The sequence below is a fragment of the Micromonospora gifhornensis genome (genome assembly GCF_016863515.1).
Lineage (GTDB): Bacteria > Actinomycetota > Actinomycetes > Mycobacteriales > Micromonosporaceae > Micromonospora > Micromonospora gifhornensis.
The window spans coordinates 115344-171740 of the sequence record NZ_BOPA01000002.1 but is presented as its reverse complement, the minus strand read 5'-3'; the positions used below and the strand labels follow the sequence as shown (position 1 = coordinate 171740).

Sequence of the window (56397 nt, the reverse complement as noted above, 5' to 3'; positions counted from 1 at the left end):
GCCCGTCGCGCCCTCCCCCGACCGACGGGCCCTCGGGCGTACGCCGGGTCAGTCGGCGATGCCGGTGGCGAAGGGCTGCTCGCCGCTACCGGGACGAATTCGGCTCGCCGGCCGCCTGCACACCGGTCCTGCCGCGCCCGACGCCCCGACGGCGCTGGATCACTTCGCCCCTGCGCCGCTCGTGGCCTTCTTCGTGGGCGCTTTCCGCGCCGTGCTCTTCCGCGCCGCGGTCGTCCGCGTGGTCGCCGTCGGTCGGGCCGAGGTGGCCTTCTTCGCCGCCGCCGTCTTCTTCGCCGGAGACCTGGTCGCGGTCGACCTGGCCGCGGTCGACCTGGCCGCGGTCGTCTTCTTGGCCGGGGCCTTCTTCGCCGCCGTCTTCTTCGCGGTCGTCTTCTTCGCGGTCGCGCTGGTGGGTGCCTTCTTCGCGGTCGACGTCGACACCGTCTTGCGGGCCGGGGCCTTCGTCGCGGACACCGTCTTACGGGCCGGTGTCGTCTTACGGGCCGCCGTGGCGGTGGTCGCCTTACGAGTCGCGGCCTTCGTCGCGGTGCTCTTCGTCGCGGGCGCCTTCTTCGCGGCGGTCTTCGTCGCAGGGGCCTTCTTCGCGGTGGTCTTGGTGGTGGGGGCCTTCTTCGCGGCGGTCTTCCGCGCACCGGTCGTAGGCCGGGTCGAGGTCGCCTTCTTCGCGGCGGTCGCCCTCTTCGCAGGCGCCTTGGCCGCGGTCGCCTCAGCGGGTGCCTTGGTCGCCGCTGCCTTGGTCGCCGCTGCCTTGCTCGCCGCGGTCGTCTTCGCCGTGGTCTTCTTCGCGGCGGTCGTCTTCGTGGGTGCCTTCTTCGCCGGTGCCGTGGCGGCGGTGCTCGTGGCCGCCGAGGCACGCGCGCCAGCCGTCTTCCGGACGGCCGGTGCGGTGCCGTCGGCCCGGCGACTGGACGGGGTGCGGGTCATGCCCGCAGTACGTTCCGTCGCGGCGGTTCTCCGCGCGGGGGTACGCTTCGCGGCCGGGCGGGTGGCCTGCTGTGCTTCGGCCATCTCGGTTCCCTCCTTGGGGACGTGTCACCGCCCTCGCGGCGCACGCGGTGCTCTCGACGCGGGAGGCGTCCCGCGTCGTCTACTCCTTGTCCTCCCCGACCCAGCGAGCGTCCTCGGCCTCCCACGCTTCGTTGCGCTCCTGCACTTGCTGCAGGGCGTTCTCCGCATCGGCGGCTGAGGCGTACGGTCCGAGAACGTGCCGGGCCGCACACATGTTGGCCTCGGTCTCGACCCGGTGGTGTCGCGTACACCAGTAGTAGCGTCCACGTCCGCTGTCGCTCATGGGATCACTGTGCACCGGTATGGGGCGGCCCGCCACCGGAACAGCACAAGTCACCAGCCGTTTCCACAGTAGACCGGCTGGCGGGGCCGGTGGGCCGAAACCGGCCGATCCGCCGACGACGCGACAATCGGCGGGGCGGGTGCAGACCCAGTGCCGGGCGGCAGGGGCGTACGAGGCGGGGCTAAGGTCGGCGGGTGGGCGTACCGGACTACATCCTGCGGATGCGTAAGCACGTCGGACATGACCTGCTCTGGCTGCCGAGCGTGAGTGCGGTGGTCCGCAACGAGGCGGGTGAACTGCTGTTGGGTCAGCGTGCCGACGACGGACGTTGGGCGGTGGTGAGCGGCTTCGTCGAGCCGGGTGAGCAGCCGGCCACCGCCGTGGTGCGTGAGGTGCTGGAGGAGACCGGCCTGGCGGTCGAGCCGCTGCGGCTCAGCAGCGCCGTCTCGCACCCGCACCGCTACCCGAACGGGGACCTGTGCGAATACCTCAACCTCGGGTTCCACTGCCGGCTGCTGGGCGGGCAGGCGCGGGTCAACGACGACGAGTCGCTGGCGGTGGGCTGGTTCCCGCCGGGCCGGTTGCCCGAGTTGGACGAGCATTCCCGGCTGGTCATCCGGCACGCCCTCGGCCCGGAGGCGGTGGCCTTCTTCCTGCCGCCGGGCACGGTGTGGGGCGAGCCCGGCGAGCTTGCACATGGATGAGCCGCTGCGGCGGTACCTGACCGGGCTGGTCACGGTCGCCGGTGAGGTGCTCGGCGATCGTTTGTGCGGCGCGTACGCGGCGGGTTCGGTGGGGTTGGCGGCCTACCAGCCGGGCCGCAGCGATGTGGACGTGGCCCTGGTCTGCGCCGACCGGCTGGACCGGGCGGTCGCGGGTGAGCTGGTGGCGCGGCTGCGCCACGAAGCGTTGCCCTGCCCGGCACGGGGTCTGGAGCTGGTGGTATACCGGCGGGAGGTGGCCCGCTCCGGCACCGGCGAGCCGGGGTTCGAGGTCGAGCTGAACACCGGCGCGGGGATGGACTTCCGGGTGTCGTACACGCCGGCGGACCGTCCGGCCGCCGACGGCCTGTTCTGGTACGGCCTGGACCGCAGCATCCTGCACCAGAGCGGACGGGCCCTGATCGGCCCGCCCGCCGCCGAGGCCTTCGCCGACCTGTCCCCGAGCGACCTGCGCCGGCTGGTGCGCGACGCGTTGCGGTGGTGGCTCGATCGGCCGGTACCGCCCGGTGACCTGCCGGCACCCGGTGCCGAGGACGCCGTCCTCGGCGCCTGCCGATCGTGGGTGCGGCTTCGCCACGGGGTGTGGCTGCCCAAGGTGGCCGCCGGCCGCCGGTTGCTCGACGAGGCCGGGCCGCTCGTCGACGCCGACACCGTCGACCTGGTCGAGCAGTCGATTGCCGCCCGCACCGGCGGCACCCCGCCGACCGGCCCGCGGGCCCGCACGTTTCAGCGCCGGGTCCTCGCCGCCATCGGTGCCGAGGACCCGGCGTACTGATCCCGGCTGATCGGGCTCAGGCAGGCACCGGCTCCACCGGGACCCACAGTTCGGCCTCCGCGTGGGTGCCGTCGGCCGACACCGTGGTACGCGAGATCTCCGGCCCGGGACGGGAACGGTACGGGTTGGACGGGAACCACTGGGTGAACACGTCCCGCCACAGGTACTGCACGGCGGCGGGGAACTCCCCGGACACCTCGAACACCGCCCAGTCACCTGCCGGCACCGGCAACACGTCGAGGTCGCCCGGCACGTCGGCACCGGTGACGACGCCGTACCAGTAGTCCAGTTCGGTGCCCTCCTCGCGGTTGCCGGTCAGCCCGTCGCTGACGTTGACGATCCCCGCCGGCTCCTGGTCGGACAACGCCTCGATCCGTTCCCGGGTCGCCGGGTCGATGCCCTTGACGAAGGCGACGATCGCCGGGTTCATGCCCTCGGGCACCAGCGGCACCCGCGCCTTGCGGCCGGCGAGTTGAAACGCCTCCTTGCGGACGATGCGGTATCGCATGCTGCTACTCCCTTCGACGACGAGTCGGAAGGACACCCGGGGCTGGGCGTGCAGTGGGCTCTTCGTACGCCGGGCCTCGCCCGGACCGACGCCGTGCACGGCCTTGAACGCACGGGCGAACGCCTCGGCCGAGCCGTACCCCCAGCGGATCGCGATGTCGAGCAGGGTGCGTTCCCCCGAGACCACCTCCGCCGCTGCCATGGTCAGTCGCCGGCGGCGCACGTACTCGGACAGCGGCATGCCGGCCAGTGCGGAGAACAGCCGCCGGAAGTGGTACTCCGACGTGACCGCGATCCGCGCCAGTTCGGCGATCTCGACCGGCCGATCGAGATGCTGTTCGAGGTGGTCCATCGCCTGGTTCAACCGCTCCAGCACCTCGGATCTCCTTCCCTTGTGCGATCCACGCTATGGCCGCGTCGGGCCCGGCGACCCGACATGCTGTGCCCGGTCAGGTCGGGTCGGCTGCCGGGGCGATCGGTGATTACTTGTCGACGTCCGATAGCAGATCATCGTTGGCAGACATCCCAGCTCACGGATGGAGTAGGTAGCAGCGATGTGAGCCAGCAGACATCCGCCGCAGCGTCGATCTCCCTCGGCCCGGCGGCCAACCCGGGTCGCCCGCTCAGTCCGTTCACGCTGCTCGGGGTGCAGCCACGACGAAACGTGTGCCACTCTCGTGCGAGATTTCTTCGTCGAGATCAATCTTTCGGAAGACCTTGCGCTGGCGTGGGTAGCCGCGTCAGTCGGACCTGGAGGAACCGTGGCCAACCTCGACACCGCACTCAAGGACGCCATGAGCATCGACGGTGCGATCGGCGTCGCGCTCGTCGACTACACCAGCGGAATGACGCTCGGCGTGGCCGGCGGAACCCCGGAGATCGACCTGACCGTCGCGGCGGCCGGCAACACCGACGTGGTCCGCGCCAAGATGCGCACCATCGAGATGCTCAAGCTCAACGACGACATCGAGGACATGCTGATCACCCTGGGCGGGCAGTACCACATCATCCGGCCGCTGACCGGCCCCACCGGCAAGGGTCTGTTCCTCTACCTGATGCTCAGCAAGGCCCGGTCCAACCTGGCGCTCGCCCGGCACCAGCTGCGTACCATCGAGGAGCAGCTGGAACTGTGAGCGACCGAGACACCATGCTGCCCCGCCGCACCGCCGTGCCCCCCGCCGGGCCTCCCCCACCCAGGCTCCCGCCGTCGCTGGCCGGCAACCCGTCCCTGCCGTACCCGGCCATCGGGACCGAGCTGACCGAGCTACGCCTGCAGATCCCCGGCGTACAGGGCAGCGTCCTCGGCGGCGTGGACGGCCTGCGCATCGCCCACGACCTGCCGGCCCCGCTGAACCCGGACGACCTGGCCGCGATGGCGGCGACGGCCTTCGGCCTCGGCCGCCAGGTCAGCCACCGACTCGGCCAGGGCGCCTTCCGTCAGTCCACCGTCCGCAACGACGGCGGCTACTTCGCCGTGTACGCGGTGGGCGCGCACGCCCTGCTCTCCGTGGTCGGCACCGACACGATAAACGTGGCCCGACTGCACCTGCACGCCCCACCGGTCGCCGACCGCCTCGCCACGCTGCTCGCCCCGGCAGTCGGCACCCGCTGACCCGAGCGCACCGCCATCGCGTACGCCACGCGGCTCCCCGCCTGCGTGTTCCTCGCTACGCGACGGCGGTGCGCTCGCCCCTTGCCGGGGCGGTGCCGTTCAGGAGCCGTTGAAGACCTGGTGGACGCCGAGGATCCAGTCGCGCGCCTCCCGGTTCTCCCGCAGCAGGACCTCGTCGTTCCAGTTCCACACGTCGCGCCCGGTGATCGCGGACACCACCCGACGGAAGTACTGCCGCGTCGGAGTCTCCGTGAAGACCAGCTGGACCACGTCGGCGTCTTCGATGAGCAGCAGGTATTCGTCCCGCCGGGCGGCGGCCTCCGGCAGCGACTCGAGCGACGGCAGTTGTCTGGGCGCGAAATCCTGGGTGAGCATCGGCAGCAGCGAGAACCCCAGCGGGACGAGATGCATGTGGGCGTGGTCGATGCCGCAGTTGGCCATCTTCGACCGGTTGCACAAACCATGTTCGAAGGCGACGACGTCACGTGAGTAGGCGGCGGCGAGTATCTCCACGGCTTCCCGCCGGAACACGTCGAGTTCGGCAAGCTCCTGCGGCGAGCACTTCGACATCGAGATGGCGTGGCGTTTCGACACCAGCAACGCATGGCCCGGCATCAGCGGCGCGACATCTGCGATCAGCGCGAAGTTCTGGGTTTCCCGGAGGATCTCGGTCGGCAACTCGTCGCGATCGAACATCGCCCGGACCGGTACGCCGTCCTTGTTCTGGATGACATCACAGAGAACACAGGGAATCACTGCCGGTGAGTCATTGTCGACGCTCGGCATTCCCGACAGGACCCTGCCCTTTTCGGGCAGGAGCAAAGAGGCACAGTGCACGTTTATCCGATTTTCTCGCATGAGTGCCGGCAGACTGCCGTCGGCCGAACGATGTCGGGTCAGGGTGACCAGATCGTTCGCCGCAAGCCCGTGGGATCGTAGCGTGACGATGCAGTCGACCAGATGCTGGCCACTGAGCGCGACATCGTGCAGCAGGATCGCCCTGTCCCCCGGTTCGAAGAAGCCCTCGATCGGGGCGTCGGCGTTCGGGCCGTACGGACTGACCATGATCAGTGGGATCGACAACCGCTGGGCCGCAGTCCGCAGCAACCCCTGGGAGGCGAGTTTCGAGATGGCGATCACCGTCGGCCGCAGACCGCCATCCGAGATCAACTCGGCCACGTACCGGGCCAGATGCCCAGCAAGATCCCGCTCGTCGGGCGAGCCGGCCGGCAGACCGGAAAGATCGAGGTACGCCGACACGTTCGTCCGCTTCGAGTAGCCGACCTCCTGATGGTCGTCCGGGCGGTACGTGTACTTGAGCAGGAGATGCTCGAGATGCTCGGCGGTCAACCGGGGAAAGTCGTCCGGGTCCACCTGCTCGCACAGGATCCGGCTCTTGATCCGGATCCGGTGCGCGGGCTTCGCGCCCGGCGCCAGTCGGCTGACCAGGCTGGCGATCCTCATGCCGTCACTGCTGCCGGCGTCCAGGGCCTGTAACCAGGGAATGATCCGGGGTGCGGCCTCAATTGCCGAGTACGATTCCACGTCCGAATCCGGCGGCAGCGGAGGCAGACGCACATGGTGGACACCTTCCAGATCGGAGGGCATCCTTGGATCACCGATGGTGACGACCGCGACACGTGATCGACCCAGGCGCCCGGCAAACAAACCGTACTCAAGCAAAACATTCTGACCCGGACTGTAGGATTTGACGCCTCTGCGGAGGGTCTCGTCGTCCGGGGTCATCACGATTATCGCGCTGTCCACTCTGCTACTGATCTCAAACAGGGACTCTACCAGGGTGGCACCGACCGGAAATGCGGTTTGGCTCCACCAGAGCAACGGTCGACCACCATGCCCCGCGATAAGACGCGCGACCACCTCCGCATAGGGCTTCCCCTCGACCGAGGAAGCTACGAATACGAAACTCATCGGGGCTCCCTCGATCGGTCGTCCACCTGCGGCCACGGCGACCGTCGTCCCCGACACTGCGAGACAACATGACGTCGCCTTGCACCCGCCTCGACTATAAGGACCTCGACAAGAACCGTGAATCGTCAACTGGGCGCCGAACGGATCGCCCCAGGTGAGGCATTGTGCGTGGTGGCCGCGAGCCTGGGTACTGAGCGGCCATGGCAGCTGACAACAGATCGGTGGACGACGTGCACTCCCGCCCGACCGGCGTCGACGACACCACGGTCGAGGCGTTGGGTGAGCTGAGCAAAGCCCTGGAAACCATCCACCGCGTACGCGGACATCTCTACTCGGCGCACCAACTCATCGGGGGTGCCGACCTGACCCTGGACCGGGTGGTGACGCTCCTGCGCGAGGCGGGACACGACACCGTCGCCGACCGGGTCGAGCACGAACTGCTCGGCCGCAACGTGCTACCCGGCCGCTGGACCTTCCAGATCATGGAAGAGTTCGACGACGGCTACTACGCCGCATTCCAGGAGATCGAACGGTACGCCCGGGACACCCTGGCCGACGGCCGGCGGCACATCTACGAGGCGGAGATGAAGCAGCGTCGCCGTACCCATGGCCTGGCCGGTCACGAGGCCACCCCGCACTGATCGGCGGGCCGGTTGCTCGCCCGCTGCCACGGTGAATGCGGTGGTGTCCGTCGTGGCTGACTCGATGGCGACACCACCCTGGAGCTGTGGGTGCCCGCCGAGGAGCTGGACGAGTTCAACAGCCACATCGTCGGACAGATCGAGGTCATCCACGAGTTCGGGTAGCTGCTGCCCTCACCCCCACACCACCGATCGACGCGCTGCGTGTGACAGGCCCTAGCCTCGTCGGCGTGAGTTTCAGCGCCTACGCCCGGCGGGTGCGTGATCCAGCCCTGCCGTACCAGCAACGGGTGTCGGCGTTGCGCTCCTGCGTGCAGCTGTACCGACCGATCGGCTTCCAGGCGACACTGAGCTTTCTCGAGCAGCTGGCCGGGCCGTTCCGCCGTGAGGAGGCGGCCCTGCTCCACGCACTCGACATCCTGTCCATGAGCAAGGACCAGCGATGCACCGATTTCCGTCGCTACGCCGCAACGCGCAGGGCGGCGAAGCGCCGTGGCCATCGAAGCCCGCATCCGGACGACCAGAATCCCCACCAACTTCACGGACACTGGTACGGCGCTCCCCGGGAAGCGGCACTGCACGCCCTGAGGTTCCGACAAATCGACCAACTTCCCGCCCTGCTGGCACCGTTCGACCCGGTCGCGAAGCAGGTGGACGTGTGCGTCAAGGCGTGTGTGGCTGCGGGCGGCCCGTTGACGCCTGCTCAACGGCAACTCCTGGCCACCGCCGTCGAATCGCTCCGCGCACGCCTCCGACCCGGCCTTTGGCAGGACGATCCGGTGGCCCATTCCCGGACACGGGATCTGCAGTGGGTCGCCTGTCTCGTCGAGGTCGCGGCCGACGCTGCCGCAGCTGAGGCTTCCTGCGCCGGCGAGCAGGACCTTCGTTCCGTCTTCGCACCTGGTCTGGCTCCGTAGGTCCTGCTCGGCTGGCGTACAGCGCTTCCGAACCTCACCCGTCGCCGACGAGGACCCAGCCCAGCCGCTGAGCATCCCTCTACCCTGAGGCGCATGAGCGACAGCGTTCAGGCGAGTGCGTCTACAGCACCCACAGTTGGGTCCTCACCGCGAACGTCCGCCCACTGGTCGAGTCACTGGCAGCCCTGGTCGATTACGAGGCCGACGGCTGGGACTGGGACGCCATCGAAACCGGGCTGAGCAGCACCGACGCCGACGACCCGCACGGGTGGTACGACTACCCACTCATCGGGGCGACCGCCACGCTCCGGCTGAAACTGGCGAACGATTCCGGCTCCCTCATCACGACGGTTCAGGTTCATCACGCCCCTGACGAACTACTGAAAGCCCGCATCGAAACCATCATGTCGATGCTTGCCCGCTATCAGGTCATCGCTTAGCGACCCCTCCATTTCAGGGCTCCGCCTCGAGCCCCGACCCTCCTCAGAGACGCCCCCGGACAGGTACCACAACCCGGCCTGTTGCCTGTCACGCAGCCAGCGGATTCGAGATGCCTCATCGGGTCGAGGTGGCCAGTCGCGGTAAGGCAGGAAGGCCACCCGCCAAGCGATCACCACAAAGATGTAAAGGCCGAACCCGCCGGCGAGCCACCACAGTGCGTCGCGGCGACGATAGGAGGCACGCGGCGCAAGCCAGGCTGTGGCCGCCATCGGAACTGCGATCCAGCCGAGGTCCGCGAACGGGCCACTGCCCATCACACCCTCGATCAGCTCACGGATGATGATGGATGGCACTACCACGCCGAACACCAACAGTGCGGTGATGAACGTACGGAGCGCTGGCCTGACCGGTGGGCGCGAGCTGAGCGAATCGGCGGGCATCGCCCGCAGGATACGAGCCAGCAGCAAATCGCCGACGCGGGGCGTTCGTGGTCTCTACAACTGGCTCTTCCAGGCTGACGCTCCCGCAGTTCAAGATCAGGCCGTCGCCAGACCGTCAAACGCCCACAAAGCTGACCAAGGACGACCATCGACGCCCAGACTCAGAACCAGGCCAGAGCCTTGATCGCGGCTCTCGGCGGGTTGGCGACGGACGAGTCGACCTGTACGCCGGATTCTGTGCGCGGCGCGTACCCCGAGGGGTTTGGCGCCGGCGGCGGCCATCCATCTCGGCCTGCCGTTGCCGGCAGGCTCGTGCGGCCTACCCGCAGACATCGGGCGGGCCACCCTCAAGCGTCTGCGCGGGTCGTCATCATGCGGTGACGGCCCTTTCTTGGCCTTGCTCCGGGTGGGGTTTACCGAGCCACCCCGGTCACCCGGGGTGCTGGTGGGCTCTTACCCCACCGTTTCACCCTTACCGTCCCCGTTGGGGTCGGCGGTCTGTTTTCTGTGGCACTGTCCCGCGGGTCACCCCGGGTTGCCGTTAGCAACCACCCTGCCCTGTGGAGTCCGGACGTTCCTCGGCGGCGGGCTGCTGCCCGCCGACGCGACCGCCCGGTCGACTCGTCCGTCGCGCACACATCCTAACGACACCGGCCGGGCGACTTATTGCCACGGCTGTGCGCACCCGGCAGCGACGATGACCAGCAGGCCACCACCAGGTCAGATAATGCCGGTGGGCTCGCTGTCGCAGACCGGGCCGACTAGCCTCGGCGAGTATGGATCTTGCGAACGCCGCGTTGCTGCTCGCGGCCGGTCTGGCCGCCGGTACGGTCAACGCGGTGGCCGGGGGTGGTTCGCTGATCACGTTTCCGGCGCTGCTGGCGGTGGGGTTGCCGCCGGTGCCGGCGAACGTGACCAACTCGGTGTCGGTGTTCCCGGGGTACGGCGCGGCCGTGGCGGGCAGTTGGATGGATCTGCCTCGGGGGCGGCTGCTGGTCACGCTGGTGCCGACGACGATCGTCGGCGCGCTGGTCGGTGCGGGGCTGCTGCTTGTCACTCCGCCACGGGCGTTCGAGGTGGTCGTACCGTTTCTGGTGCTCGGGGCGACGGCACTACTGGCGTTTCAGGATCCGCTGCGGCGGCTGGTGGGGCATCCGCGTGATGTGCCGACCCGGCGGCGGGGTCTGACGATCCAGGTCGTGGTGGCGTTGGCCTCGGTGTACGGCGGCTATTTCGGCGCGGCCGTCGGGGTGATGCTGGTCGCCGCGTTGGCCCTGGTGTTGGACGCCACGTTGGCCCGGGTGAGCGCGATCAAGAACCTGCTCTCCGCGATCATCGGCCTGACCACGGTGGCCGTGTTCGCGCTCGCCGGGCCGGTGAACTGGGCCGGGGTGGCGCTGCTGGCGCCGGCCACGCTTGTCGGCGGGTACGCGGGCGCCCGGCTGGTCCGTCGGCTGCCGTCGAAGCTGCTGAAGGCGATCATCGTGGTCTTCGGCACCACGATCGGGTTGTACCTGCTGTGGCGGGCGCTGCGCTGACCGGCAGCGCCCAGGCACGCCGCACCCGCACCCGCGACGCTGCTCGCGCCACGCGGCTACGTGTTAGTAGGGGGCCCTTATACAACGCTAGGCGTTAATAAGGTGCCCTTCCTTACTGCAGTGCGGCGAGGTGGGTGGTGTCGTTGACGGTGCGGACGGCGATGCCGCCGTCGGGCCAGCGGTCCAGCACCGAGATGCCGGCGGCGTCGAGGTAGAGCCGGTGCAGGAAGGCGTCGGTGGCGGCGAGGGCGTCGCGCAGCATCAGCTTGATCGGCGAGACGTGCGAGACCACCACCACGGTCTGGCCGGGGTACGCCGCAACAAGGCGTTCGGTCACCCGGGCGCAGCGTTCGGCGACCTGGGTGAAGGATTCGCCGTCGGGTGGGGCGATGCGGGTGGAGGAGAGCCAGGCGTCCAACTCGCCCGCCCATTGTTCGCGTACCTCGGCGAAGGTGCGGCCCTCCCAGGCGCCGAAGTCGCACTCGATCAGGTCGTCGTCGGGGCGTACCGGCAGGTCGCCGATGGCGGCGGCGATCGCCTCGGCGGTGGCCGTACACCGGGACAACGGTGAGCTGATCACGGCGGCGGCCTGCGGGGCGAGCGCCGCCACCCGGGCGGCGGTGGCCCGCACCTGGGCCTGGCCCTTCGCCGACAGCGCGACGTCGCCGCGGCCGGAGTAGCGGCCCTGTTCGGTGTACTCGGTCTCGCCGTGGCGGACCAGGATCAGCCGGGTGGCGGTGAAGCTGGGCCGGGGCTCCCAGGAGACCGGCGCGCTGGTCAGGTCGGCGCCGGGCGTCTCGGCGTGGGCGGCGACGGTGGCCGCGCCGCCGCCGGCGGGCTGCGGGCCGCCGAGTTCGCGGGGCGGCTCGACCACGCGCGGCGGCGCGACGGAGGGTACGGCGACGCCGGAGGTCGCGGCGGCGTCCATGGCGGCGTTGGCGAGGGCGTCGGCGTGGGTGTTGCGGTCCCGGGGGATCCAGGTGAACCGGACCGTGCCGATGCGGCCGACCAGTTGGGCGGCCTGGGCGGCGAGCGGACGCAGCCCGGGGTGTTTGATCTGCCAGCGGCCGGACATCTGCTCGACCACCAGCTTGGAGTCCATCCGGACCTCGACCTCGGTGGCGCCCAGTTCGACGGCGGCGGTCAGGCCGGCGATCAGGCCCTGGTACTCGGCGACGTTGTTGGTGGCGGTGCCGATGGCGGCGCTGCGCTCGGCCAGCACCTCGCCGGTGGTCGGGTCGCGGAGCACCGCGCCGTACCCGGCCGGGCCCGGGTTGCCCCGGGCGCCGCCGTCGGCCTCGACCAGGACGGTACGCGGTGCCACCGGTTACAGCCCGGACTCGTTGGTGCGGACCATGATCCGGCGACAGTCCTCGCAGCGGACCACCTCGTCGGGGTCGGTCTTGCGGATGCGGGACAGATCGGCGCCGGAAAGCTCCAGTCGGCAACCGCCGCAGCGGCCGGCGTAGAGCAGCGCCGCGCCGAGGCCCGTGTCGGCGCGGATCCGTTCGTAGAGCTGCACCAGGTCGGCGGGGAGGTCGTTGGCGAGCGGCTGGCGGGCCGAGTGCTTGAACTCCTCCTCCCGGCCGATTTCGCCGAGGCTCTCGTCGCGCCGCTGCTCGGTGGCGGCCCGCCGTTCGCGGACCTCGGCGAGCCGCTGCTCCACGCCGTCAAGCACCGCCTGGGCGGTTTCGCGCTGCTCCATCAGCTCCAGTTCGGCGTCTTCCAGGTCACCCTGCCGGCGGTTGAGCGAGACCAGTTCGTGTTGCAGTGCCTCCAGCTCGCGGGCCGGGCCGGTGCCGGCGGCCAGCCGGTCCTCGTTCTTGGCCTTGCGCGCCCGCACCTGGTCGACGTCCTTCTCCAGCCGGGCGATGTCGCGGTCCAGGTCGTCGACCGCGACCTGGGCGCGGACCCGCTCGTCCTCCAGGGCGGACAGCTCCCGGGCCAGGGCCTCCAACTCGGCACGCTCGGGCAGCGACCGCCGCCGGTGGGCGAGCTGGGCGAGGGCGGTGTCGATCGCCTGAAGGTCGAGCAGGCGGCGCTGGACCTGGGGGTCAGCCTTCACGGTCGGGCTCCTTGTCGTCCGCTACGGGTTCGGCCACTGCGGGCCGGCCCGTTGAGGGTGGGGCTGCGTGTACGGTCCACGGGCTGGTGTCCAGGTCGGACACCAGGGCCTCGACGCCCGACGTGCCCCGCAGCAGCGCGGCCAGGTCGTCCAGCCAGGGTCGCTCGGTCGCCCAGTGGGTGGCGTCGAGCAGCGCCGGCCCTCCGGTGGCGAGATGCTCGCCGGCCGGGTGGTGGCGCAGGTCGGCGGTGAGGTAGGCGTCCACGCCGGCGGCGCTCGCGTCGGCCAGGAAGCTGTCCCCGGACCCACCGCAGACGGCGAGGGTACGCACGATGCGGTCCGGTGCGCCAGCGGCGCGTACTCCGACGGCGGTGGTGGGCAGCACGGAGGTGGCGTGCCGGGTCAGCTCGGCCAGGCTCATCGGTCGGGGCAACCGGCCGATGCGGCCCACGCCCCGGCCTTCGCCGGCGGCCGGGGTGCCGGGCCGGGCCGGTTGCAGGGGGCGCAGGTCGGTCAGGCCGAGCCGACCGGCGAGGGCGTCGGAGACGCCGGGGGCGGCCACGTCGGCGTTCGTGTGCGCGACGTACAGCGCGATGTCGGCCTTGATCAGTTGGTGGATGATCCGGCCCTTGTACGTCGTCGGCGCGACCGAGGAGACGCCACGCAGCAGCAGCGGATGGTGAGCGACGATCATGTCGACGCCGGCCGCGAGGGCTTCGGCGACCGTCTCGGGGACCACGTCGACGACGCAGAGAACCCGGCGCACCTGGGCGTCCGGCTCGCCGAGCACCAGGCCGACCCGGTCCCACTCCTCGGCCCAGCTCGGCGGGTAGCGCCGCTCCAGCTCGGCCAGGACGTCGGCGACGGTCGGCACGGCTGTGGTTGTGCTCACGACGGGCCAGCTTACCGGCGTCAGCGCCGAGGCGGGACGTCACCCGCCCGCCGCCGGACGGCCGGGGTGCGGTTGTTAACAGGGGCCCCTTGTTCTACCGGAGGCGTTAACAAGGGGCCCTTCCTTTCACGAAGTGTGGACGAGGTGGTCGTGCAGTGCGGTGAGGGCGAGTGGCCAGGGGAAGGCGTGCTGGTACCGCTCCCCTGTTCCGGGTGGGTGCAGCGGGAGGACGTCGTCGCCGAAGAGCACGCGAACCCCCCACTCGGTCAGTCGGTCGATCGCCGCCCGGAAGGCCGGGTGGGCGGCCATAGCGACGTTTGTGTACGGCACGGCGACCAGCGGGATGCCCCGGCCCTGCGCCTCGATCAGCAACCCGAGGGCGAGGGTGTCGGCGATGCCGGCCGCCCACTTGTTTACCGTGTTGACAGTGGCCGGGCAGACGACGATGGCGTCGGCCGACGGCAGCACGTCCGGATCACCCGGGTTCTTGTAGTGCGTACGCACCGGGTGGCCCGTCTGGCGGGCCAACGCGGCACGGTCGACGAACTTGGCGCCGTCGGGCGTGGTGACCACGCAGACGTCCCAGCCGTCCTGCTGGGCCAGCTCGACGAGCCGACCCACGTCTCGGGCCAGCGGCGAACCGCAGGCGATGATGTACAGCACCTCACGGTGCCCGTCGTGGCGGTGCGAACCGGTCATCAGACCGGCCCCGAAGTCATACCCCTACTCCCATGTGCTCAGCCAACTCCGCGATCAGCGAAGGCGGCGCACCACGTGTGCGACGTAGGACGTCGGACATCACCTCGTGGGCGATCGGCCGGCAGCGGATCTCGGACGGGGCGAGCCGGTCCCCGCGCAGCAACATCTCACCCGCGTTTGCCACGTCGCCGATCAGGGCGTAGCCCCGGGCCAGGTCAAGCAGGTGATGCGCCCGACGTTCCGGCAGCAGCGCGTCGAAGGACGGGTTCTGGAGCTTGAGCTGGTGCACCTCGACCGCCCGGCCACCGTCGCCCAACTCGACGGCGGCGGCCGCCCGGTGCAGTTCGACGTTCGTCGGCCCGAACGAGGTCCAGTAGTGGTTCTGGTCACTGCCGAGTTCCTGCGCCGCCGCGTACGCGCCGGAGATCAGGTCATCGACGGTGGCGGCGTCGCCGATACGGGCGGCGGCCATGGCACCTTGCAGCAGCAGCATGCCGTACACCGAGATCCGTTCCGGGCTGGTGTCGTTCTGACCGCCGGGGGCGAGCCGGTTGGCGATCCGGACGTTCAACTCCAACGCGGGGCGGGACCGTCCCATCGACGCCAGGGCGTTGCACACCCGGGTGGTGGCGACCCCGGCGAGCAGCAGATCGTCGGCGCGTTGGGCGACTGCGATGGAGCGATCGGCGGCGAGCCAGGCGAGCTCAACCTCGCCCAGTTTGCGCAGCACCGAGGAGGCGATCTGGTAGACCTGCGCGAGCAGGTGGGCGGCGCGCTCCGCCTGATCGCCGCCGTAGGCGGCGTCGGCGGCCTGGGCGTCGCGCAGCAGTTTGGGCAGTGCCCGGATCAGCATGCCGTAGCGGCCGTACTGGTAGGTCAGCCAGGCGTGGGTGACGGCCTTGCTCATGTCCGCCAGCGGGGGTGGGCACGGCGCGGCGTCGAAGTACGCGCTCACCGAGTCGTACCGCTCCAGCGCCGCCCGGATCTCCTCGACCTCGAACTGCTCGATGCAGTTGAGCGTGTCACCGCGCCGCTCCGGGTCCTTGCCGAGCAGCAGCTGCACATCCATCTGCAGGATGTCGGCGATCTCGTAGAGGACGGAGAACTTGTCGAGCCGGCGTACGCCGCGTTCGATCTTGTCGACCCAGCTCTTCGACTTGCCCAACCGGTCGGCGAAGACCTGTTGCGACATCTTCCGTCGCCCTCGCCAGTAGGCCACCCGCCGCCCGATGGGTAGTTCGTCCATCTCGCCAGTCCTCCCTAGATGGAGCCGCAGCCAGGGGCCGTGGTCTGTTCCGCGGGTGCGGTCAACCGTCCGTCTTCAGGTTTCCGCTGGTCGCACTGGTTGTGCGTCAGCCGTACGGCCATTCCTCATAGTTTTCGTGCAAGTTGCATGAACCACTTTGTCAGAGCAAACGATCGTGAACGAAGGCAGTGACGGTGCTCAACATGTGAATTGCACCGGACGGCCCGGCGAGGGGAGATGGCGCCAATGTGGGGGAACGTCGGACCGCGGGTGGCGCATCTGTCGCCGTTGGAACGGGTACGACTACGCCGGGTCGCGGTGCGGTACGCGATGCACGGCTGGGAGGTCACCCCCGGTGCCTGCCTGGCCCGGAGCCGTTTCGTCTGCGGTCGGGCCGGCTGCCCGACCGTCGGCTGCCATCCCGCCCTGGAGGACTGGGAGCACGCCGCGAGTGCCGACCCGGCCCGGGTGGCGAACTGGTGGCGGTCCCGGCCGCACGGCGTACTGCTGCCCACCGGGCGTTCCTTCGACGTGCTGGAGGTCGCCGCGGACCTGGGCCGCCGCGTGCTGGACGCGGTCCGCGCCCATCCCGCCGGCCTCGGCGTCCGCGGTCCGGTCCTTGTCACACCGACCGGGCGGTGGATGTTCCTGGTACGCCCCGGCGATCCGCTGCGCCCCGAGTTGGAGCACTGTCTCCAGGTGGTACGGCACGGTCCCGGCTCGTGGATCGCGGCACCGCCCACCCGGTTACCCGAAGGCCCGGTCCGCTGGATGGTGGCGCCGGAGCAGGCGCGCTGGCAGCTGCCGGACTCCTACCTGGTCCAGAACACCCTGATCGACGCGCTCCGGGCCACCGGGGTCACCCTGGTGCCGGCGCTGGTGCCCGGCCACCTGCCGTTGCCCCGTCGAGGCAGGTGAGCACGACTCCCCGCGCGTGCCGGTCGTGCGGACAGCGACGCCGGACCGCACGCGGTCGTTGAGCAGTACGACGGCGCAGCCCGGCGCCGGGAGCGGGGATCGGCGATGTCCACGGACGACACCACACACCACCCGAACGGTGCCGAGCCACCACGGCGGCACCGTCCTGGCCGCCGGTGGGCCGCCACCCGCCCACCGGGTGCACGCCCCGGTCGGCCCCGCCCGCTCGGTTCACGCCCGGCAACCACCCACCGCCCGACCCGCTGGCTCTGACCCGGTCCGCTGGCTCTGACCCGGTCCGTGTGCTGGACGCGGTCTGGCTGCTGAGCCGGGCCTGACGCAGCTGGGGTCGTCGGGAGCGAAAAGGGACTCGCGGCGCTACCGGACGGGTTCGGGTACGCAGCATCCTTCTCGGTCGACCGGAACTGTGCGACGACATCAGCACCCGTATGCACCGTCGGCCGCTCGCCCCGTCCTGCTGTCGAAAGAAGCAGCAGGAGAAGCGCGTGAGCCGTGACCCCAGGGGTATTCCGCCTCGCCGTTGCTGAACGCGTGAGGGGAAGGCACATGCTCAGCAAAGAGGATCAGCGTCGTTTTGAGCAGATCACCCGTAATCTCCGAGAGAGCGACCCGGCGTTCTTCGCCCGGCTCGACAACCGGGCCAAGGGTCGACGCGGACGATGGCTACTGCTGTTGACCATCCTGCTGTGGGCGGCCCTGCCGGCCGCGACCGTGGCATTCGGACGGCTGACCGGGGCGATCTTCGCCGTGGTGCTGCTGACCAACGCCGTACTCATGTGGCGGTTCCGGCAACGCTGGCTCTGACCAGCGCCGAAGCTGCCCGACCGGGTCGACGCCGCGGCCGCTCACTCACCGAGCTGCCGGTACGCCTGACGCAGGCGCTCCAGAAGACCCGGTCCACCGATCGCCGGTGCGGGTGCACCGAGCTGCCGCAACAGCAGATCCGGACGGCTCGCCACACTCGGCGGGCGATCCGGCAGGGGCACTGGCGGCAGCCAGAACCGGTCGACCGTCTCCGCCAACGGGGCGACGGGCAGATCGGTGAGGGCTCGCGCCGCACCCGCCGCCGCAGGCCGAACGGTTCCGAGGGTGCCTGTGCTGCTCGGTTTGGTGCCGGTGCCACGTAGCTCGCGGAGCCGGTCGAGCAGGGCGTCGCGGCTGCGGCCACGCCAGTGCAGCAGGGCGAACGGATCCGCGTCGAACGCCTCGGCGAGCAGGTAGAAGGTGGCCGCGAGGTGTTTGCAGGGGACCGCGGCGTCCGGGCATGAGCAGCGTTGCGCCAACTCCGTCACGGTGGCCGGGAACAGCGGTGCACCGACGGCGGTGAACAGCTCCTCAAGCTCGGCCGGCAGGTCACCGGCGAGCAGCCGGGCGCTGAAGAACGCCTGCCCGGCCAGCTCCGCCTCGATCCGTGCCCACAACTGCTCCGGGAACACCGGCAGTGCGATGTGGACCTGGTACGGCCGGGGGCGGGAGCCCTGCACCGTCGAGGTCACCGTGCCCGGGGCGATGTCAAGGCGTACCACCTGACCGGCTCGGGCGTACGCGCGGCCACGGGTCAACCGGGTGCCGAGCGCGAACGACTCCAGCACCTCCAGGAACCGCCGCGACCACCAGGACACCCCGATGGCGCCTCGGCTGCTGCGGGCCCGCAATCCGCCGTCGACCCGGCGGGGTCGCCCGTAGTCGGCGAACCGGCCCCGCCCACCGGTACCGGTCGGGCTGGTCACTGCGCCACCGCCCCGGCCTCCAGGCTGAACAACTCGCGCAGCTGGGTGGTGGACAGCTCCGTGACCCACTGCTCGCCGGTGCCGACGACCGACGCGGCCAGACTGCGTTTGTCGGCGATCAGCGCGGCGACCTTCTCCTCCACCGTGCCGGCGCAGACGAACTTGCGGACCTGCACGCGGCGGCGCTGACCGATACGGAACGCCCGGTCGGTGGCCTGGTCCTCCACCGCCGGGTTCCACCACCGGTCCACGTGCACCACGTGGTTGGCGGCGGTCAGGGTCAGCCCGGTACCGCCGGCCTTGAGGGAGAGCACGAACAGGGCCGGGCCGTCGTCGGACTGGAACCGGGTCACCATCTCGTCCCGGTCGGCCTTGCCGAGGCCGCCGTGCAGGAACAGCACCTCCCGGCCGAAGCGGGCCGACAGGTGGCCGCGCAGCATCCCGCCGAACTCCGCGTACTGGGTGAACAACAGGGCCTTCTCCCCCGCCGCGAGGACCTCGTCGAGGATCTCCTCCAACCGGGCCAGCTTGCCGGAGCGCCCGGCCAGCGCCGACCCGTCGCGCAGCAACTGGGCGGGATGGTTGCAGACCTGCTTGAGCCGGGTCATGGTGGCCAGCACCAGGCCGCGCCGCTCGATGCCCTCGCTGGCCTCGATCCGGGCCATCATGTCGTCGACCACCACCTGGTAGAGCGCCGCCTGCTCGGCGGTCAGATTGCAGACGACCTCCATCTCCAGCTTCTCCGGCAGATCCGAGATGATCGACGAGTCGGTCTTGAGTCGGCGCAAGACGAACGGGCCGGTGATCCGGCGCAGCCGCTCGGCGGTGTCGGTGTCACCGTGCCGTTCGATCGGCTCGGCGAAGCGCTTACGGAACGTCGCCGCCGGGCCGAGCAGGCCCGGGTTGGCGAACTGCATGATGGACCACAGGTCGGCCAGCCGGTTCTCCACCGGCGTACCGGTGACCGCGATCCGGTGCCGGGCGGGTAGCGCGCGGACCGCCTCGGCCTGCCGGGTGGCGGCGTTCTTCACCGCCTGCGCCTCGTCGAGCACCACCCGGTGCCAGTCGACACCGGCCAGGTCCGCCGCGTCCCGGGCCGCCGTCGGGTACGTGGTGAGGACCAGATCCGCAGCCCGTACGGCGTCGCGGAACTCGGTGCCCCGGGCCCGCTGCGCGCCGTGGTGCACGTGCACCCGCAGCTCGGGGGTGAACCGGGCGGCCTCCCGCTGCCAGTTGCCGACCAGCGACATCGGACACACCAGCAGGGTCGGCCCGGCCTGCGGCGGGTCGGCCGCGAACAACGCCAGCAGCTGCACCGTCTTGCCCAGCCCCATGTCGTCGGCGAGCACCCCGCCCAGCCCGAGCGACTGGAGGAACGTCAACCAGGCCAGACCACGCCGTTGGTACGGCCGCAGGGTGCCGGCGAACGACGGTGGCTCGGTCAACGGGGCGAGCCTCCGCTCCACCGACCCGGCGAGCAGATCGCCCAACGCCCCGTCGGCGCTCACCTCCAGCACCGGCAGCGCATCCGGCTGCTCGGCGTCGGCGAGCCCCAGTCGGAGCAGATCGGCGACGGTCAGCTCGCCGGTGGACCGCAACAGCCGCAGGCCGGCGGCGAGCCGCTTCGGGTCCAGCTCGACCCAGTGGCCGCGCAGCCGCACCAGCGGCGTCTTCAACTCGGCGAGGCGGGCCAACTCCTCGGCGGTCAGCGGCTGGTCACCCAGGGCGATTTCCCACCGGTAGTCGACAAGCGCGTCCAGCCCGACCCGCTCACCGGCGGCGGCGACCGTGCCGGGCGCGGTGCGGGAACCGGCCCGCAGCCGCGCGCCGAGCCGCGCCGACGGCCGCTGCCACCACGACGGCAGCAGCACGGTGAAGCCCGCCGCGTGCAGCAGCGGGGCACCTTCGCGCAGGAACCGGTGGGCACCCTCGGCGTCCAGTTCCAGCGCCTCCGGCGTCGCGGTCCGCAACGCCGAGTCCAGCTCCGGCCAGAGCCGGCTGGCCCGGCCCAGCTCCGCCAGCAGCGTCTCCTGCGGGCTGTCCAGCGTGGGTACGGCCGTACCCCACCACACCTGCCCGGCGTCGACGTGCAGACCGGACTCGTCGGCGGCGCGGAGCCCGAACTCCACCCGCCACGTCCCCTCGGTCGCCACGATGGCGTCCGGGTCGGCCGGTACCACGGTCAGCGTGGTCTCGATCTCGTCGTCGGATGGTTCGACGAGCCGGAAGCTGGCCCGTACCGTCCCGCCGGCCGCGTCCCGCTGCCAGGCTTCCAGCTCGTCACGCAGGACGTCCAGCGCCGCCGGTTCGGCGGTGAACCCGCGCTGTGGCCCGGTGAGCGCACCGAGCCAGGCCGCCACCGCCCCGTCGCGGCGTACCCCGCGCGCCAAGGTGGTTTGCGGCAGCGCCGCCCGCACCGCCGCGTCGGTGAGCGCGTCGAGCGCATCACCCACCAGCACCCCCGCCCCGGCCGCACCCTCGGCGTCCGAAGCCGGCCCGGCCGCACCGTCGGCGTCCGAAGCCGGCCCGGTGGGTACGGCGGTCCCGGTCGGTGTCGCGGGCAGGTCGGCCTCGGCCACCGCGCGGGCGGCCGGTGGCAGGGCCAGCGCCAACGCCCGAGCCCAGGCCGCGTCGGTCCCGGTGAGCAGCGGTCGCCACACCGCACGGGCGTCGACCCCGGTCCCCCGACCGGCCATGCCGCGCGTGCCGACGCGGGGCAGCCGGGCGCGGGACGTCAAGCCGCGTGCGGCTCTGCGGGGCGCGGCGACGACCGCACCGGATGCGCCCGGACGAGCCGGCGGCGTGGCCAGGCCGGGCAGGACCCGACCCCTGGTGGCCAGGTCGGCGGCGAAGGTGGCCAGTTCCGCCAGGTGCCGCAGCGTCGCGCCGGGCACGGCGGTCAGCCCGTCGAGGGTACGCAGCAACGGCAGGGCCGCGTCCGGGGCGTACGCCAGGATGGGCACCCGCCAGCCGGCCAGGGTGACCGGGCCGCGGACCGGTTCCACGACGGCGGTCCGGACCAGCTCCGGCGAGTCGACCGGGGATCCGGCGCGGGTGGGCAGGCGGAGCAGCGCGGTGCCGAGGTCCGTCGGTTCGGCCACCTCGGCCAGTGCGGCAGCAAGCGTGGCGTGCGCAGCGGCGAAGGGATGCGGGCGTTCCCGGGGTGCCCGGCCGGGACGGCGCGCGGCGCGCGGCGGCAGGGTGCTGTCCTCACCCCAGACCGCGAGCCCCCGACCCGGCAGCCACGCCCCATGAACGACAAGCACCCGCACCCCACCTTGTTGAAAGGAAGGGCCCCTTGTTAACGCCTCCGGTAGAGCAGGGGCCCCCGCTTAACACCCGGGTCAGGATAGGCGCACCCGGCCCGCTACCGTCGGCGCCATGTGCGACCTGCTGGTGCTCGGCGGCCTCGGCGTGGACGTCCGGGTCCGGGTGCCCGCACTGCCCCTGCCGGTGGTCGACTCCGTCACCGTGGAGCCGATCGAACTGCGGATCGGCAACACCGGTGCCGGCGTGGCGCTCGCCGCGCACGCCCTCGGGCTACGGGTGACGGTGGTCGACACGCTCGGCACGGACCCGGCCGGCGACGTGGTGCGGGCCGCGCTGTCCCGCACCGGGGTGCACGCCGTGCTGGCCGAGACGCCGGCCGGCACCCGCCGCTCTGTCAACCTTGTCGATCCCGCCGGACGGCGGATGTCGCTGTACGACCCCCGCCCCGCCGACGGGACCGCACCCTTCCCGGTGGCACAGGTGGCGACACTGGTCGAGCAGGCCACGCACGTCCACCTTTCGATCATGAATTGGGTACGGGACCTGCTGCCCGCTCTCGACGACATGCTGGGCGAGGGCGTGGGCAGCTCCACCGACCTGCACGACTGGGACGGGCAGCATCCGTACCATCGCCCGTTCGCCGAGATCGCCGAGTTGGTGCTGGTCAGCGGAGTCACGCTCGGCGACCGGTCGACGGCGGTGGGCGCTGCGCTGGCACCGCGGCCGGTGCTGGTGACGTGGGGTGCCGACGGCGCGGATCTGCACCTCGGCGGTGCCGTCACCCGGATTCCGGCAGCCACGCCGCCCGGCCCTGTGGTGGACACCAACGGTGCCGGGGATGCCTTCGCGGCCGGCATCATCGCCGCCCGTTCGCGAGGCGCGACGTGGGCGGAAGCCGCCGGGTACGCGGCCCGGGTCGCCGCCGCAGCCTGCACCCACGACGGCATGGAGTACCCACCCGGTCTCCTCCCCCGCCCCTGACCACGCCCTTGGCCCGCGCCGCCGCGCCGTGGACCGCTCCGCCGCGCCGTTGCCGCGACGGTCTGGAGGTCGAGCTGTCAGAGGGCGCCGGTGGCACCGTCGGTGAGCTCTCGGAGTATGTCGGCGTGTCCGACATGTCGGGCCGTCTCCTCGATCATGTGCACCAGGATCCAGCGCACCGACACCTCGCCGAGTTGCGGGTGTGGCACGACGTGGTCGAGGTCGAAGCGTGCCACGATCTCCCGGGACCGGGCGCAGACTCGTTGGTAGTCGGCGGCCAGGCGCTCCACGGTGTCGTCCTCGGCGAGGGTGAAGCTGGCCAGCGCCGCCTCGTCCGTCGTGGGGAACGTCTCGCCGGGCGACGGCTCCAGCAGGATGTGGAACCAGTTGCGCTCGATCTCGGTGAGGTGTTTGACCAGCCCGGCGATGGTGGTCGCCGAGGGCACCAGACGGCGGGCCGCATCGGCGTCGGTGAGGCCGTGCAGCTTGCGCAGCAGGACGGTCCGGTGGAAATCCAGGAAGGATTCGAGGACTTCCCGCTCGCCGGCCGTCCGGTTGACCACCGGTCCGAGTGTCGGGTCAATCGCGATCTCCGCCATGTCGAGACGTTATCCCGAGCGGCCGGGCCCGAAACGCGCTCTGCCGCAAGCTGGACACCGCCCCCGGTCCGCAGGCACCGGCCAGCGCGCTCGGTGCCGGTGGGCCTGCCGATCCGCTGCGAGGGCGCGGTGCTCGGGGCAGGATGGGCGCATGGCAGCAACGGTTGAGATCCCGCTGGTGGGCGGTTCTGCGGACGGTCAGCACGTCACCGTCGAGTTGGATCCGAACGACCGGCCGCCGCTGACCCACCATCACGTGGGATCGGGCGGCCTGGCCGAGGCGGACATCTACGAGCTGGAATCGATCGATGCCCAGGCACAGCAGTGGTGCTACCGCTGGCGCGGCCCGGCCGTCTGACCGCGGGACCCGCAGCCCAGGCCCGACGCTCTGACCGCGAGACCCGCACCCCAGGCCCGGCGGTCTGAGCGCGAGGTCGGCAGTTCAGGTCAGGCGCCGACCTCGACCAGGGAACGGCTGCGCAGGCTCTCCAGGACCGCCCGGGTCACCTGGGAGGTGCCGCGGGCCTCGTCGCAGACCTGCGCCACCCGCTGCGCGGTGGTCTCGGCCCGCTGGTCGCGTTCGTCCCACAGCTGGTCGACCTCGGCCAGCAACGGGCCCTCCACCTCCCTCTCCACGCCGCGCAGCGCCGGCACGCCGAGCCGCTGCGCCAGGTCGAAGACCTTCCCGGCGTACGGCAGGGGTAGGAACGGCGTACCCATCATCGCGGCGAAGATCAGGAAGTGCAGCCGCATGCCGACTGCCAGGTCGAAGTGGCGCATCAGGCCGAGCACCTGCTGCGGCGAGTAGTTGCCGTGCAGGATCCGGCCCCGCTCGGCGGCGATCATGTGCGACAGCACGCCGTGCGAGTGCCGGATGTCGTCGCGTTCCATCGGCACGAACAACACGTGCGCGTCGATGCGGTGCACCAGGAAGTCACCGATCTGGGCGAGCAGCCGGTGGTAGCCGTCCACGTCCAGTCGTTCGGCAGCCCGGCCCGGCTCCCGTACGCTCATCCCGACCAGCCGTTTACCGGCCGGCACACCTTCCTCGCGCAGCAGTTCCGCCGGGAACTCCTCGGGTTCGAGCAGGAACGCCGGGTCGGCGGTGACGGTGATCGGGTTGAGCAGCCCGGCTTCCTCCAGCACCATCCGCGATTCCTGGTCACGTACGGTCACCTGGGTGGCGCCGGCCAGCGTCTCGCGCACCATGCCGGTGTCCACCATGTCGCTCAGTGGCCCGACACCCACCGCGTAGGTCAGCACCGGCAGGCCCCGTTCCTGCGCGACCCGGACCACCCGCAGGTACCGGCGGGCCTCCTTGTCGTAGAGGATCCCGCCGCCGCCGAGGATGAGCAGGTCGAGCTGGGACAGTACGAGGGCGGAGTCGGTGCGGCTGACCCCTTCCCAGGGCACCGCTTCCACGTCCGGGTGGGCCACCGCGGTGTGTTCGGGGTTACGCGAGAAGACGATGATCCGGGCGTTCGGCTCCTGCCGACGCAGGTCGGTCAGCAGGCCGGTGAGGATGGCCTCGTCGCCGAGGTTGCGGCCACCGTATGAGCCGAGCACGCCGATGGTCAGTCCGCCACGCGTCATCCGTCGCTCCTCCCCAGGTGCGTCAGATCAACGTTTCCCCGCTGCACCGCCGAACAGTCATCGCCGTGACGGAGAGTCAGCCGCCGGGCGGGACGTCGCCGGCGAGGCGGGACACCAGGGCGGCAACCACCTGGTCGGGGTCGAATCCGGTGTCGATCGAGGTGGTGAGCAGGTCGAGCAGGAGCCCGTCCACGGCGTAGCGCAGCAGGGCCACCTCGAACGCGCCGCCGGGCAGGCCGGCGCCGAGGTGGTACGCGACGTCGGCACGGTAGCCCCGGCGCAGCGTGTCGCCGAGGATCCGGGCCAGGTCGGGGCGGCGGACCGATTCCAGGCGTAGCTCGATCAGGGCACGGGTGAGTTCCGGGTGCCGGGTGGTGCGCTCGACGATGTACCGGACGTAGTCGGTGAGCAGGGCCGCGGAGGGCGGACGGGCGGCCAGTTCGGCCACGACCGCGTCGTCCGGGGCGAACCGTTCGAAGATCCGCTCGCCGAGCGCGCCGAGCAGGGCGTCGCGGGAACGGAAGTAGTTCGAGGTGGTGCCGACGGGCACCGCCGCCTCGGCGTCGACGGCCCGGTGGGTGAGGCCGCGGGCGCCGTGGGCGGCCAGCACCCGCAGCCCGGCGTCCGCCAGGGCCGCCCGCCGCTGCGGGTTGCGCGCCACGGAAAAACCCTAGCAGCAACCACAACACCTGTTGTACGTTGCCAGAACCACAACATCCGTAGTGATTGGGAGTCCTCTTTGCGTAAGCTCGTCTACTACGTGGCCGCCACCGTCGACGGTTTCATCGCCGCCCCCGACGGGTCGTACGACTTCTTCGACCTGCACCCCGACCCGGCGGGACACCTCGTCACCAAGTGGCCGCAGACCTTCCCGACCTTCGCTCACGCGCAGCTCGGCATCGACCGCCCGCAGGGCCGGTTCGACACGGTCCTGATGGGCCGAGCCACCTACGAGCCGGCCCTTCGCGTCGGCGTCACCAGCCCGTACGCCCATCTGAAGCAGTACGTCTTCGCCCGCTCGCTGCCGCCGTCCGACGACCCGGCGGTGGAGATCGTCTCCGGCGACCCGGCAGCCTTCGTCCGCGACCTCAAGGAACGCCCCGGCGGCGACCTCTGGCTCTGCGGCGGCGGACATCTCGCCGGCCAACTCCTGTCCGAGGTGGACGAGTGGGTGATCAAGGTCAACCCCGTCGTCGCCGGCAGCGGCATCCCACTGCTCGACCACTCCTTCGCCCCACAACACCTGACCCTGCTCGCCGCCACCCCCACCGGCGCCGGAGTCGTCGTCCTGCACTACACCCGATGAGCGCCGAAGCCCTCGCCGGGCAGCAACTTCCCTGATGTTGCCGCCTTGGCACCCAGGTCAGGCAGCAACATCAGGGAAGTTGCCGCAGCGACGACGGGTCAGGCGGGCGTGTTCAGGGTGTGGGTGAGGAAGGGGAGGACGGCGGCGGGCAGGGCAGGCGAGTCGACGATGTCGTAGTGGGTGAGCCCCGGCAGGATGGCCAGCCGGGCGTCGGGGCGGTCGGTGCCGTCCCAGCCGGCGTCGCGGTGCCCGCCGCCGAGCAGCCCGAAGAACTCCACCATGTGGTCCGGCCGGACCGAATCGGCGTCGGCGAAGACCAGCAGCGTCGGCGTGGTCAGCGTGGCGACCTCCGGCGACCAGTCGTACTCCCGGCGGAGCAGTTCCCCGGTCTTGACCCAGAGTCGCGACCAGTCCTGCGGGCGGGGCGCGACGGCCTGGTAGAGCTGGTACGGCGGGGTGCCGCGCAACTGATCAGCGGCCGCCTCGTCGGGCTCGGGCATCCCGGCCAGCACCTCGGGAAACCAACCCTGACGTCGACAGGGCGCGGAGACCACGACCAGTCGACGCACCAGCTCCCGGTGTTGGATCGCCAGCCGCAGCGCCACCCCACCACCGAGCGAGAAGCCCAGCACATCTGTCGGGGCCAGCCCGAGCTCGACGATCAGCGCGGCGACGTCGTCGGCCATCGACTCGTAGCGCAGCGGCCGGTCGACGTCGGCGGTACGCCCGTGACCGGGTAGGTCGACGCTGATCACCCGACGCCGCCGGGTCAGCGCCGGCCGGATCGCGGCGAACGTCTCCACCGCACCGAACCCGCCGTGCAGCAGCACCAGCGGCCGGCCGGCACCGTGCGTCTCGTACCAGAACCGGACGCCGTTGATCTGCGCGTAGCTCACCAGTCCCCCTCCGCCGCCGTTGCGACCACGGTGGCACGACACCGGTGCGGACAGGTGCCGGTTACCGGCTTGAAGCCTGGATCATCGACACGTACCCTTCTCGCCATCATCTGGTTATTGCAAATTAATGGCAGCAAGGTAGGTGAGGTCGTTGTCCCTGGTGCTGAGAGGGCTTGACGGAGCCGGGCTACGGCAGTTGGTCGCGCAGCTCCATCCGATCTACCGGGACTGCTTCGCGGCCCCACCGTGGAGCGAGCCGGCCGACAAGATCGCCGACTTCCCCGCCCGGCTGGCCCGGCACACGAGCCAACCCGGGGCGTACGGCTCGATCGCCGAACGGGACGGTGAGATCATCGGCGCGATCTACGGCTGGCCGGCGCCGACAACGCTGCCGACGGCGAACGCGTTCGACATCGCGGTACGGGACGCGGCACCGCCGGACGTGGCGGACCTGCTGGTGGCACCGGCCCTGGTGGTCGCCGAACTGATGGTCGCGCCGGCACATCAAGGCCACGGCGTGGGCCGGCAACTGCTGGCGCGCCAGGTCGGCGACCATGCCGCGTGGCTGGCCACCCACCCGGACGCCGCAGCGGCCCGGCTCTACGAACGCGCAGGCTGGGAACGCCGATTCTCGTTCCAGGTGAACGATCGCCCGTTGGCGGTGTTCACCCGGCCGGCGGTGCCGAGCGGCCGCTGAGGACCTTCCGCTGCGCCCAGCGCGGGCCAGCAGTCACAGGTCAGAGGATCTAGCATCGTCGACATGGCGACCCGACTTGTTCAAATCAACATGAAGGCCCTGGACGACGCGGCGCTGGGCCGCTTCTGGGCCGAGGTGCTCGGGTGGGGAGTCTCCAGCGAGGGGCCGAGGGTGACAAACCTCGAACCGGAGGATTCCGTCTACCCCGACCCCGTCGCCGTCTGCATCGACCTCGTCGCCTACCCGGACGACCCCAAGACGGTGAAGAACCGCGTGCACATCGACCTCGCCACCACCTCGGCGGCCCATCATGCGGAATTGATCGCCCGACTGACGGAACTCGGGGCGACCCCCACCGACATCGGCCAGGGTGACGTGCCGTGGACGGTCATGGCCGACCCGGAGGGCAACGAGTTCTGTGTGCTGGACTGGCGCACTTCGCCCCGAGACACCGGACCGATCGCGGCGATAGTGGCCGACTGCACGGACCCCCGGGCCATGGTCGACTTCTGGGGCAACGCCATGGACTGGACCGTGCACGAGGTCACCGACGACCACGCGGTGCTGCGCTCCGCCAAGGGTGTCGGCCCCTACCTGCGGTTCGTCCGCACCCCCGACGTGAAGACGGTGTGGAACCGCGTCCACCTCGACGTCCGCCCGTACCCCGGTGACGACCCGGCGGCCGAGGCGGCCAGGCTGCGGGCGCTCGGCGCCACCTCCATCGACCTGGACGGCGATGTCCACTGGATGGTCTTCGCCGACCCGGAGGGCAACGAGTTCTGCATGCTCACCCCACGCTGATCCACTGCCGGTGTTGCGGTCGGTGGCGGTGCCGCCGCAATAGGCTGCCGACGTGCACGGATTCACCGACGTCGACCGCCAGTCAGACCCGGACTCGTGGATCGGCGTGCTCCACCGCCTCGCCGAGGAGCCCTTCTACCGGGCGTACCAGCAGCGGGTCCGCGAGTTGCTCGATCCGGCGCCCGGCCGCCACTACCTCGAAGTCGGCGCCGGCACCGGAGCAAGCGCGGCCCACCTGAGGGACGCACACGGTGTCAGCGTGGCCACCGTGGACCGTTCGCTGACCATGGCTGCTGCCATGCGGGCCCGAGGTCTCACCCGATGCGCCGTCGCCGACGCCCATCACCTGCCGTTTCGCACCAACTCCTTCGACGGGGCATGGGCGGACCGCACCGTGCAACACCTCGTCGACCCCCACGCCGCGGTCACCGACCTGGTCAGGGTCGTACGACCAGGTGGTCGCGTCGTCCTCGCCGACCCTGACTACGACACCCAGGTGCTCGACATCGCCGACCAGGACCTGGCCCGACGCGTGCTGAGGTTCCGGGCCGATGTCCTCCTCCGCAACGGCACCCTGGCACACCAACACGCCGGCCTGCTCGCCGCACACGGTCTGGTCGACGTCACCGTCGAACCCCGAACTCTCGTCGTTCGAGACCCGACCGCCGTCGACAACGTCCTCGGGCTGCGCAGCTGGGCCGCCACCGCAGCGCAACGTGGCGGCCTCGACCCCAGCGAAGCCCGTGCCTTCGAAGACCAGTTCGACGAGGCCGTTCGCACCCACCGATTCACCTACGCAGTCACGTTCTTCCTCACCGCCGCCACCGTCCCCTGATGGCCAGAACGCGCCACAATTGCTGTCATGGCTTCGCCGGACGCGTCCTCCGCTCCCGACGGCACAGCCGGCCCCGGCGGTGCTCCTCCACCCGCCACACCTGCCGAACCGGAACCCCGCCGGACACCCGAGCGGGGTTTCACCGACAGGTGGCGACGGCTCTGGCGACGCCAGCCGGACATGAGCCACCTGCCCGTCGACCTGGATCATGCAATCGGTCTCGGCCTGCTGAGCCTCGTCATCGGGGCGATCTCCGGCACCGCCCTCATCCTGCTGATTCCCTCGCCCCCGCTGCTGCTCGTGCTCCTGGCGATCCTGCCGCCGTACCTTGAACTGCACGTCGCGGGCGTACGGCATCGTTGGTGGGCCCTCGGGGTGGGCACAGCGGCAGGGGTGCCCACTGGCCTGGGCATGAACGCACTGCTCGAAGCCAGCATCGGGGCGCAGTGGGCGACGCTGATCGGCCTTCTCGCCGGAAGCGCGATCGGCATCCTGGCACACGCGGCAGTGACCCACCTGCCATCGCGAAGAACGTAGCAGCGCTACTGCTGGGTGACCGGTTGACGCCCTGCGCCAGACCCTCGACGGTCGGCTCGTGCGAGGTGATCGACTCCGTTACGCCGTAATGGCGGTGTACGGCTCGCCTGGATTCCGCCATTTTACCGTAACGGTGAGGGCGTCCCCGGCCCCACCACCGTTGGTGCTGGTGGGCGCGGCAGGTTTCGAACCTGCGACCCCTCGCTTGTAAGGCGAGTGCTCTCCCACTGAGCTACGCGCCCGGAAACGCCGTACGGCGGACCGGCGGTTGGCAGCTTACCCTGCCACGCGCCGGCCCTGCCGGACGGTCGCACCCGTTGGGACCGGGCTCAGGCGGTGACGTCCGCCAGTGCCTTGCGCCAGCCCTGTTGGTCGCGCGGCTCGCCCGGCATGTTCATCTCGGCGAAGCGGACGACACCGGCCTTGTCGATGATGAAGGTGCCCCGGTTGGCGACACCGGCGACGTCGTTGAAGACCCCGTACGCCTGGGCGACGCCGCCGTGCGGCCAGAAGTCGGCGAGCAGCGGGAACTGGTAGCCCTCCCGGTCCGCCCAGACCTTGTGGGCGTAGACCGAGTCCACGCTGACGGTCAGCACCTGAACGTCGTCGTTGACGTAGTCGTTGAGGTTGTCCCGGACCTCGCACAGCTCGCCCTGGCAGTAGCCACTGAAGGCCAGCGGGTAGAAGACCAGCAGGACGGTACGCCGACCACGGAAGTCGGAGAGCCGGACCTGCTGATTGTTCTGGTCCTTGAGTAGGAAGTCGGGCGCCTCGGCGCCAACCTCGATGGGCATGCGAACTCCTTGGATCGAGTCGAGATGCACGTGTACGGCGGGCGGGAGCCTACTTCTTGCCCTTCACGCCGCGACGTAGCACGAGACGGGCACCGCTCCAGTCCTTCCCGGCGTTGACGGTCGAGGTCTGCTGAAGGCCGGCGGTGGGAGCGGACTCGGCGATCTCACTCGGCTCGACGTGGCCGTCGCGGCCGGCCTTGGGCGTCAGCAGCCACACGACCCCGTTGTCGGCCAGCGGGCCGAGGGCGTCGACGAGAAGCTCGAAAAGATCACCGTCGCCGTCGCGGTACCACACCAGCACGGCGTCGACCACCTCGTCGGTGTCCTCGTCGACCAGCTCTCCACAACGGTCGGTCAGGGCGTCCCGGAGATCGGGGTCGACGTCGTCGTCGTAGCCCATCTCCATGACGACCATGCCCGGTTCGATGCCGAACCGGTCCGCCAGGCTGCGTACCCCGTCAGCAGCCTGACCAGCGGTCGCGCTCACTGTCGCGTGCCTCCTCATCTCGTCCAAGCTCGCGGCACCCGGTCGGCGCCGTCAGGCAAGTCCACACAGTTGTGCCGCCGCGCGCAAGTGGCGCACCGGGTGGAACGAAATTTACCGTGCCAGCAGCGTACGGGCACCCTGGGTGATGGCCTCCTCGGAGATCAGGACCTGACGGGCAGCCGGCCCCAGAGGCACGAAGCAGTCAACTGCCGCCACTCGGCGCGCCGCACCGACATATCCGGCGTCGACAAGTGCGGCTATCACGCCCTCGCCGACGCCGCCGGAGCGGCGCGTCTCGTCCACCACGAGCACCCGCCCGGTCGCGGCGGCCTCCCGGATGAGGTCGGCCACCGGCAGCGGCGCGAGCCACCGCAGGTCCACCACCCGGCTGCCGATCCCCTCGTCCGCCAGCGTCGAGGCCGCCCGCAACGCCATCCGTACGCCGTTGCCGAAGGTCACGATCGTGATGTCCTCGGCCGAGCCGACGCCGTACACCCGGGCCCGGCCGACCGGGACGTGCCCGCTCGCCCAGGCCCCCGGCTCGGCGTAGCCGGCCAACCATTCGCCGTCACCGTCGGCGTAGAGATCGCGGGCGTGGTAGAGCCCGACCGGCTCCAGGAACACGCAGACGCTGCCGTCCACCGCCGCGCTCGCCAGGCAGGTGCGCAGCATCGCCGCCGCGTCGTCCGGTCGGGCCGGCACGGCGATCACCAGGCCGGGCACGTCCCGCAGTACGGCCACCGAGTTGTCGTCCCGGACGTGCTCCCCGAAACCCTCCTGGTACGCCAGGCCCGCCACCCGCAGCACCATCGGGTTGCGCAGCGCCCCCTGGGAGAGGAACCCCATGGTGGCGGCCTCGCCGCGCACCTGGGCCTCGGCGTTGTGCAGGTACGCCAGCGACTGGATCTCGGGCACCGGCAGCATGCCGGCGAGTCCCGCGCCGAGGCCCAGGCCGAGCACCGAGGTCTCGTCGAGCAGCGTGTCGAACACCCGGGCCGGGCCGAACCGGTCGCGCAGGTCCCTGGTCACCCCGTACCTGCCGCCCTTGGCGGCGACGTCCTGACCGAAGACGGCCAGCTGCGGGTACGCCAGCAGGGCATCGGTGAGCGCGGCGTTGACGCTCTGCGCGAGCGTGAGCGGGCCCGACAGTTCGGGCGGCTTGCCACCGAACGCCTCCAGCCGTGCCCCCGCGTCCGGCCCGGCGGCTCGGGCGCCCGCGTCGGCGACCGCCTGGGCGACCCGCACCGGGCGGCGTGGTGCCAGCGGGGCGATCACCTCGGCAGGGTCGTTCAGTTTCGGCTCGTCGAGCACCTGCTCGGCGAGCCGACGGATCTGCCAGCCGATCTCGTCGTAGCGGTCCAGCAGTTCCGCGCCACCGGCCAGACCGGCCTCGACCAGCCGCTGCGCGGTGGCGACAAGCGGATCGGCGGCAAGATCGGCGGCGATCTCCTCCGCGCTGCGGTACGCGCTCTCGGCGTCCGCGCCGACGTGCCCCAACAGGCGGAGAGTGCTCAGATGCAGCACGGCCGGACGACGGTGGCGACGCACCCAGGCCGCCGCCTCGCGCGCCACCTCGTAGGTCGCCACCAGGTCGGCGCCGTCGGCGGCGAAGTAGCGGATGCCCGGCTTGGCGCGCAGGGCGGTCGCCACCCAGCCCTGCGGCGACCGCAGACTGCCACCCAGGCCGTTGTCCTCGCAGACGAACAGCACCGGGATACGCAGGCCGGTGTGGTCGTACCAGCCGGCGGTGTTGAACGCCGCGGCGGCGTCGGCGTGGTTGATCGCGGCGTCACCGAACGAGCAGACGACTATCGCGTCCGGCGCCCAGGGGGCCACGTCGACGTGGGCCGCGACGCCCCGGGCGTCCAGGCGGCGCAGCCGCTCCACCGCCAGTCCCATGCCCACCGCCCGGGGCAGGTGCGAGGCGGCGGTGGAGGTGGTCGGCACCACGGTGAGGTCGGCACGGCCGAAGACCTTGTGCCGGCCACCGGCCGTCGGATCCTCACGGGAGGCCACCATCCCGCGCAGCACGTCCCGCGCCGCCTCGGTGTACGCCGACGCCACCGGCCGCCGTACCACCGCCGAAAGAGCCCCGCCTGCGGCCTCGTCACCGGCCGGCGCGGTCGAGTCGATGGTGTCGGTTCCTGCCGGTACGCCGTCACCCGGCTCGTCCTCCACGACCGGGTCGGCCGCGTCGGCCGGAGCAGCATCGGCGGCATCGGCCGCAGCAGCGTCGGCGGACGGTACGGCCTGGTCGTCCGCCGCCGGACCGGTCGTGGCGTCGTCCGCCGCCGGACCGGTCGTGGCGTCGTCCGCCGTCGGGTCGGCCGGCTCGTCGTGCTCCGCCGCGCCGGCCGGATCAGGCGCATCGTCCGGTTCGGCGGAATCGACCGGGTGTGTCGGCGTACCGTCGGGGCCGTTGTCGGGGGTGAGCAGCACCGAACCGGTCGGCGGCTCGGCGGCCTGGGCCGCGCGAACGCAGTAGAACGCGCCCGAGCGGTAGTGCAGCAGCGCCGGGTCGGTGGGGCGCAGCGCCGCCGCGACCGCGGCGTTGCCCTCGTGGCCCGCCGAGCTGATCGTGTGGTAGCCCTCGCCGAAGCTGCGCAGCCAACGCCCGGCAAGATCGAGCTGCCGGCTGGTGACCTGGGCGTCGAAGAGTTCCAACAGCTGGGCACCGGTCAGCGCGGCGCCATCGGCCACCGGTTGGGCCGGGTCGGTACGGTGCCGCGGCATGGTCAGCGCGGACAGGGACTCCCGGAGTCGGTCGTCAAGATCCTGCGGGGTGGTCACGTCGACAGCATTACCGACCGGAGCACACCTCGCCCACTCGAACCCGGCTCGTGTCGCCGTCCGGCCTCGACTCAGCGGCTGCGGTCAGCCGGGCAGAAACGAGAGTCAGCCGGGCAGGAATGAGAAACGGACCTGGCGGGTGGTGTTGTCGCCGTTGGTGTCGACCAGGCAGATCGACTGCCAGGTGCCGAGGGCGAGCCGACCGCCGAGCACCGGCAGCGTCGCGTACGGGGCGACGAAGGCGGGCAGCACGTGATCACGCCCGTGACCGGGTGAGCCGTGTCGGTGCCGCCAACGGTTGTCGGTGGGCAGCACCGAGTCCAGCGCGGTGAGCAGGTCGTCGTCGGAGCCGGCACCGGTTTCGATGATGGCCACCCCCGCGGTGGCGTGCGGCACGAACACGTGCAGCAGTCCGTCACCCTGCCCGGAGACGAACGACTCCGCCTCGGCGGTAATGTCCTGCACGGTGGGCCGGGAGCCGGTCCGGACGGTGATCACCTCACTGCGCATGTGTCGCATTCTGCCGTAGTCGACCGGTTCGCACCGCACCCGTGGTGATCGTCACTCCGTCCGGGCCGAACCGCTGCCCACACCGCTTCCACCACAGCTCGGAGCCGGTAAGTACGAAAAGACCAACGTTACTGATGAGTATCTGTGTTGCGCATCGCCCTTGACACGGGTGGGCGTGACGACAAGTGGCACGACGGGGCAGGATGGCGCTAGAGACCTGTCCCAAACACAACCGAGGGAACGCCTGTGGCTACGGAACGCAAGCGCCCGGTGATCACGGCCGGCCTGCCTAGCCAGCTTCCAGACATCGACCCGGAAGAAACCAGCGAGTGGGTCGAGTCGCTTGACGGTGTCATCGACGAGCGCGGCGCCAAGCGTGCCCGCTACGTGATGCTTCGTCTGCTGGAGCGCGCTCGCGAGCGCCAGGTCGGGGTGCCGTCGCTGACCACCACCGACTACATCAACACCATTCCGCCGGAGCGGGAACCGTGGTTCCCCGGCGACGAGCACGTCGAGCGGCGGATCCGGGCGTACGTGCGGTGGAACGCGGCGATGCTGGTGCACCGTGCCCAGCGGCCGGAGATCGGTGTCGGCGGCCACATCTCCACCTTCGCCAGCTCCGCGTCGCTGTACGAGGTGGGCTTCAACCACTTCTTCCGGGGCAAGAACCACCCGGGCGGCGGCGACCACATCTTCTACCAGGGTCACGCCTCCCCCGGCATGTACGCCCGGGCGTTCCTCGAGGGCCGGCTCAGCGAGAACCAGCTCGACGGCTTCCGGCAGGAGCTGTCGCACCCCGGCGGCGGTCTGCCGTCGTACCCGCACCCGCGGCTGATGCCGGACTTCTGGGAGTTCCCCACGGTCTCCATGGGTCTGGGTGGGCTGAACGCCATCTACCAGGCCCGGTTCAACCGCTACCTGCAGCACCGGGGCATCAAGGACACCTCCGACCAGCACGTCTGGGCGTTCCTCGGCGACGGTGAGATGGACGAGCCGGAGACTCTCGGCGCGATCGGGGTGGCCGCCCGCGAGGAGCTGGACAACCTCACCTTCGTCATCAACTGCAACCTCCAGCGGCTCGACGGGCCGGTGCGGGGCAACGGCAAGGTGATGCAGGAGCTGGAGGCGTTCTTCCGCGGCGCCGGCTGGAACGTGATCAAGGTGGTCTGGGGCCGGGAGTGGGACCCACTGCTCGCCGCCGACACCGACGGCGCGCTCGTCAACCTCATGAACACCACGCCCGACGGTGACTACCAGACCTACAAGGCGGAGTCCGGGGCGTACGTGCGGGAGCACTTCTTCGGCCGTGACCCGCGTACCCGCAAGATGGTCGAGGGTCTCAGCGACGACGAGATCTGGAACCTCAAGCGGGGCGGGCACGACTACCGCAAGCTCTACGCGGCCTACAAGGCGGCGACGGAGCACACCGGTCAGCCGACGGTGATCCTGGCCAAGACGATCAAGGGCTGGACGCTCGGCTCGCACTTCGAGGGCCGCAACGCGACCCACCAGATGAAGAAGCTGACGCTGGAGGACCTGAAGACCTTCCGCGACCGGCTCTACCTGGACATCCCGGACTCGGCGCTGGAGGACAACCCCTACCTGCCGCCGTACTACCGTCCGGACGAGAAGTCCGCCGAGATGCAGTACCTGCACGAGCGGCGTCAGCAGCTCGGCGGCTACCTGCCGTCGCGGCGGACCAAGGCCAAGTCCCTGGCCATCCCGGGCAGCGAGCGCTTCGCCGACATCAAGCGCGGTTCCGGCAAGCAGAAGGTGGCCACCACGATGGCCTTCGTCCGCCTGCTCAAGGACCTGATGAAGGACAAGCAGTTCGGCAAGCGCTGGGTGCCGATCATTCCGGACGAGGCGCGTACCTTCGGCCTGGACTCGATCTTCCCGACCGCGAAGATCTACTCGCCGCACGGTCAGCGGTACACCGCGGTCGACCGGGATCTGTTCCTGTCGTACAAGGAGTCGACGGTCGGGCAGATCCTGCACGAGGGGATCAACGAGGCCGGTTCGGTCGCCTCGTTCACCGCCGCCGGATCGTCGTACGCCACCCACGACGAGCCGATGATCCCGATGTACATCTTCTACTCGATGTTCGGGTTCCAGCGCACCGGTGACGGCTTCTGGGCCGCCGCCGACCAGATGGTGCGCGGTTTCGTGCTCGGCGCCACCGCCGGGCGGACCACGCTCAACGGTGAGGGTCTGCAGCACGAGGACGGCCACTCCCACCTGATCGCGGCCACCAACCCGGCGGTCGTGGCGTACGATCCGGCGTTCGCGTTCGAGATCGCGCACATCATGGAGAGCGGCCTGCACCGGATGTACGGGGAGCAGCAGGAGAACATCTTCTACTACCTCACCGTCTACAACGAGCCGATCCACCAGCCGGCCGAGCCGGAGGGTGTGGACGCCGAGGGCATCGTCAAGGGCATCTACCGCTACTCGGCCGCCCCGACGGTGGAGGGGGACGCCCCGCGGGCGAACCTGCTGGCCTCCGGCACCGGCATGCAGTGGGCGCTCAAGGCGCAGCAGCTGCTCGCCCAGGACTGGGGGGTGGCCGCCGACGTCTGGTCGGTGACCTCCTGGACCGAGCTGCGCCGCGACGCCGTCCAGTGCGAGGAGTACAACCTCCTGCACCCGGGCGCGGAGCAGCGGGTGCCGTACATCCAGCGGAAGCTGGCCGACGCCGACGGGCCGAAGGTCGCGGTCAGCGACTGGATGCGCGCGGTGCCGGACCTGATCTCCCGCTGGGTGCCGGGTGACTACACCTCGCTGGGCACCGACGGTTTCGGCCTGTCCGACACCCGTCACGCCCTGCGCCGGCACTTCCACGTCGACGCCGAGTCGGTGACGGTGGCGACCCTGCGTCAGCTCGCGCTGCGCGGGACGGTACCGGCCCACGTACCGGCCGAGGCCGCCAAGAAGTACGCCATCGACGACGTCAACGCCGCCCCGGTCGGCGAGACCGGCGGCGACAGCTAGACAGTTCCACCTCCGAAGGGCCCGGCGCGCACCCCGCGCCGGGCCCTTCGGCATCCCACCCTCGACTCGCGAGGGGATGGTATGACGCAGGTGGTATTGGCGGATGCTGTTTCCTGTAACACGATTCATTCAGAATGGTCGATAGGCGTCAGCTCCTTGCGGGCACTGGGTCGGTTGGGTGGACTATCCCGTCGCGCCGTCCCACCGCCGGCCCGGACGCCGTCGACGGCCGGGCGCGACGGGAGGGAGTGCACATGCGACCTGTCCGGATCGGCCTGGCTCTGGCTGTCGGCGCCCTGGTGGTGTCGATGCTCGGGCCGGGCTCGCCTTCGGTGGCCCACGATCCCGCGACCCCCGCCGGGCGGGCCTCGGCCCAGGAGTTCATGGCCCAGCGTGAACCCACCCAGCAGATGGCCGCCCAGGCCGCGACCGCCTGCACAAACGGTCAGGCAGCCGGCTACCCGTGCCGCAACGTGGACCTGCTGTCGTTCATGCCGCTGTCCAGCATCGGCGGCAGCCAGGCCAACGACATCTGGGGCTGGACCGACCCGCAGACCCGCAAGGAGTACGCGCTCGTCGGCCGCCGCAACGGCACCTCGTTCGTGGACGTGTCCAACCCGAGCGCCCCGGTCTACCTGGGCAACCTGCCCGCGTACCAGAACCGCACGGCGGTCTGGCGGGACATCAAGGTCTACCGCGACCACGCGTACGTGGTGGCGGACGTCTCCGGTCACGGCATGCAGGTCTTCGACCTCACCCGGCTGCGTGGCGTGACGAGCCCGCAGACCTGGACGGCGGATGTCCACTACAGCCGCTTCGGCAACTCGCACAACATCGCGATCAACGAGCAGACCGGGTACGCGTACGCGGTGGGCACCAACACGTGCAGCGGCGGCCTGCACATGATCGACATCCGGACCCCGAAGTCACCGGTCTCGGCGGGCTGCGTCAGCAACGACGGCTACACCCACGACACCCAGTGCGTCGTCTACCGGGGGCCGGACACCGCGTACTCCGGTCGGGAGATCTGTGTCAGCTCCAACGAGGACACGGTGACCATCGTCGACGTGACGAGCAAGTCGTCGCCCCGGCAGCTGGCCCGCATCGGCTACACCGGTCGGGCGTACACCCACCAGGGGTGGTTCACCGAGGACCAGCGGTACTTCCTGCTGGACGACGAGTTGGACGAGACCCGGCGCGGGGTGAACACCCAGACGTACATCTGGGACCTGGCCGACCTGGACGCTCCCCGGCACATCGGCACCTACAGCGCGCCGAGCGGGGTCGCCGCCACCGACCACAACCAGTACGTCAAGGGCAGGTACAGCTACCAGGCCAACTACCGGGCCGGGTTGCGCATCCTGGACCTGACGAACGTGTCAAGCGGCCGGGCCACCGAGGCCGGCTTCTTCGACATCTACCCGTCGAGCAACAGCGCGTCGATGAACGGCGCGTGGAGCGTCTATCCCTACTACCCCAGCGGCATCGTCGTGGTCAGCGGTATCGAGCAGGGGTTGTTCGTGTTGCAGCCCCGGTTGTCGTGACCACGACCGACCAGCGGCCGGCGACCCTCGCCGAGATCGTGGACGGGGCGTCCCAGCCGGGGCGCCCCGGCCCCGACGGTGCATCGGTGGGTCGGGCCGGTCGCTACGCCGCCGCCGTCCTGGTGCTCGGCCTGACCCTGGCGGTCGGCTTCTTCGCGGGCCGGGCCGGCGGGACGGCCGGCCCGGCACGACCGGCGGCGGCCGGGGCGCTGGCCCACGCCAATCACGGGCCCGGCGGGCTGGAGGTCTCCCGGGACGGCTGGACGCTTACCGTGGACCAGGCGAGGCTGCGCGCCGGCAAGCCGGGTGAGCTGGTCTTCCGGATCACGGACACGGCCGGGGCGGCGCTCACCGATTTCCAGGTGGTCCACGACCGGCAGTTGCACCTGATCCTGGTCGGCCGCGACCTCGGCGGGTATCAGCACGTGCATCCGGAGATGTCGCCGGACGGCAGCTGGCGGGTCACGATCACCCCGGCCGCGCCCGGCCCGCTACGGGCGATCGCCGACTTCTGGCCTACGGGGGCGGCGGCGGGCACCACGCTCGGCGTCGACCTGCCGGTTCCGGGTCGGTACGCGGCCGAGGAACTCGCCCCACCCGAGGAGACCGTGCTGGTGGACGGCTACACGGTCACCCTGGACGGCGGCCTGCGGGCCGGCGAGTCCAACCAGGTGCTGGTCTGGCTCGGCCGCGACGGGCAGCCGGTCAACGACCTGCAACTGCACCTGGGCGCGTACGGGCACCTGGTGGCGCTGCGCCAGGGTGACCTGGCGTACCTGCACGTGCATCCGGCGGCGGCAAGCCAACCCAGCTCGGTGGTGGCGTTCGGGATCACCGTGCCGTCGGCCGGCACCTACCGGCTGTTCTTCGAGTTCCGGCATCTCGACGAGGTACGCGTCGCCGCGTTCACCGTGGTGGTGTGAGCGTCGCGAAAGCGGTGGCGGCCCGGGTGCCTCTGGACGGGACACCGGGGCCGCCACCGTCGCGGGTGACGCCAGGACGTGGCCGGTCAGCCGACGGCGGCCAGATCGGTCAGCCGGGCCAGCGAGTCCTCCAGATCGGCGCCGACCCGACGCAGGCCGAGTCGCAGCAGGGCGGCCTTGACCGGGCCGGCCGGCCAGCGTACGACGATCAGCCGCACGATCGTGCCGCCCTCCTCCTCGTCGGGAGTGAGCTGGACGTAAATCTCGGTGCGCGCCTCCGCTCGGGCACCGGCGCCCTTCGCGCGTTCCCGCCAGCCGATCAGCGTCGGTTCCTGGTAGGCGATCACCTCGGCTTCGTGCGCGGCACCGCGTCCGGCCTGGACCAGTTGCCGTCTGCCGAAGCCCTCTCCTGAGAGCACCTCGGCCGCACGGACGCCGGCCAGCCAGGCGGGCAACTGCTCGGCCCGCTGTACCACATCCCAGACCGCTTCGACCGGCGCCGCCACGTGCGCGCTGCGTTCCACGAGGATCATTATCCGTCTTCCTCCAGTGAGGACATCCCACGATATCCGCACTCTATGCAGCAAATCGGACGTATGTGGACGTGTTCGCAAAAGACACGCCGAAAGGTATTGCTTTTCCATACACATCGGCCTATAGACCCGAGCCCCTGCGCGCCCTAGAGTCCCGAACACGTTTCGCATTTCTCCGGGAGGGCGCATGTCGACCGCAGCTATGCCCAGCTTCCCCGCCGGATTCCGCTTCGGCGTCTCCACGTCGGCGTACCAGATCGAGGGTGCCGCCGACGTCGACGGCCGCGGACCGTCCATCTGGGACAGCTTCGCGCACTCCCCCGGGCGGATCGTCGACGGCAGCAGCGGCGACGTCGCCTGCGACCACTACCACCGCTACGCCGAGGACATCGCCCTGATGGCCGAGTTGGGAGTGACCGCGTACCGGTTCTCGGTGGCCTGGCCCCGGGTGCGACCGACCGGCAGCGGCGCGGTCAACCCCGCTGGGCTGGACTTCTACGAACGGCTTGTCGACGGGCTGCTCGAGCACGGCATCCACCCGGTCGCCACGCTGTTCCACTGGGACCTGCCCCAGCCGTTGGAGGACGACGGCGGATGGCTCAACCGGGACACCGCACACCGCTTCGCCGAGTACGCCGACCTGGTGGCCGAGCGCCTCGGCGACCGGGTCAAACTCTGGATCACCCTCAACGAGCCGTTCATCCACATGAGCCTCGGCCACGGCACCGGCGAACACGCGCCCGGCCGGGCCCTGCTCTTCGACGCCTTCCCGGTCGCCCACCACCAACTGCTCGGCCACGGTCTCGCGGTCGCCGCGCTGCGCGCCCGGACCGCCGGCCCGGTCGCCATCGCCAACAACTACTCCCCCGTACGCGCCGCCGGTGACGGCCCGGCCGACCTGGCCGCCGTCGCGGCGTACGAGGCGCTGCACAACCAGCTGTTCACCGACCCGCTGTTCGGCCGCGGCTACCCGACCGAACTGGGCTTCGACCAGAGCGTCGTGCGCGACGGCGACCTCGACGTGATCGCCGCGCCGATCGACGTGCTGGGCGTCAACTACTACAACCCCACAGGCGTACGGGCACCCGAGGAGGGCTCGCCGCTGCCGTTCGAGCTGGTGCCGCTCGACGGCTACCCGCGTACCGCCTTCGACTGGCCGGTGGCCCCGGACGGGCTGCGCGAACTGCTCGGCTGGCTGCACGCCCGCTACGGTGCCGACCTGCCACCCGTCCAGATCACCGAGAGCGGCTGCGCCTACGACGACGAGCCCGACGCCGACGGCCGGGTGCACGACCCGGACCGGATCGCCTACCTCGACTCCCACCTGCGGGCGGTACGCGCCGCGATCGACGACGGGGTCGACGTCACCGGCTACTTCGTCTGGTCACTGCTCGACAACTGGGAGTGGGCCGAGGGCTTCACCAAGCGCTTCGGCCTGGTGCACGTCGACTACCCCACCGGGCGGCGTACCCCGAAGTCGTCGTACGCCTGGCTGCGTGAGGTCATCGCGACGGCCCGGCGGGACACCGGACGGTGACCACCGTCGACCCGACGCCGGCCTCGCTGCCGGCGGCGCTCGCCGAGCCGACGGTGCCGGTACGGCGAGGCTGGATCGCGCTGCTGTTCGCCGCGAACCTCGGCGTCTGGATGGCGTTCTTCACCCCGATCCAGGTGCTGCTGCCGCAGCAGATCGAGCAGATCGCGCCGACGGACAAGGAGACCATGCTGGCGGTGGTCACCGGGGTGGGCGCGCTGGCCGCGGTGCTGGCCAACCCGCTCGCCGGAGCGCTGTCGGACCGGACCTGCCTGCGGCTCGGGCGCTGGGAACTCGGTCGCCGGCACGTCTGGACCGTCGGTGGCGCGCTGGTCGGTGCGCTGGCGCTGGTGCTGCTCGCCCAGGCGCGTACCGTCGCCGCGGTCACTGTCGGCTGGGTCGCCGCGCAGGTGTGCTTCAACGCGATGCTGGCCAGCCTGACCGCCGCCGTGCCGGACCGGGTGCCGGTGGCGCAGCGGGGCGGCGTCTCCGGCTGGGTCGGCATCCCGCAGGCGCTCGGGCTGGTGCTCGGCGTGGTGCTGGTCACCGCCGTGGTCACCGGCAACGCCGCGGGCTATTACGCGATCGCCGCGGCCGTGGTGCTGCTCGCGGTGCCGTTCGCCCTGCGCACCACCGACGATCCGCTGCCGCGTACGCACCGGCCGGCGCTGCGCGGCATGCTGGCCGGCATGTGGGTGTCGCCGCGTCGCCACCCCGACTTCGGCTGGGCCTGGATCACCCGGTTCCTGGTCCAGCTCGGCAACGCCTTCGGCACCCTCTACCTGCTCTACTTCCTCACCGACGAGGTACGGCTGACCGACCCCGACACCGGCCTGCTGGTGCTGATCCTGCTCTACACCGCCGGGCTGATGGCCACCACGGTGATCGCCGGCCGGCTGTCGGACCGCTCCGGCAGACGGAAGGTCTTCGTGATCGCCGCCGGGATGGTGATGGCGGTGGCGGCGCTGCTGCTGGCCGCCGCGCCCACCTGGCCGATGGCGATCGTCGCCGCGCTGCTGCTCGGCGCCGGTTACGGCGTGTACCTGTCGGTGGACGCCGCCCTGATCACGCAGGTGCTGCCGAGGGCCACCGACCGGGCCAAGGACCTCGGCGTGATCAACATCGCCAACTCGGCGCCGCAGGTGCTCGGCCCGGCCATCGCCGCCCCGATCGTCGTGTACCTGGGCGGCTACCCGGCGCTGTACGCGACCACGGCCGCGGTGACCGTCCTCGGCAGCGTGCTGGTGCTGAAGATCCGCTCGGTGCCCTGACGGTAGGCTGTGGTCGTGACGGTACGTGTGCGCTTCGCCCCATCCCCGACCGGTATGTTCCACGTCGGCGGTGCCCGCTCGGCACTGCAGAACTGGATCTACGCCAAACAGCAGGGCGGGGTGTTCGTGCTGCGCATCGAGGACACCGACGCGGCGCGCAACAAGCCCGAGTGGACCGAGGGCATCCTGTCGGCGTTGGACTGGATCGGCATCTCCCGGGACAGCTACGAAGGCCCCTACTTCCAGTCCTCGTACGCGCAGGAGCACCGCGCCGCCGCCGCCCGGCTCCACGACTCGGGCCGGGCGTACTACTGCGACTGCACCCGCGAGGCGGTGCAGGCCCGCACCGGCAACCAGTACACCGGCTACGACGGCTTCTGCCGCGACCGGGGTCTGCCGCCGGGCGAGGGCCGGGCGCTGCGGTTCCGCACCCCGGACGAGGGCACCACGGTGGTCGTCGACCTGATCCGCGGCGAGCCGACCTTCGAGAACAAGCTCATCGAGGACTTCGTCATCGCCCGGGGCGACGGCTCGCCGGTGTTCCTGCTGGCCAACGTCGTGGACGACATGACCATGGGGATCACCCACGTGATCCGGGCCGAGGAGCACCTGCCCAACACCCCGAAGCAGCAGCTGCTCTGGGACGCCCTCGGCGTCAAGCCGCCGGTCTGGGCGCACGTGCCGGTGGTGGTCAACGAGAAGCGGCAGAAGCTGTCCAAACGCCGCGACAAGGTCGCCCTGGAGGCGTACCGGGACGAGGGCTACCTCGCCGCCGCCATGCGCAACTACCTGATGCTGCTGGGTTGGGCGCCCTCCGGCGACCGGGAGATCGTGCCCTGGTCGGTGATCGAGGACGAGTTCCGCCTGTCGGAGGTGAACCCGTCACCGGCGTTCTTCGACGAGAAGAAGCTGCGCGCGTTCAACGGCGAGTACATCCGGGCGCTGCCGGTCGAGGAGTTCGTCGAGGCCTGCCGGCCGTGGCTGACCGGCACCGGCACCATCGCGCCGCCGCCGTGGCAGCCCGAGGAGTTCGATCCGGCGGTGTTCGCCGCGGTGGCGCCGCTGGCCCAGACCCGGATCGCGGTGCTCAGCGAGATCGTGCCGAACGTCGACTTCCTGTTCGTGGCGACGCCCCTGATCGACGAGGCGGCCTGGACGAAGGCCATGAAGGAGGGTTCGGCCGAGCTGCTGGAGGCGACGATCGCCGCCTTCGAGGCGGTCGACTCCTGGGACGCGCAGACGCTCAAGGCCACCCTGGAGGCGGTCGGTGCCGAACGTGGACTCAAGCTCGGCAAGGCCCAGGCGCCGGTACGGGTCGCGGTCACCGGCCGCACCGTCGGCCTGCCGCTGTTCGAGTCGCTGGAGGTGCTCGGCCCCGAGCGCACGCTGACCCGGCTGCGCGCCGCCCTCCTACGCCTCGTCTAGGCGCCACCGACACCCACCCGGGTTGCGGCGGCAGGTTATCCTGCCTGCATCACCGGCCCCGGCACAGGTAAGATCCGCCCACTGCATGACGACCGCTATCGTGCCGAGTCGAGATCGCAGATAGTTCCAATTAGTGTTCCACCGGCTGCAACCGATCGACGTTCGGCGGAGTCTTTAGGTGGGTACCCGTCCTGCGGGCACGGTCACCGCCGTCAGCTTCCGGCACGTGACTCCTGCAGCAGAGCCACCATCGAACGGGGCGAGGAGGCGGCATGGTCCGACGGATGAGGCGACTGGCCGTAGTGGGGTTGGGCGGGTTGGCGGCCATGCTGCTGTCCCTCACCGTGGCGGAACCGGCGAAGGCGGCGCCGAAGTCGCCGCCGGCCGGGGTGGATATCACCGGGCACGGCCTCGCCGAACCGTTGCGACTGCGCGCCGAGCAGCATCCCGAGCAGGTCAAGGCCATGGTCGACCAGGTCAGCGCCAAGGTGTTGGTACGCCAGTCGGGCAGCCCGAAGAAGGCGAACCTCGGTCCGAAGTACACAGTCGTGGTGCTCGCCGGCGACGTTCCCAAGCAGACCTACGACCTCTACCCGAATGCCGTGGGCGGGCCCCGGGTCTTCCGGCCGGCCAAGCAGCCGGACTCGCGCAAGACCACGGCGGCCTGGTTCCTCGGCCGCGTCACCATGTCCGAGACGCTGCGCACCGCCGGCGTACCGCTGGAGCGCACGTACGAGGCGGTCAGCGGCGGCATCGGCGGCGGCGAACGGATCATCCCGGAGGACGCGCTCAACCCGGCGCAGGACATCAACGAGGCCTTCGGGGAACTGCGTCGCCTCCTGCTGCTCAACGTCGCGGTGGTCGTCGTGATCACCCTCGGGCTCGCCGGGATCGCCCTGCTGATCCGCCGCCGAACCCGCTGACCGTCAGCTCAACCGCTCCCCCACGCGATCAACGCCCGGCCCGGCCGGGCGTTGATCGTCGGAGCGCTCAGCACCATCGTCGGGCGCTCACCGCCGTCGGGCGCTCACCGCCGTCGGGCGCTCAGCACCAGCGTCGCGGTGGGCGCTCCCGCCGGGTGGCGCGGCGAGCCGGGCGTACCGGGCCATGCCGGTGTGCGCCGGCCCAGCCGGGCTGCTCGCTGCGGCAGCCGGAGGCATCCGGCTCGACCGGCGGTTCGGCCGCCCGCTGCCGGGGCACCGCCGGCTCGGTCGGGCCGGGTCGCGTGACCGCCGGCTCCTCGTCGCCACGCTCCGGCGCCCAGCCGGCATGCGCGTCGGCCGGTTGGCTGAGGCCGGTCGGCCGCCGGTGGTGATGGTGCTTGGCAGTGGCCGGCTGTTCGTGAGCGCCCGGTCGGCTCGGCTCGTCCTGGGCGCAGCCGTATTCGGCGTCCCCCTGCGCCATCGGCTTCTCCTCACGCTCTCGCCCTCACCCGCCGGTGCCCACCCGACGTGTCCTGACACGGTACTGGCCGGTACTGACGCGCCACGCACCGCGTACCCGGTCGAGGTCAGGGATGGGACCGGACGGCTGCCGTGAAGGTCCAGTTCAGGGCATGTCAGGCTAGGCGGGTGAGCGGATCGGGCGGGACGGAACTGTCGGCCACGCTGCGCCGGATCGAACGCGCGGCCGGTACCCTGGCCACCGCCAGCGTGGCCCGGATGGACGAGACGCTGCCCTGGTTCCGGGAGTTGCCGGCCGACCAGCGTTCCTGGGTGATGTTGGTGGCTCAGGCCGGCGTCCGCTCCCTGGTGCAGTGGCTCTGCTCGGGCGGTGGTGCCGGTGAGGGCACCCAGGAGGTCTCCGACGAGGTCTTCGCCACCGCGCCCCAGGCACTGGCCCGCTCGATCACCCTCCAGCAGACCGTCGCGCTGATCAAGGTCACCATCGACGTGGTCGAGGAGCAGGTCAGCGATCTCGCCGCCCCGGGCGAGGAGCCGCAGTTGCGCGACGCGGTGCTGCGCTTCTCCCGGGAGATCGCCTTCGCCGCCGCCCGGGTCTACGCGCGGGCGGCGGAGTCCCGCGGCTCGTGGGACGCGCGGTTGCAGGCCCTGCTGGTGGACGCGCTGCTGCGTGGTGACTCCCCGGACGTGCTGGCCAGCCGCGCCGCGGCCCTCGGCTGGACGGACGCGCCGCCGGTGGCGGTGGCGGTGGGCACCTCCCCGGGCGGTGAGGTCGCCGCCGTCCTGCACAACGTGTACCGCCAGGCGCGGCGCATCGGCGTTGAGGTGATCGGCGGCGTACACGGCGACCGGCTGGTGATCGTGCTCGGCGGGGCGGCCGAGCCGGTGGCGGCCACCGGCAAGCTGCTCACCGCGTTCGGTCCGGGGCCGGTGGTGGTCGGCCCGGCGGTGCCGAGCCTGGACGAGGCCACCGAGTCGGCGCGGGCGGCGCTGGCCGGCTACCGCGCGGCACCGGCCTGGCCCACCGCGCCCCGCCCGGTCCACGCCGGCGACCTGCTGCCGGAACGGGCGCTGGCCGGTGACGCGGAGGCCCGTCGGCGGCTGCGGCACGACGTGTACGCGACGCTGGCGCGGGCCGGCGGTGAGCTGCTGGAGACGCTTGACGCGTTCTTCGCGGCGGGCGGGACGCTGGAGAGCGCCGCCCGGGCGTTGTACGTGCACCCGAACACGGTGCGTTACCGGTTGCGGCGGATCTCCGACGTCACCGGATTCAGCCCGCTGATGCCGCGGGACGCCTTCGCCCTGCGTGTCGCGCTCACGGTGGGTCGGCTGGACCCGGTGGTGCCGACCCAGACATTGCCCCCACCCACCGGTAAAAGATCACAGGCAAGTGACGATCATCGCCAATCTTTGTAGGATTCCTCCAAACGTCCTAGTGCGGTTTGGTGGCAGTCGGCACAGCGCAACCCGTGGCAATCCGGGAGAGTCATACACGTGCTCGCCGTACTCTGCCCCGGCCAGGGTTCACAGAAACCCGGCTTCCTCACTCCCTGGCTCGACCTGACCGGCGTTGAAGCCCGGCTGCGCAGCTGGTCGACACTTGCCGATGTCGATCTGGTGCACCTTGGCACCAAGGCCGACGCCGACGAGATCCGGGACACGGCCCGCACCCAGCCGCTGCTGGTGGCCGCCGCCCTGCTCGCCGCCGAGCAGTTGCCGCTGACCGAGGTGGCCCTCACCGCCGGGCACAGCGTCGGCGAACTCGGCGCGGCGGCACTGGCCGGCACCCTGTCGACCGAGGCGGCGATCACCCTGGCCGGCGTACGCGGTCGGGAGATGGCCGCGGCCTGCGCGCTGGAGCCGACCGGCATGGCCGCCGTGCTCGGTGGCGACCCGGACGAGGTGGTCGCCGTGATCAACGGGCACGGTCTGCACGCCGCGAACCGCAACGGCAGTGGCCAGATCGTGGCCGCCGGTGCGGTCGCCGGCCTGGAGAAGCTCGCCGCCGAGCCACCGGCCCGGACCCGGATCATCCGCCTCCAGGTGGCCGGCGCGTTCCACACCCCGTACATGGCCCCGGCGGAGGCCGCGCTGGCCTCGGTGGCGGACGGAATCACCCCGGACGACCCGACCCGGATCCTGTTGTCCAACCTTGACGGCGCGCCGGTCGAGGACGGCCGGGAGGTCCTGCAACGGCTGGTTCGCCAGGTCACCGCCCCGGTCCGGTGGGACCTCTGCATGGCCACGCTCGCCGAGCGCGGAGTGACCGCGGTGATCGAACTGCCGCCCGCCGGCACGCTCGCCGGCCTGGTGAAGCGGGAACTCAGGGGCAGTGGCGCCCCGGAGATCGTCACCCTGAACACCCCGGACGACCTGCCCGCCGCCCGCGATCTGATCGCCCGGCACGGCACGACCGCCCGCCAGGAGCCGGGCAGCCGGCTCGATTCGAACGAGTCTCGCGACGAGACCGACCGCAGGGAGAGCTCGGCATGAGCGGCAGCAGGATCCTCTCGCTAGGCCACTACCAGCCGTCCCGGGTGGTGACCAACAACGACATCGCCCAACTGGTGGACACCAACGACGAGTGGATCCGCGACCGGGTCGGCATCGTCAGCCGGCGCATCGCCGGTGACGAGACCGTCGCCGACATGGCCGCTGCCGCCGCCGACAAGGCCCTGGCGAACTCCGGCCTGACCGCCGCCGACATCGACCTGGTCGTCGTCGCGACCTGCACCTCGGTGGACCGCAGCCCGAACGTGGCCTGCCGGGTCGCCGCCAAGCTGGGCATCAGCGCCCCCGGTGCGTTCGACGTCAACACCGCCTGCTCCGGTTTCGCGTACGCGCTCGGCACGGTCGACCATGCGATTCGCGCCGGTGCCAGCCGCAACGCCATCGTGATCGGTGCCGAGAAGCTCTCCGAGTTCACCGACTGGACCGACCGCTCCACCTGCATCATCTTCGGTGACGGCGCGGGTGCCGCGGTGGTCACCGCCACCGCCGCCGACGAAGCGCCCGGCGTGGGCCCGGTGGTCTGGGGTTCGGTGCCCGAGCGGGGCGACGCGGTACGCATCGAGGGCTGGCGTCCGTACGTCGCCCAGGAGGGCCAGACGGTGTTCCGCTGGGCCACCACGGCGCTGGCGCCCCTGGCGTTGCAGGCGTGCGAGCGGGCCGGGGTCGACCCGTCCGAGCTGGCCGCCTTCGTGCCGCACCAGGCCAACACCCGGATCATCGACGGCATCGCCAAGCGGTTGAACATCCCGCAGGCGATCATCGCCAAGGACCTCGTCGAGTCCGGCAACACCTCCGCGGCCAGCATCCCGCTGGCCCTGTCCAAGCTGGTCGAGCGCCGTGAGGTGCCCTCGGGCGCGCCGGTGCTGCTGTTCGGCTTCGGCGGCGGCCTGACCTACGCCGGTCAGGTCGTCCGCTGTCCCTGATACCCCCTCGGCGCGTCGTCGCCGAGGAGCAAGGCGGTGGCGTCGCCGCCGCCGAGAGAAACCCGATGAGAGGAACCCACCGCAATGACCCGTGACGAGATCACCGCCGGCCTCGCCGAGATCCTCGAAGAGGTTGCCGGGGTGAGCCCGGACGACGTGGCCGAGGGGAAGTCCTTCACCGACGACCTGGACGTCGACTCCCTTTCCATGGTGGAGGTCGTGGTGGCGGCCGAGGAGAAGTTCGGCGTCAAGATCCCGGACAACGAGGTGCAGAACCTCAAGACCGTCGGGGACGCCGTCAGCTACATCGAGGCGCAGTCCTGATATGACTCGATCCGACGTCGTCGTCACCGGGCTCGGCGCGACCACCCCGCTGGGCGGGGACGTCGCGTCGACCTGGGACGCCATGCTCAACGGCCGCTCCGGGGTGAGTGCTCTCACCCAGGAGTGGGCCGAGCAGCTGCCGGTCCGCATCGCCGCCCAGCTCGCGGTCGACCCGGCCATCGTGCTGGACCGGGTGAAGCTGCGCCGGCTGGACCGTTCCGAGGCGATCGCCCTGATCGCCGCCCACCAGGCCTGGGCGGACGCCGGCCTGGCCGACGCCCGGCCCGACGGGGAACGGGTCGGTGTCAGCATCGGCTCCGGCATCGGCGGCGCAGTCACCCTGCTCGCCCAGGACGACATCCTGGAGGCCTCCGGCCCTCGCCGGGTATCCCCGCACACCGTGCCGATGCTGATGCCCAACGGCCCGGCCGCCTGGGTGGGCCTGGAACTCGGCGCCCAGGCGGGTGTGCACTCGGTGGCCAGTGCCTGTGCCACCGGCGCGGAGGCGATCGCGCTGGGTCTGGACATGATCCGGTCCGGCCGCGCCGACGTGGTGGTGGCCGGCGGCACCGAGGCGGTCATCCACCCCCTGCCGATCGCCGGGTTCGCCTCGATGCGGGCCATGTCGACCCGCAACGACGAGCCGCAGCGGGCATCGCGGCCGTGGGACAAGGGTCGGGACGGGTTCGTCCTCGGTGAGGGTGCCGGCATCGTGGTGCTGGAACGCGCCGAGCACGCCGCCGCCCGAGGTGCCCGGGTGTACGCCCGGCTGGCCGGTTCCGGCATCACCTCCGACGGCTACGACATCGTCCAGCCCCACCCGGAGGGTGCGGGGGCGATCCGGGCCATCGAGAAGGCGATCGCCGACGCGGACGTCGCCAAGTCGGACATCGTGCACGTCAACGCGCACGCCACGTCGACGCCGGTGGGTGACCTGGCCGAGATCAAGGCACTGCACCAGGCGCTTGGCGACCACCCGGTGCTGACCGCGACCAAGTCCATGTCCGGGCACCTGCTCGGTGCCGCCGGTGCGCTGGAGTCGATCGCGACGATCCTCGCGATCCGCGACGGCGTGGTGCCGCCGACGATCAACCTAGACGATCCGGACGACAGTCTCGATCTCGACGTGGTCACCAACAAGGCCCGCGAGATGTCGATCGAGGCCGCGCTGAACAACTCGTTCGGCTTCGGCGGTCACAACGTGGCGCTGGTCTTCACCCGCGTCTGACCGTCCGACCGTCACCCCTGCCGTCGCTGTCGTGGCGACGGCAGGGGTTTCGTGTTGGTCGGGCGCAGCGCTCATCGACTTGACGGCGACCCCCGGTTTCGCTTTGCTGAGCGCTCCGATAGATCAACAACTGGGAGTGGGCATCGTGCGACGATCCCGGTTCGCGCTGGCGGCACTGGCCATCGGGTTGCTCGCCGGCTGCGGCGGTGGTGCGCAGACCGACACCGGCGAGCAGCCCGGCGGTGGCGCGACGGGTGCGCCGTGGCATGACGAGGTGACCGCGGCCACGGCGAGCGAAACGGTAGGTGCCGGTGCCCCCTGTCCGCTGCCTGTGACGTTCGGACTGGCCGACGGGTGGCGGGTAAGTGAGATCAAGACCCCGGACCCCGACGACGAGGTGGCCGCTGCCGTGGCCGAGGCGTTGACCCGACGCGGCGGCACGACCGCGCGCTGCGAGGCGGACGGCCGCGCGGTCGCGTCGGGTTTCCTGCGGGTGTGGACGGCCGACGACGCGGACGCCCCGGCCCGGCAGACCCTGGAGGCGTTCGTCGCCGCCGGGCAGAAGGCGACCGATCCGCAGTACCGCCAGACCCGCGTCGGCGACCTCGACGTGATCGAGGCGAGTTGGTTGAGCTATCGGGAGTTGCGCGACGAGGACATCCGGGAGTGGGCGCTGGCGGTCCGGGTCGGCGAGGCGACGGTGCTGTTGGAGGCCAGCAGCACGAGCTTCGGTGACCCGCTCGACCTGCTGCCCGTGTACCGGCTGGCCCGCGACACGCTGACCGCAACGCCCTGACCGCCGGCGCCTTGACCACCACCGTCCTGAGTGCCGCCGGTGCCCTGTGCTGACCGTGGCGTCAGCCGGCGCAGGTGGTGGCGGACAGCCCGGACACCTTGACCGGAGAACGCCCCGGCGCAGTGGCCTTGCCGGCCAGCACGGCGGCGAGCGCCTCCATCGAGGCCCGGCTCGACGAGTACGTGGCCAGCAGGGTGGCCGACTTCGCCTGACCCAGCACGTACGGGGTGTCCATGGCGACCGTGATCGCCGCGTCGGCCCGCAGGTCCCCGGCGCGGTCGCCGTACCCGACCAGGTGCACGATCGTGCCGCCGTCGGCCACCACCCGCACCCCGGCCTCGGTCAACGCCTCGGTCAACGCGGCCCGGGTGTGCGCCCGCCCGTCGGAGGAGGTGACGGTGACCGGTCCCCGGACCGCCACCTCGTCGCACCGGCCACGCAGCACGGTCACCGCGGCGGCGGCCAACGCGCGTGCCGCCGCCCGGTGCTCCGGGGTGGCCAGCGCGGACAGCTCCGGCGTCGGCGCGTCGGCCAGGGTGAACTTCATGGTCAGCACCCGGGTGACCGCCTCCACCAGTCGGGTCCGGGGCAACGAGCCGTCCCGCAACGCCGCCAGCACCCCGTCGTACGCCTGGCTCACGTTCGGCGGCATCAGGATCAGGTCGTTGCCGGCCTTCAGGGCGCGTACCGCGGCCTCCCCCGGCCCCCAGCGGCGCGCCGGTGGCATGTTCATGCCGTCGGTGACCACCACGCCCTGGAAGCCGAGTTCGCCGCGCAGCACCTCGGTGAGCAGCTTGTACGAGAAGGTCGCCGGCACGCCGGGGTCGACCGCCCGCACGTCGAGGTGGGCGGACATCACGGCCAGCGCACCGGCCTCGATGCCGGCGGTGAACGGCGGCCAGGCCTGCGCCGCCAGTTTCTTGCGGGACTGGCTGAGCACGGGCAGGTCCTGGTGGGAGTCGTCGGCGCTGTGCCCGTGTCCGGGGAAGTGCTTGACGGTGGCCGCCACCCCGGCGGCCTGCAGTCCGCGTACCGCCCCGCCGACCTGCTGCCCGGCGCGCTGCGAGTCCGCGCCGAAGGACCGGGACCCGATGACCGCGCTGCGGGTGACCAGCACGTCGGCGACCGGCGCGAAGTCGACGTTGATGCCCATGGCGGCCAGTTCGGTGCCGGCGGCCCGCCAGGCCGCCTCGGTCAGCGCGGGATCACCGGCGGCTCCGGCGGCCAGGGCGCTGGGCAGCAGGGTCACCCCCTCGGTGACCCGGGTGACCACCCCGTACTCCTGGTCGGTGCCGATGAGCAGGGGTGCCGAACCTGCGGCCAGCTTCCCGGCGGCCTCGCGCAGCCCGGTGGTCAACTCGCGGACCTGCTTCGGGTTGTCGACGTTCGTGGTCGGCTGGTTGCCCTGGGTGGGGTCGTCGGCGCTGAAACCGACCAGGATCAGTCCACCGAGCCGGTACTTCTCGATCATCTCTGCCGGGGTGTCCACGCCGGCGAGAGCCTGGTTGCCGGCTGCCGAGCCGGCCGACACCTGGGTCGCCCGGTCGCCGTACGCGTAGGGCATGAGCACCTGGCCGACCAGGTCCTCGTCGCCGAGTTCGGCGACCAGGGCGGCGGCCCGGGTGGCCGGGTCGTCCGTCGTGGCGCTCGACGAGGGCTGCGGTCCCGCCGGCGCGGACGGTGACGTCGAGCCGGACGCCGGGTCCGAGCCGGGACGCTGCCCTGGCTGGGAGCAACCGGAGGCGAGCAGCATGGTCACGGCGACGAGCACGGCGACGACACGCCGAGGGGTAGTCGACACGCGGCTTATCCCACCAGCTCACCGCGTATCGAGCAACTTGGTCCGGTGGCGACCGGGCGACGCCCCCGACCGCCCGGACGGAGATCCCGGGCGGTCGGCGACGCTCAGCCGACCCTGGTGAGCAGCGTCACCGGCGCGCCGTCCCCGGCGTAGCGGTACGGCTCCAGTTCGGCGTCCCAGGCGCTGCCGAGCGCCTTGTCCAGAGCGTGTGCGAGGGCCTCGGGTGCCCGCGCGGCGGCCATGATGCTGCGCAGCCGGTCCTCGCCGAGCTGGATGTCCCCGGCCGCGCCCACGGTGGCCCGGAACAGCCCGCGACCGGGGACGTACATGAAGCGTTCACCGTCGGCGCCCGGACTGGGCTCCTCGGTGACCTCGAAACGGATCATGGGCCACTGCCGGAGGGCAGCAGCCAGTTCGGCGCCCGTCCCGGCGCGACCGGACCAGCCGCATTCGGCCCGGCGGGCGCTGGGATCGACGGGTTGGGCGGTCCATTGCAGGTTGACCGGCGCGGCAAGGACGCGCGCGATCGCCCACTCGACGTGTGAGCACACGGCGAGCGGGGTCGAATGGACGTATACGACGCCACGCGTTGGCACGGTGACCTCCCGGAGAGCGAGGTGCGTCTTCCCCTACGACCTCGACCGATTCCGGGTGCGTTGTTGTCACACATGATGACTCGTGGGACGGATGGTGCGCCAGGGAATCGGAAAATCCGCCGGTCGGAATACCCGGACAGGTGACCGCCGTTCCACCTCGTGACACCACGATGACCAGCCGGGATCGTGGGTCGTGTACAGTTCCATCGGCGGCCTGTGCCGCGTAAGCCTCTCGCGGGGCCTCCCATCGGGTGCCGCCCCGCAACAGCCCCCGGACGTTCCGTCCTCCGTACGTCTTGCAAGGAGTACCTCCGTGGCGAGCAACACCTCTAAGACCGCGCGCGCGTCAGTCCGGGCCGGCCAGGCTGGCCAGGGTGGCGCCCTCAGCGTGCTGGGTGAGTTCAAGTACCTGATCCCGCTCAACGGCGGCAAGCACGCCTACGTGCGGAACCTCACCAACGGCAAGACCGTGCACCTGCGCACCGACTCCGAGGCCTTCGTCGAGGAGATCCGGGTGCTGGCCGCTGCCGGCCACGCCGCCAAGATCCGGGCGGAGATCAGCAGCCTCAACGCCGCCCACCCGGGCGACGGCTGGGACGCCGCCGAGAAGCGCCTGGTCGAGGCCGGCGTCTTCGAGGGCTGAGCCAGCCTCACGTACCACCACGAAACGCCCGTCGGGTCTTCCCGGCGGGCGTTTCGTCGTCTCCGGCCCGGTCGGCCGAGCAGAAGGCCCAAACCGGAATCTTCTCAACATCGCGGTTCTCGTGGTGTCATGGCGGGTAGCCGGTGTTACCACCGGGTATCCCCGGTGTCACGCATTCGCGCGGCCATGGGGAGGTGGCGATGCCGGAGCAGGTCGAGGTACGACTTCCTGACGACGTACGCCTGCATGTGGAAGCCAGCGGACCGGCGGACGCCGAGGTCACCGTGGTGCTGTTGCACGGCTGGACGCTTGACGGGCGCAGCTGGCACCGGCAGGTGGCGGCGCTGCACGAGACGTATCCGTCGGTGCGGGTGGTCACCTACGACGCGCGCGGGCACGGCAGGTCCAGTTGCATGTCGCTGCCCACGGCCACCCTCGCCCAACTCGGCGATGATCTGGCCGCCGTGCTGGACACCGTCTCCTCCGGTGGCCGGGTGGTGCTCGTCGGCCACTCGATGGGCGGCATGACGATCATGGAATACGCCCACCGCCACCCCGAGCACTTCGCGCACCGTACGGCCGGACTGCTCTTCGTCTCCACCACCGCCGAGGGACACACGCACACCGTCTACGGCCTTTCGCCGCGGATCGCCCGGATCATCCGGTTGGCCGAGACCACCGGGGCCGGGGTGCTGGCCCGGTGCGGTTCGTGGCGTCCGCCCCGGGCCCTGCTGCGGGCGCTGCAGCCCAGCATCCGCTGGATGCTCTTCGGTGAGCGCTGCGATCCGGCGGACATCCGCCTGGTCACCTCGGCGGTGGCCCGCGCCTCGCTGCGCTCGATCGGCGGGTTCCGGGCGTCGATCGGCGCCCAGCACCGGTTGGAGACGCTCGCCGCGTTGGCCCATCTGCCGGCGGCGGCCCTGGTGGGGGACCGGGACCGGCTCACCCCACCGCCGTGCGCGGAGTCGATCGCCGAGGCGTTGCCGGCCACCGACCTGGTGGTGTGCCCCGGCGCCGGCCACATGCTGATGATGGAACGCCCCGAGGAGGTCAACGGGGCCCTCTCCGGCGTGCTGCGCCGGGTCCTCGACGCCCGCCCCGTCCGCGGCTGTTAACAAGGGACCCCTGCTCTACCTGAGGCGTTAACAAGGTGCCCTTCCTTGCATGCGGACGGCGGGGCGTAATCTCGTGCGGTTGGCCGGGCGGCGGGACGAGGAGCACGAGCGGTGGATCAGAGCACCCTGGATCAGGAGATCGCCGTCGAGCAACGGCATCTCGACCGGGTGTACGCGCGACTGGCCGAGCTGCGGCGCGGGGCGGTCCGCGCCGAACGGGACGGCTACCGGCTGGCCCGGGTCGGCAACTTCGGCGCACTCGTCGAACGCGACGCGATGGTCTTCCACGCCGCGCAGCGACGTCACCTGTTCGACGCCGAGTACGAAGGGCT

The 56397-nt window shown here is 71.1% G+C and carries 55 protein-coding genes, 1 tRNA gene, 1 other RNA gene and 3 pseudogenes (1 of these 60 cut by a window edge); 35 read left to right on the top strand and 25 right to left on the bottom strand.

Features of this window, described 5'->3' with window-relative positions; genetic code table 11:
- The first annotated feature begins 58 nt into the window (after window positions 1–58).
- The 3 genes from Vgi01_RS01220 (at window position 59) to Vgi01_RS01210 (ending at window position 2809) form a co-directional block, all read left to right on the top strand.
- Window positions 59–1207 (top strand): hypothetical protein, encoded by a 1149-nt coding sequence (locus Vgi01_RS01220; RefSeq protein ID WP_204289890.1) that lies wholly within the window; start codon window positions 59–61, stop codon window positions 1205–1207.
- A gap of 299 nt (window positions 1208–1506) precedes the next feature.
- Window positions 1507–2016, top strand: coding sequence for an NUDIX hydrolase (locus tag Vgi01_RS01215; RefSeq protein ID WP_102657850.1), 510 nt, complete (start codon window positions 1507–1509; stop codon window positions 2014–2016).
- Window positions 2009–2809: a nucleotidyltransferase gene (locus Vgi01_RS01210; RefSeq protein WP_102657851.1), complete on the top strand. Its 801-nt coding sequence runs from the start codon at window positions 2009–2011 to the stop codon at window positions 2807–2809. The genes Vgi01_RS01215 and Vgi01_RS01210 overlap by 8 nt, the downstream gene beginning before the upstream one ends.
- Window positions 2810–2825: 16 nt before the next feature.
- Here the strand turns inward: Vgi01_RS01210 and Vgi01_RS01205 are convergent, their stop codons facing one another.
- Window positions 2826–3692 carry an AraC family transcriptional regulator gene (locus Vgi01_RS01205; RefSeq protein WP_102657852.1) on the bottom strand — a complete coding sequence of 289 codons (867 nt, stop codon included), beginning with the start codon at window positions 3690–3692 and terminating at the stop codon, window positions 2826–2828.
- A gap of 385 nt (window positions 3693–4077) precedes the next feature.
- Between Vgi01_RS01205 and Vgi01_RS01200 the strand changes: the two genes are divergently transcribed.
- Complete coding sequence (locus tag Vgi01_RS01200; protein ID WP_102657853.1) at window positions 4078–4449, top strand: roadblock/LC7 domain-containing protein; 372 nt, start codon at window positions 4078–4080, stop codon at window positions 4447–4449.
- Entirely contained in the window at window positions 4446–4928 is a 483-nt protein-coding gene (locus Vgi01_RS01195) for a roadblock/LC7 domain-containing protein (RefSeq protein WP_233196773.1), read from the top strand. Before Vgi01_RS01200 ends, Vgi01_RS01195 begins: the two co-directional genes overlap by 4 nt.
- A gap of 99 nt (window positions 4929–5027) precedes the next feature.
- On the opposite strand, the gene Vgi01_RS01190 is transcribed toward Vgi01_RS01195, so the two are convergent.
- Window positions 5028–6860 (bottom strand): TIR domain-containing protein, encoded by a 1833-nt coding sequence (locus Vgi01_RS01190; protein ID WP_102657854.1) that lies wholly within the window; start codon window positions 6858–6860, stop codon window positions 5028–5030.
- A gap of 200 nt (window positions 6861–7060) precedes the next feature.
- Here Vgi01_RS01190 and Vgi01_RS01185 point away from each other — a divergent pair, with 200 nt between their 5' ends.
- The 3 genes and pseudogenes from Vgi01_RS01185 (at window position 7061) to Vgi01_RS01175 (ending at window position 8418) form a co-directional block, all read left to right on the top strand.
- A complete protein-coding gene (locus Vgi01_RS01185) occupies window positions 7061–7501 on the top strand; it encodes a hypothetical protein (protein ID WP_102657855.1) in 441 nt (146 codons plus the stop codon).
- A gap of 66 nt (window positions 7502–7567) precedes the next feature.
- Window positions 7568–7666 (top strand): annotated as a pseudogene (locus Vgi01_RS01180) (ADP-ribosylation/crystallin J1); the annotation flags it as partial.
- A gap of 65 nt (window positions 7667–7731) precedes the next feature.
- Window positions 7732–8418, top strand: a complete 687-nt coding sequence (locus Vgi01_RS01175) for a hypothetical protein (protein WP_204289889.1) — start codon at window positions 7732–7734, stop codon at window positions 8416–8418.
- Window positions 8419–8795: 377 nt separating this feature from the next.
- Here Vgi01_RS01175 and Vgi01_RS01170 read toward each other — a convergent pair whose 3' ends face one another.
- Window positions 8796–9299 (bottom strand): hypothetical protein, encoded by a 504-nt coding sequence (locus Vgi01_RS01170; protein WP_102657857.1) that lies wholly within the window; start codon window positions 9297–9299, stop codon window positions 8796–8798.
- Between the two features lie 208 nt (window positions 9300–9507).
- Window positions 9508–9923: RNase P RNA component class A (gene rnpB, locus Vgi01_RS01165), an RNA gene on the bottom strand.
- Between the two features lie 152 nt (window positions 9924–10075).
- Here rnpB and Vgi01_RS01160 point away from each other — a divergent pair.
- Window positions 10076–10837, top strand: coding sequence for a sulfite exporter TauE/SafE family protein (locus Vgi01_RS01160; protein WP_102657858.1), 762 nt, complete (start codon window positions 10076–10078; stop codon window positions 10835–10837).
- 112 nt (window positions 10838–10949) lie between these two features.
- Here the strand turns inward: Vgi01_RS01160 and Vgi01_RS01155 are convergent, their stop codons facing one another.
- The 5 genes from Vgi01_RS01155 to Vgi01_RS01135 all read right to left on the bottom strand — a co-directional run bounded on the left by Vgi01_RS01155 (window position 10950) and on the right by Vgi01_RS01135 (window position 15739).
- Window positions 10950–12161: a bifunctional RNase H/acid phosphatase gene (locus Vgi01_RS01155; protein ID WP_204289888.1), complete on the bottom strand. Its 1212-nt coding sequence runs from the start codon at window positions 12159–12161 to the stop codon at window positions 10950–10952.
- A gap of 3 nt (window positions 12162–12164) precedes the next feature.
- Entirely contained in the window at window positions 12165–12902 is a 738-nt protein-coding gene (locus Vgi01_RS01150; RefSeq protein WP_102657860.1) for a zinc ribbon domain-containing protein, read from the bottom strand.
- Window positions 12892–13794: a Nif3-like dinuclear metal center hexameric protein gene (locus tag Vgi01_RS01145; RefSeq protein ID WP_102657861.1), complete on the bottom strand. Its 903-nt coding sequence runs from the start codon at window positions 13792–13794 to the stop codon at window positions 12892–12894. Before Vgi01_RS01145 ends, Vgi01_RS01150 begins: the two co-directional genes overlap by 11 nt.
- A gap of 126 nt (window positions 13795–13920) precedes the next feature.
- Complete coding sequence (locus tag Vgi01_RS01140; protein WP_102657862.1) at window positions 13921–14493, bottom strand: flavoprotein; 573 nt, start codon at window positions 14491–14493, stop codon at window positions 13921–13923.
- A gap of 16 nt (window positions 14494–14509) precedes the next feature.
- Window positions 14510–15739: a helix-turn-helix domain-containing protein gene (locus Vgi01_RS01135; RefSeq protein ID WP_102657863.1), complete on the bottom strand. Its 1230-nt coding sequence runs from the start codon at window positions 15737–15739 to the stop codon at window positions 14510–14512.
- Window positions 15740–15985: 246 nt separating this feature from the next.
- Between Vgi01_RS01135 and Vgi01_RS01130 the strand changes: the two genes are divergently transcribed.
- The 3 genes from Vgi01_RS01130 (at window position 15986) to Vgi01_RS01120 (ending at window position 17482) form a co-directional block, all read left to right on the top strand.
- The gene (locus Vgi01_RS01130) at window positions 15986–16657 is read left to right on the top strand and encodes a bifunctional DNA primase/polymerase (protein ID WP_102657864.1); all 672 of its coding nucleotides are present in this window, start codon (window positions 15986–15988) and stop codon (window positions 16655–16657) included.
- 139 nt (window positions 16658–16796) lie between these two features.
- Complete coding sequence (locus Vgi01_RS01125) at window positions 16797–16949, top strand: hypothetical protein (RefSeq protein ID WP_204289887.1); 153 nt, start codon at window positions 16797–16799, stop codon at window positions 16947–16949.
- Window positions 16950–17224: 275 nt separating this feature from the next.
- Window positions 17225–17482 carry a DUF3040 domain-containing protein gene (locus tag Vgi01_RS01120; protein ID WP_204289886.1) on the top strand — a complete coding sequence of 86 codons (258 nt, stop codon included), beginning with the start codon at window positions 17225–17227 and terminating at the stop codon, window positions 17480–17482.
- A 41-nt stretch (window positions 17483–17523) separates the two neighbouring features.
- Here Vgi01_RS01120 and Vgi01_RS01115 read toward each other — a convergent pair whose 3' ends face one another.
- The 3 genes and pseudogenes from Vgi01_RS01115 to Vgi01_RS31335 all read right to left on the bottom strand — a co-directional run.
- Entirely contained in the window at window positions 17524–18408 is an 885-nt protein-coding gene (locus Vgi01_RS01115) for an SWIM zinc finger family protein (RefSeq protein WP_204289885.1), read from the bottom strand.
- Window positions 18405–20873 (bottom strand): annotated as a pseudogene (locus Vgi01_RS01110) (DEAD/DEAH box helicase); the annotation flags it as partial. The gene Vgi01_RS01115 and the pseudogene Vgi01_RS01110, both read right to left, overlap by 4 nt.
- Before the next feature lie 342 nt (window positions 20874–21215).
- Window positions 21216–21674: pseudogene (locus Vgi01_RS31335) on the bottom strand (ATP-dependent helicase); the annotation flags it as partial.
- Between the two features lie 115 nt (window positions 21675–21789).
- On the opposite strand from Vgi01_RS31335, the gene Vgi01_RS01105 reads away from it, so the two are divergent.
- On the top strand, window positions 21790–22659 hold the full coding sequence (locus Vgi01_RS01105; protein WP_204289883.1) for a carbohydrate kinase family protein: 870 nt from the start codon (window positions 21790–21792) through the stop codon (window positions 22657–22659).
- A 77-nt stretch (window positions 22660–22736) separates the two neighbouring features.
- Here Vgi01_RS01105 and Vgi01_RS01100 read toward each other — a convergent pair whose 3' ends face one another.
- Window positions 22737–23258, bottom strand: coding sequence for a DinB family protein (locus tag Vgi01_RS01100; RefSeq protein WP_102657869.1), 522 nt, complete (start codon window positions 23256–23258; stop codon window positions 22737–22739).
- Between the two features lie 151 nt (window positions 23259–23409).
- On the opposite strand from Vgi01_RS01100, the gene Vgi01_RS01095 reads away from it, so the two are divergent.
- Complete coding sequence (locus Vgi01_RS01095) at window positions 23410–23616, top strand: DUF8847 domain-containing protein (protein WP_102657870.1); 207 nt, start codon at window positions 23410–23412, stop codon at window positions 23614–23616.
- Between the two features lie 89 nt (window positions 23617–23705).
- Here Vgi01_RS01095 and Vgi01_RS01090 read toward each other — a convergent pair whose 3' ends face one another.
- Both Vgi01_RS01090 and Vgi01_RS01085 read right to left on the bottom strand, forming a co-directional pair.
- Entirely contained in the window at window positions 23706–24851 is a 1146-nt protein-coding gene (locus Vgi01_RS01090) for a polysaccharide pyruvyl transferase family protein (RefSeq protein WP_204289882.1), read from the bottom strand.
- A gap of 76 nt (window positions 24852–24927) precedes the next feature.
- Window positions 24928–25512 (bottom strand): TetR/AcrR family transcriptional regulator, encoded by a 585-nt coding sequence (locus Vgi01_RS01085; protein ID WP_102657872.1) that lies wholly within the window; start codon window positions 25510–25512, stop codon window positions 24928–24930.
- A gap of 78 nt (window positions 25513–25590) precedes the next feature.
- Here Vgi01_RS01085 and Vgi01_RS01080 point away from each other — a divergent pair, with 78 nt between their 5' ends.
- On the top strand, window positions 25591–26157 hold the full coding sequence (locus Vgi01_RS01080) for a dihydrofolate reductase family protein (RefSeq protein WP_013735259.1): 567 nt from the start codon (window positions 25591–25593) through the stop codon (window positions 26155–26157).
- 98 nt (window positions 26158–26255) lie between these two features.
- Here Vgi01_RS01080 and Vgi01_RS01075 read toward each other — a convergent pair whose 3' ends face one another.
- The gene (locus Vgi01_RS01075; RefSeq protein WP_204289881.1) at window positions 26256–27053 is read right to left on the bottom strand and encodes an alpha/beta fold hydrolase; all 798 of its coding nucleotides are present in this window, start codon (window positions 27051–27053) and stop codon (window positions 26256–26258) included.
- 160 nt (window positions 27054–27213) lie between these two features.
- Here Vgi01_RS01075 and Vgi01_RS01070 point away from each other — a divergent pair, with 160 nt between their 5' ends.
- From Vgi01_RS01070 to Vgi01_RS01055, 4 genes are all read left to right on the top strand, one after another.
- Window positions 27214–27750, top strand: a complete 537-nt coding sequence (locus tag Vgi01_RS01070; RefSeq protein WP_239088752.1) for a GNAT family N-acetyltransferase — start codon at window positions 27214–27216, stop codon at window positions 27748–27750.
- A 63-nt stretch (window positions 27751–27813) separates the two neighbouring features.
- Window positions 27814–28551 carry a VOC family protein gene (locus Vgi01_RS01065; protein ID WP_102657876.1) on the top strand — a complete coding sequence of 246 codons (738 nt, stop codon included), beginning with the start codon at window positions 27814–27816 and terminating at the stop codon, window positions 28549–28551.
- A gap of 52 nt (window positions 28552–28603) precedes the next feature.
- Window positions 28604–29386 (top strand): methyltransferase domain-containing protein, encoded by a 783-nt coding sequence (locus tag Vgi01_RS01060; protein WP_204289879.1) that lies wholly within the window; start codon window positions 28604–28606, stop codon window positions 29384–29386.
- A gap of 27 nt (window positions 29387–29413) precedes the next feature.
- Window positions 29414–29923, top strand: a complete 510-nt coding sequence (locus Vgi01_RS01055) for a hypothetical protein (protein ID WP_204289878.1) — start codon at window positions 29414–29416, stop codon at window positions 29921–29923.
- Between the two features lie 167 nt (window positions 29924–30090).
- Here the strand turns inward: Vgi01_RS01055 and Vgi01_RS01050 are convergent.
- The 5 genes from Vgi01_RS01050 to Vgi01_RS01030 all read right to left on the bottom strand — a co-directional run bounded on the left by Vgi01_RS01050 (window position 30091) and on the right by Vgi01_RS01030 (window position 34504).
- Window positions 30091–30165, bottom strand: a tRNA-Val gene (locus tag Vgi01_RS01050).
- A gap of 87 nt (window positions 30166–30252) precedes the next feature.
- A complete protein-coding gene (locus Vgi01_RS01045) occupies window positions 30253–30717 on the bottom strand; it encodes a peroxiredoxin (protein WP_102657879.1) in 465 nt (154 codons plus the stop codon).
- Window positions 30718–30766: 49 nt separating this feature from the next.
- Window positions 30767–31204 carry a DUF3052 domain-containing protein gene (locus Vgi01_RS01040; protein ID WP_102657880.1) on the bottom strand — a complete coding sequence of 146 codons (438 nt, stop codon included), beginning with the start codon at window positions 31202–31204 and terminating at the stop codon, window positions 30767–30769.
- A gap of 111 nt (window positions 31205–31315) precedes the next feature.
- Complete coding sequence (locus tag Vgi01_RS01035) at window positions 31316–33937, bottom strand: thiamine pyrophosphate-dependent enzyme (RefSeq protein ID WP_239088751.1); 2622 nt, start codon at window positions 33935–33937, stop codon at window positions 31316–31318.
- 162 nt (window positions 33938–34099) lie between these two features.
- Entirely contained in the window at window positions 34100–34504 is a 405-nt protein-coding gene (locus Vgi01_RS01030) for a YjbQ family protein (protein ID WP_013735268.1), read from the bottom strand.
- A gap of 246 nt (window positions 34505–34750) precedes the next feature.
- Between Vgi01_RS01030 and aceE the strand changes: the two genes are divergently transcribed.
- The 3 genes from aceE (at window position 34751) to Vgi01_RS01015 (ending at window position 39962) form a co-directional block, all read left to right on the top strand.
- Entirely contained in the window at window positions 34751–37495 is a 2745-nt protein-coding gene (gene aceE / locus Vgi01_RS01025; protein WP_204289876.1) for a pyruvate dehydrogenase (acetyl-transferring), homodimeric type, read from the top strand.
- Between the two features lie 254 nt (window positions 37496–37749).
- A complete protein-coding gene (locus Vgi01_RS01020; protein WP_102657883.1) occupies window positions 37750–39039 on the top strand; it encodes a choice-of-anchor B family protein in 1290 nt (429 codons plus the stop codon).
- The gene (locus Vgi01_RS01015; RefSeq protein WP_204289875.1) at window positions 39036–39962 is read left to right on the top strand and encodes a DUF8832 domain-containing protein; all 927 of its coding nucleotides are present in this window, start codon (window positions 39036–39038) and stop codon (window positions 39960–39962) included. The genes Vgi01_RS01020 and Vgi01_RS01015 overlap by 4 nt, the downstream gene beginning before the upstream one ends.
- Window positions 39963–40048: 86 nt before the next feature.
- On the opposite strand, the gene Vgi01_RS01010 is transcribed toward Vgi01_RS01015, so the two are convergent.
- Window positions 40049–40495, bottom strand: a complete 447-nt coding sequence (locus tag Vgi01_RS01010) for an SRPBCC family protein (protein WP_013735272.1) — start codon at window positions 40493–40495, stop codon at window positions 40049–40051.
- A gap of 187 nt (window positions 40496–40682) precedes the next feature.
- Between Vgi01_RS01010 and Vgi01_RS01005 the strand changes: the two genes are divergently transcribed.
- The 4 genes from Vgi01_RS01005 (at window position 40683) to Vgi01_RS00990 (ending at window position 45648) form a co-directional block, all read left to right on the top strand.
- Window positions 40683–42032 (top strand): GH1 family beta-glucosidase, encoded by a 1350-nt coding sequence (locus tag Vgi01_RS01005; protein ID WP_239088747.1) that lies wholly within the window; start codon window positions 40683–40685, stop codon window positions 42030–42032.
- Window positions 42029–43300: an MFS transporter gene (locus tag Vgi01_RS01000; protein ID WP_204289874.1), complete on the top strand. Its 1272-nt coding sequence runs from the start codon at window positions 42029–42031 to the stop codon at window positions 43298–43300. The genes Vgi01_RS01005 and Vgi01_RS01000 overlap by 4 nt, the downstream gene beginning before the upstream one ends.
- Before the next feature lie 15 nt (window positions 43301–43315).
- Entirely contained in the window at window positions 43316–44725 is a 1410-nt protein-coding gene (gltX, locus tag Vgi01_RS00995) for a glutamate--tRNA ligase (RefSeq protein ID WP_102657909.1), read from the top strand.
- Between the two features lie 272 nt (window positions 44726–44997).
- A complete protein-coding gene (locus Vgi01_RS00990) occupies window positions 44998–45648 on the top strand; it encodes a hypothetical protein (protein ID WP_204289873.1) in 651 nt (216 codons plus the stop codon).
- A gap of 121 nt (window positions 45649–45769) precedes the next feature.
- On the opposite strand, the gene Vgi01_RS00985 is transcribed toward Vgi01_RS00990, so the two are convergent.
- Window positions 45770–46129 (bottom strand): hypothetical protein, encoded by a 360-nt coding sequence (locus Vgi01_RS00985; RefSeq protein ID WP_204289872.1) that lies wholly within the window; start codon window positions 46127–46129, stop codon window positions 45770–45772.
- Window positions 46130–46260: 131 nt separating this feature from the next.
- Between Vgi01_RS00985 and Vgi01_RS00980 the strand changes: the two genes are divergently transcribed.
- From Vgi01_RS00980 to Vgi01_RS00955, 6 genes are all read left to right on the top strand, one after another.
- On the top strand, window positions 46261–47544 hold the full coding sequence (locus Vgi01_RS00980) for a PucR family transcriptional regulator (protein ID WP_275409841.1): 1284 nt from the start codon (window positions 46261–46263) through the stop codon (window positions 47542–47544).
- Window positions 47545–47622: 78 nt separating this feature from the next.
- Window positions 47623–48621: an ACP S-malonyltransferase gene (locus Vgi01_RS00975; RefSeq protein ID WP_204289870.1), complete on the top strand. Its 999-nt coding sequence runs from the start codon at window positions 47623–47625 to the stop codon at window positions 48619–48621.
- Window positions 48618–49562, top strand: coding sequence for a beta-ketoacyl-ACP synthase III (locus Vgi01_RS00970; RefSeq protein WP_204289869.1), 945 nt, complete (start codon window positions 48618–48620; stop codon window positions 49560–49562). The genes Vgi01_RS00975 and Vgi01_RS00970 overlap by 4 nt, the downstream gene beginning before the upstream one ends.
- 84 nt (window positions 49563–49646) lie before the next feature.
- Entirely contained in the window at window positions 49647–49886 is a 240-nt protein-coding gene (locus Vgi01_RS00965) for an acyl carrier protein (protein WP_013735281.1), read from the top strand.
- A gap of 1 nt (window position 49887) precedes the next feature.
- The gene (gene fabF / locus Vgi01_RS00960) at window positions 49888–51114 is read left to right on the top strand and encodes a beta-ketoacyl-ACP synthase II (protein WP_204289868.1); all 1227 of its coding nucleotides are present in this window, start codon (window positions 49888–49890) and stop codon (window positions 51112–51114) included.
- Between the two features lie 145 nt (window positions 51115–51259).
- Window positions 51260–51910 carry a lipoprotein gene (locus tag Vgi01_RS00955; RefSeq protein ID WP_204289867.1) on the top strand — a complete coding sequence of 217 codons (651 nt, stop codon included), beginning with the start codon at window positions 51260–51262 and terminating at the stop codon, window positions 51908–51910.
- Between the two features lie 61 nt (window positions 51911–51971).
- Here the strand turns inward: Vgi01_RS00955 and Vgi01_RS00950 are convergent, their stop codons facing one another.
- Together Vgi01_RS00950 and Vgi01_RS00945 are read right to left on the bottom strand one after the other, a co-directional pair.
- On the bottom strand, window positions 51972–53720 hold the full coding sequence (locus Vgi01_RS00950; RefSeq protein WP_204289918.1) for a glycoside hydrolase family 3 protein: 1749 nt from the start codon (window positions 53718–53720) through the stop codon (window positions 51972–51974).
- Between the two features lie 95 nt (window positions 53721–53815).
- Window positions 53816–54307 (bottom strand): DUF3145 domain-containing protein, encoded by a 492-nt coding sequence (locus Vgi01_RS00945; protein ID WP_102657895.1) that lies wholly within the window; start codon window positions 54305–54307, stop codon window positions 53816–53818.
- A gap of 313 nt (window positions 54308–54620) precedes the next feature.
- On the opposite strand from Vgi01_RS00945, the gene Vgi01_RS00940 reads away from it, so the two are divergent.
- The 3 genes from Vgi01_RS00940 to Vgi01_RS00930 form a co-directional block, all read left to right on the top strand.
- Window positions 54621–54950, top strand: a complete 330-nt coding sequence (locus Vgi01_RS00940) for a hypothetical protein (RefSeq protein WP_102657896.1) — start codon at window positions 54621–54623, stop codon at window positions 54948–54950.
- Window positions 54951–55150: 200 nt separating this feature from the next.
- Window positions 55151–56065 carry an alpha/beta fold hydrolase gene (locus tag Vgi01_RS00935; protein WP_204289866.1) on the top strand — a complete coding sequence of 305 codons (915 nt, stop codon included), beginning with the start codon at window positions 55151–55153 and terminating at the stop codon, window positions 56063–56065.
- 111 nt (window positions 56066–56176) lie between these two features.
- Window positions 56177–56397: the start of a HelD family protein gene (locus tag Vgi01_RS00930; RefSeq protein ID WP_204289865.1), read on the top strand. 1894 nt of this gene lie beyond the right edge of the window; only the first 221 of its 2115 coding nucleotides appear in the window; it begins with the start codon at window positions 56177–56179; its stop codon lies beyond the right edge, outside the window.

Coding starts and splice junctions, on each gene's coding strand:
- Vgi01_RS01035 (WP_239088751.1), bottom strand. CDS start 33,937: ATGCCGCGGCACCGTACCGACCCGGCCCAACCGGTGGCCGATGGCGCC.
- Vgi01_RS01055 (WP_204289878.1), top strand. CDS start 29,414: ATGGCTTCGCCGGACGCGTCCTCCGCTCCCGACGGCACAGCCGGCCCC.
- Vgi01_RS00990 (WP_204289873.1), top strand. CDS start 44,998: ATGGTCCGACGGATGAGGCGACTGGCCGTAGTGGGGTTGGGCGGGTTG.
- Vgi01_RS01105 (WP_204289883.1), top strand. CDS start 21,790: ATGTGCGACCTGCTGGTGCTCGGCGGCCTCGGCGTGGACGTCCGGGTC.
- fabF (WP_204289868.1), top strand. CDS start 49,888: ATGACTCGATCCGACGTCGTCGTCACCGGGCTCGGCGCGACCACCCCG.
- Vgi01_RS00935 (WP_204289866.1), top strand. CDS start 55,151: ATGCCGGAGCAGGTCGAGGTACGACTTCCTGACGACGTACGCCTGCAT.
- Vgi01_RS01100 (WP_102657869.1), bottom strand. CDS start 23,258: ATGGCGGAGATCGCGATTGACCCGACACTCGGACCGGTGGTCAACCGG.
- Vgi01_RS01090 (WP_204289882.1), bottom strand. CDS start 24,851: ATGACGCGTGGCGGACTGACCATCGGCGTGCTCGGCTCATACGGTGGC.
- Vgi01_RS00970 (WP_204289869.1), top strand. CDS start 48,618: ATGAGCGGCAGCAGGATCCTCTCGCTAGGCCACTACCAGCCGTCCCGG.
- Vgi01_RS01030 (WP_013735268.1), bottom strand. CDS start 34,504: ATGCGCAGTGAGGTGATCACCGTCCGGACCGGCTCCCGGCCCACCGTG.
- Vgi01_RS01045 (WP_102657879.1), bottom strand. CDS start 30,717: ATGCCCATCGAGGTTGGCGCCGAGGCGCCCGACTTCCTACTCAAGGAC.
- Vgi01_RS01120 (WP_204289886.1), top strand. CDS start 17,225: ATGCTCAGCAAAGAGGATCAGCGTCGTTTTGAGCAGATCACCCGTAAT.
- Vgi01_RS00985 (WP_204289872.1), bottom strand. CDS start 46,129: ATGGCGCAGGGGGACGCCGAATACGGCTGCGCCCAGGACGAGCCGAGC.
- Vgi01_RS01140 (WP_102657862.1), bottom strand. CDS start 14,493: ATGACCGGTTCGCACCGCCACGACGGGCACCGTGAGGTGCTGTACATC.
- Vgi01_RS01065 (WP_102657876.1), top strand. CDS start 27,814: ATGGCGACCCGACTTGTTCAAATCAACATGAAGGCCCTGGACGACGCG.
- Vgi01_RS01005 (WP_239088747.1), top strand. CDS start 40,683: ATGTCGACCGCAGCTATGCCCAGCTTCCCCGCCGGATTCCGCTTCGGC.
- Vgi01_RS01135 (WP_102657863.1), bottom strand. CDS start 15,739: ATGGACGAACTACCCATCGGGCGGCGGGTGGCCTACTGGCGAGGGCGA.
- Vgi01_RS01185 (WP_102657855.1), top strand. CDS start 7,061: ATGGCAGCTGACAACAGATCGGTGGACGACGTGCACTCCCGCCCGACC.
- Vgi01_RS01095 (WP_102657870.1), top strand. CDS start 23,410: ATGGCAGCAACGGTTGAGATCCCGCTGGTGGGCGGTTCTGCGGACGGT.
- Vgi01_RS01010 (WP_013735272.1), bottom strand. CDS start 40,495: ATGATCCTCGTGGAACGCAGCGCGCACGTGGCGGCGCCGGTCGAAGCG.
- Vgi01_RS01210 (WP_102657851.1), top strand. CDS start 2,009: ATGGATGAGCCGCTGCGGCGGTACCTGACCGGGCTGGTCACGGTCGCC.
- Vgi01_RS00965 (WP_013735281.1), top strand. CDS start 49,647: ATGACCCGTGACGAGATCACCGCCGGCCTCGCCGAGATCCTCGAAGAG.
- Vgi01_RS01020 (WP_102657883.1), top strand. CDS start 37,750: ATGCGACCTGTCCGGATCGGCCTGGCTCTGGCTGTCGGCGCCCTGGTG.
- Vgi01_RS01130 (WP_102657864.1), top strand. CDS start 15,986: ATGTGGGGGAACGTCGGACCGCGGGTGGCGCATCTGTCGCCGTTGGAA.
- Vgi01_RS01170 (WP_102657857.1), bottom strand. CDS start 9,299: ATGCCCGCCGATTCGCTCAGCTCGCGCCCACCGGTCAGGCCAGCGCTC.
- Vgi01_RS01190 (WP_102657854.1), bottom strand. CDS start 6,860: ATGAGTTTCGTATTCGTAGCTTCCTCGGTCGAGGGGAAGCCCTATGCG.
- Vgi01_RS01160 (WP_102657858.1), top strand. CDS start 10,076: ATGGATCTTGCGAACGCCGCGTTGCTGCTCGCGGCCGGTCTGGCCGCC.
- Vgi01_RS01220 (WP_204289890.1), top strand. CDS start 59: ATGCCGGTGGCGAAGGGCTGCTCGCCGCTACCGGGACGAATTCGGCTC.